General features: G+C 39.2%; 59 protein-coding genes and 1 other annotated feature (2 of these 60 cut by a window edge). Of the genes, 5 read left to right on the plus strand and 54 right to left on the minus strand.

From position 1 onward, the window contains the following. The 42 genes from pyrF to AC1UFB_RS10465 form a co-directional block, all read right to left on the minus strand. On the minus strand, positions 1-575 hold the 5' portion of the coding sequence (gene pyrF / locus AC1UFB_RS10260; RefSeq protein WP_078989348.1) for an orotidine-5'-phosphate decarboxylase. 148 nt of this gene lie to the left of the window's left edge; the window shows 575 of its 723 coding nt (coding positions 1-575); it begins with the start codon at positions 573-575; its stop codon lies off the left edge, out of view. Then, positions 547-1488: a dihydroorotate dehydrogenase gene (locus AC1UFB_RS10265; protein ID WP_078989347.1), complete on the minus strand. Its 942-nt coding sequence runs from the start codon at positions 1486-1488 to the stop codon at positions 547-549. Before AC1UFB_RS10265 ends, pyrF begins: the two co-directional genes overlap by 29 nt. Then, positions 1485-2258 (minus strand): dihydroorotate dehydrogenase electron transfer subunit, encoded by a 774-nt coding sequence (locus AC1UFB_RS10270; RefSeq protein ID WP_078989346.1) that lies wholly within the window; start codon positions 2256-2258, stop codon positions 1485-1487. The genes AC1UFB_RS10265 and AC1UFB_RS10270 overlap by 4 nt, the downstream gene beginning before the upstream one ends. After that, entirely contained in the window at positions 2255-5467 is a 3213-nt protein-coding gene (gene carB / locus AC1UFB_RS10275) for a carbamoyl-phosphate synthase large subunit (RefSeq protein WP_100346905.1), read from the minus strand. Before carB ends, AC1UFB_RS10270 begins: the two co-directional genes overlap by 4 nt. After that, entirely contained in the window at positions 5467-6552 is a 1086-nt protein-coding gene (locus AC1UFB_RS10280; protein WP_025909052.1) for a carbamoyl phosphate synthase small subunit, read from the minus strand. The genes carB and AC1UFB_RS10280 overlap by 1 nt, the downstream gene beginning before the upstream one ends. Then, the gene (locus AC1UFB_RS10285; protein WP_025909053.1) at positions 6537-7826 is read right to left on the minus strand and encodes a dihydroorotase; all 1290 of its coding nucleotides are present in this window, start codon (positions 7824-7826) and stop codon (positions 6537-6539) included. The genes AC1UFB_RS10280 and AC1UFB_RS10285 overlap by 16 nt, the downstream gene beginning before the upstream one ends. Further along, on the minus strand, positions 7789-8727 hold the full coding sequence (locus AC1UFB_RS10290) for an aspartate carbamoyltransferase catalytic subunit (protein ID WP_025909054.1): 939 nt from the start codon (positions 8725-8727) through the stop codon (positions 7789-7791). Before AC1UFB_RS10290 ends, AC1UFB_RS10285 begins: the two co-directional genes overlap by 38 nt. 238 nt (positions 8728-8965) lie before the next feature. Next, the gene (locus AC1UFB_RS10295) at positions 8966-10276 is read right to left on the minus strand and encodes a uracil-xanthine permease family protein (protein ID WP_061784609.1); all 1311 of its coding nucleotides are present in this window, start codon (positions 10274-10276) and stop codon (positions 8966-8968) included. Positions 10277-10431: 155 nt separating this feature from the next. After that, positions 10432-10974 (minus strand): bifunctional pyr operon transcriptional regulator/uracil phosphoribosyltransferase PyrR, encoded by a 543-nt coding sequence (gene pyrR, locus AC1UFB_RS10300; protein ID WP_328100916.1) that lies wholly within the window; start codon positions 10972-10974, stop codon positions 10432-10434. A gap of 192 nt (positions 10975-11166) precedes the next feature. Further along, complete coding sequence (locus AC1UFB_RS10305; protein ID WP_025909057.1) at positions 11167-12081, minus strand: RluA family pseudouridine synthase; 915 nt, start codon at positions 12079-12081, stop codon at positions 11167-11169. After that, positions 12078-12548 carry a signal peptidase II gene (gene lspA, locus AC1UFB_RS10310; RefSeq protein WP_328100917.1) on the minus strand — a complete coding sequence of 157 codons (471 nt, stop codon included), beginning with the start codon at positions 12546-12548 and terminating at the stop codon, positions 12078-12080. Before lspA ends, AC1UFB_RS10305 begins: the two co-directional genes overlap by 4 nt. 79 nt (positions 12549-12627) lie before the next feature. Then, positions 12628-12921: a conjugal transfer protein TraR gene (locus AC1UFB_RS10315; RefSeq protein ID WP_025909059.1), complete on the minus strand. Its 294-nt coding sequence runs from the start codon at positions 12919-12921 to the stop codon at positions 12628-12630. 209 nt (positions 12922-13130) lie between these two features. Beyond that, entirely contained in the window at positions 13131-13274 is a 144-nt protein-coding gene (locus AC1UFB_RS10320; RefSeq protein WP_156413476.1) for a hypothetical protein, read from the minus strand. A 118-nt stretch (positions 13275-13392) separates the two neighbouring features. Beyond that, positions 13393-16164, minus strand: coding sequence for an isoleucine--tRNA ligase (gene ileS / locus AC1UFB_RS10325; protein ID WP_061784810.1), 2772 nt, complete (start codon positions 16162-16164; stop codon positions 13393-13395). Positions 16165-16236: 72 nt separating this feature from the next. Continuing rightward, positions 16237-16459, minus strand: a binding site (T-box leader). A gap of 68 nt (positions 16460-16527) precedes the next feature. Continuing rightward, entirely contained in the window at positions 16528-17022 is a 495-nt protein-coding gene (locus tag AC1UFB_RS10330; protein WP_061784809.1) for a DivIVA domain-containing protein, read from the minus strand. An 84-nt stretch (positions 17023-17106) separates the two neighbouring features. Next, positions 17107-17880, minus strand: coding sequence for a YlmH family RNA-binding protein (locus tag AC1UFB_RS10335; protein ID WP_061784808.1), 774 nt, complete (start codon positions 17878-17880; stop codon positions 17107-17109). Between the two features lie 48 nt (positions 17881-17928). Then, a complete protein-coding gene (locus AC1UFB_RS10340) occupies positions 17929-18198 on the minus strand; it encodes a YggT family protein (RefSeq protein WP_100346901.1) in 270 nt (89 codons plus the stop codon). A gap of 6 nt (positions 18199-18204) precedes the next feature. After that, the gene (locus AC1UFB_RS10345) at positions 18205-18678 is read right to left on the minus strand and encodes a cell division protein SepF (RefSeq protein ID WP_078989341.1); all 474 of its coding nucleotides are present in this window, start codon (positions 18676-18678) and stop codon (positions 18205-18207) included. A gap of 23 nt (positions 18679-18701) precedes the next feature. Further along, positions 18702-19376, minus strand: coding sequence for a YggS family pyridoxal phosphate-dependent enzyme (locus AC1UFB_RS10350; protein ID WP_100346900.1), 675 nt, complete (start codon positions 19374-19376; stop codon positions 18702-18704). Positions 19377-19383: 7 nt separating this feature from the next. Continuing rightward, the gene (gene pgeF / locus AC1UFB_RS10355) at positions 19384-20208 is read right to left on the minus strand and encodes a peptidoglycan editing factor PgeF (RefSeq protein ID WP_482589142.1); all 825 of its coding nucleotides are present in this window, start codon (positions 20206-20208) and stop codon (positions 19384-19386) included. Positions 20209-20283: 75 nt separating this feature from the next. Next, the gene (locus AC1UFB_RS10360; RefSeq protein WP_025908848.1) at positions 20284-20538 is read right to left on the minus strand and encodes a YlmC/YmxH family sporulation protein; all 255 of its coding nucleotides are present in this window, start codon (positions 20536-20538) and stop codon (positions 20284-20286) included. A gap of 190 nt (positions 20539-20728) precedes the next feature. After that, entirely contained in the window at positions 20729-21508 is a 780-nt protein-coding gene (gene sigG / locus AC1UFB_RS10365) for an RNA polymerase sporulation sigma factor SigG (protein WP_025908847.1), read from the minus strand. A 147-nt stretch (positions 21509-21655) separates the two neighbouring features. Further along, entirely contained in the window at positions 21656-22375 is a 720-nt protein-coding gene (gene sigE, locus AC1UFB_RS10370) for an RNA polymerase sporulation sigma factor SigE (protein ID WP_025908846.1), read from the minus strand. 29 nt (positions 22376-22404) lie between these two features. Further along, entirely contained in the window at positions 22405-23325 is a 921-nt protein-coding gene (gene spoIIGA, locus AC1UFB_RS10375) for a sigma-E processing peptidase SpoIIGA (RefSeq protein WP_025908845.1), read from the minus strand. Between the two features lie 203 nt (positions 23326-23528). Next, positions 23529-24686, minus strand: a complete 1158-nt coding sequence (gene ftsZ / locus AC1UFB_RS10380) for a cell division protein FtsZ (RefSeq protein ID WP_025908844.1) — start codon at positions 24684-24686, stop codon at positions 23529-23531. A 41-nt stretch (positions 24687-24727) separates the two neighbouring features. After that, positions 24728-26032, minus strand: coding sequence for a cell division protein FtsA (gene ftsA, locus AC1UFB_RS10385; RefSeq protein WP_482589145.1), 1305 nt, complete (start codon positions 26030-26032; stop codon positions 24728-24730). Positions 26033-26409: 377 nt separating this feature from the next. After that, positions 26410-27183, minus strand: coding sequence for a cell division protein FtsQ/DivIB (locus tag AC1UFB_RS10390; protein WP_328100692.1), 774 nt, complete (start codon positions 27181-27183; stop codon positions 26410-26412). Positions 27184-27314: 131 nt separating this feature from the next. Continuing rightward, on the minus strand, positions 27315-28220 hold the full coding sequence (gene murB / locus AC1UFB_RS10395; RefSeq protein WP_025908841.1) for a UDP-N-acetylmuramate dehydrogenase: 906 nt from the start codon (positions 28218-28220) through the stop codon (positions 27315-27317). Between the two features lie 379 nt (positions 28221-28599). Continuing rightward, positions 28600-29706, minus strand: coding sequence for a stage V sporulation protein E (gene spoVE / locus AC1UFB_RS10400; RefSeq protein ID WP_061784804.1), 1107 nt, complete (start codon positions 29704-29706; stop codon positions 28600-28602). A 54-nt stretch (positions 29707-29760) separates the two neighbouring features. Beyond that, positions 29761-31110: a UDP-N-acetylmuramoyl-L-alanine--D-glutamate ligase gene (murD, locus tag AC1UFB_RS10405; protein ID WP_100346896.1), complete on the minus strand. Its 1350-nt coding sequence runs from the start codon at positions 31108-31110 to the stop codon at positions 29761-29763. After that, complete coding sequence (mraY, locus tag AC1UFB_RS10410) at positions 31111-32085, minus strand: phospho-N-acetylmuramoyl-pentapeptide-transferase (protein WP_482589147.1); 975 nt, start codon at positions 32083-32085, stop codon at positions 31111-31113. Between the two features lie 58 nt (positions 32086-32143). After that, positions 32144-33613 (minus strand): UDP-N-acetylmuramoyl-L-alanyl-D-glutamate--2,6-diaminopimelate ligase, encoded by a 1470-nt coding sequence (locus AC1UFB_RS10415; protein ID WP_482589149.1) that lies wholly within the window; start codon positions 33611-33613, stop codon positions 32144-32146. A 228-nt stretch (positions 33614-33841) separates the two neighbouring features. After that, complete coding sequence (locus AC1UFB_RS10420; RefSeq protein ID WP_061784801.1) at positions 33842-35758, minus strand: stage V sporulation protein D; 1917 nt, start codon at positions 35756-35758, stop codon at positions 33842-33844. Positions 35759-35826: 68 nt separating this feature from the next. Further along, complete coding sequence (locus AC1UFB_RS10425) at positions 35827-38103, minus strand: penicillin-binding protein (RefSeq protein ID WP_482589151.1); 2277 nt, start codon at positions 38101-38103, stop codon at positions 35827-35829. Between the two features lie 4 nt (positions 38104-38107). After that, positions 38108-38467, minus strand: coding sequence for a cell division protein FtsL (gene ftsL, locus AC1UFB_RS10430; protein WP_025908834.1), 360 nt, complete (start codon positions 38465-38467; stop codon positions 38108-38110). Positions 38468-38503: 36 nt separating this feature from the next. Continuing rightward, positions 38504-39439: a 16S rRNA (cytosine(1402)-N(4))-methyltransferase RsmH gene (gene rsmH, locus AC1UFB_RS10435; protein ID WP_025908833.1), complete on the minus strand. Its 936-nt coding sequence runs from the start codon at positions 39437-39439 to the stop codon at positions 38504-38506. A gap of 332 nt (positions 39440-39771) precedes the next feature. Next, entirely contained in the window at positions 39772-41394 is a 1623-nt protein-coding gene (gene bshC / locus AC1UFB_RS10440; RefSeq protein WP_482589153.1) for a bacillithiol biosynthesis cysteine-adding enzyme BshC, read from the minus strand. Between the two features lie 88 nt (positions 41395-41482). Beyond that, positions 41483-41866 carry a DUF3397 domain-containing protein gene (locus AC1UFB_RS10445; protein WP_061784798.1) on the minus strand — a complete coding sequence of 128 codons (384 nt, stop codon included), beginning with the start codon at positions 41864-41866 and terminating at the stop codon, positions 41483-41485. A gap of 6 nt (positions 41867-41872) precedes the next feature. Then, positions 41873-42772: a 2-dehydropantoate 2-reductase gene (locus AC1UFB_RS10450; RefSeq protein WP_328100696.1), complete on the minus strand. Its 900-nt coding sequence runs from the start codon at positions 42770-42772 to the stop codon at positions 41873-41875. Between the two features lie 210 nt (positions 42773-42982). Next, positions 42983-44527: an acyl-CoA carboxylase subunit beta gene (locus AC1UFB_RS10455; protein WP_025908829.1), complete on the minus strand. Its 1545-nt coding sequence runs from the start codon at positions 44525-44527 to the stop codon at positions 42983-42985. Between the two features lie 13 nt (positions 44528-44540). Next, complete coding sequence (locus AC1UFB_RS10460) at positions 44541-44753, minus strand: biotin/lipoyl-containing protein (RefSeq protein WP_025908828.1); 213 nt, start codon at positions 44751-44753, stop codon at positions 44541-44543. A 16-nt stretch (positions 44754-44769) separates the two neighbouring features. Further along, entirely contained in the window at positions 44770-46104 is a 1335-nt protein-coding gene (locus tag AC1UFB_RS10465) for an acetyl-CoA carboxylase biotin carboxylase subunit (protein WP_025908827.1), read from the minus strand. Positions 46105-46336: 232 nt separating this feature from the next. Between AC1UFB_RS10465 and AC1UFB_RS10470 the strand changes: the two genes are divergently transcribed. Further along, positions 46337-46804, plus strand: coding sequence for an N-acetyltransferase (locus AC1UFB_RS10470; RefSeq protein ID WP_482589156.1), 468 nt, complete (start codon positions 46337-46339; stop codon positions 46802-46804). Positions 46805-46900: 96 nt separating this feature from the next. Here AC1UFB_RS10470 and AC1UFB_RS10475 read toward each other — a convergent pair whose 3' ends face one another. The 4 genes from AC1UFB_RS10475 to AC1UFB_RS10490 all read right to left on the minus strand — a co-directional run bounded on the left by AC1UFB_RS10475 (position 46901) and on the right by AC1UFB_RS10490 (position 49334). Continuing rightward, a complete protein-coding gene (locus AC1UFB_RS10475) occupies positions 46901-47506 on the minus strand; it encodes an RsfA family transcriptional regulator (protein WP_025908825.1) in 606 nt (201 codons plus the stop codon). Between the two features lie 135 nt (positions 47507-47641). Next, positions 47642-48409, minus strand: a complete 768-nt coding sequence (locus AC1UFB_RS10480) for an enoyl-CoA hydratase/isomerase family protein (protein WP_100346890.1) — start codon at positions 48407-48409, stop codon at positions 47642-47644. A gap of 168 nt (positions 48410-48577) precedes the next feature. Continuing rightward, positions 48578-48751: a 50S ribosomal protein L32 gene (rpmF, locus tag AC1UFB_RS10485; protein WP_025908823.1), complete on the minus strand. Its 174-nt coding sequence runs from the start codon at positions 48749-48751 to the stop codon at positions 48578-48580. A 61-nt stretch (positions 48752-48812) separates the two neighbouring features. Further along, complete coding sequence (locus AC1UFB_RS10490; RefSeq protein WP_025908822.1) at positions 48813-49334, minus strand: YceD family protein; 522 nt, start codon at positions 49332-49334, stop codon at positions 48813-48815. A 165-nt stretch (positions 49335-49499) separates the two neighbouring features. On the opposite strand from AC1UFB_RS10490, the gene AC1UFB_RS10495 reads away from it, so the two are divergent. Continuing rightward, positions 49500-50708, plus strand: coding sequence for a nucleotidyltransferase (locus AC1UFB_RS10495; RefSeq protein WP_076512217.1), 1209 nt, complete (start codon positions 49500-49502; stop codon positions 50706-50708). 25 nt (positions 50709-50733) lie between these two features. On the opposite strand, the gene AC1UFB_RS10500 is transcribed toward AC1UFB_RS10495, so the two are convergent. Further along, positions 50734-51765 (minus strand): SepM family pheromone-processing serine protease, encoded by a 1032-nt coding sequence (locus AC1UFB_RS10500; protein WP_283880194.1) that lies wholly within the window; start codon positions 51763-51765, stop codon positions 50734-50736. Beyond that, positions 51749-52552: a patatin-like phospholipase family protein gene (locus AC1UFB_RS10505; protein ID WP_061784794.1), complete on the minus strand. Its 804-nt coding sequence runs from the start codon at positions 52550-52552 to the stop codon at positions 51749-51751. The genes AC1UFB_RS10500 and AC1UFB_RS10505 overlap by 17 nt, the downstream gene beginning before the upstream one ends. Positions 52553-52785: 233 nt before the next feature. Between AC1UFB_RS10505 and ylbJ the strand changes: the two genes are divergently transcribed. Then, positions 52786-54009 (plus strand): sporulation integral membrane protein YlbJ, encoded by a 1224-nt coding sequence (ylbJ, locus tag AC1UFB_RS10510; RefSeq protein ID WP_100346889.1) that lies wholly within the window; start codon positions 52786-52788, stop codon positions 54007-54009. Between the two features lie 71 nt (positions 54010-54080). On the opposite strand, the gene coaD is transcribed toward ylbJ, so the two are convergent. Further along, a complete protein-coding gene (gene coaD / locus AC1UFB_RS10515; RefSeq protein WP_025908817.1) occupies positions 54081-54566 on the minus strand; it encodes a pantetheine-phosphate adenylyltransferase in 486 nt (161 codons plus the stop codon). A 32-nt stretch (positions 54567-54598) separates the two neighbouring features. Beyond that, on the minus strand, positions 54599-55165 hold the full coding sequence (rsmD, locus tag AC1UFB_RS10520; RefSeq protein WP_076512214.1) for a 16S rRNA (guanine(966)-N(2))-methyltransferase RsmD: 567 nt from the start codon (positions 55163-55165) through the stop codon (positions 54599-54601). Between the two features lie 425 nt (positions 55166-55590). Between rsmD and AC1UFB_RS10525 the strand changes: the two genes are divergently transcribed. Beyond that, complete coding sequence (locus AC1UFB_RS10525; RefSeq protein WP_328100700.1) at positions 55591-55980, plus strand: DUF7147 family protein; 390 nt, start codon at positions 55591-55593, stop codon at positions 55978-55980. A 57-nt stretch (positions 55981-56037) separates the two neighbouring features. On the opposite strand, the gene AC1UFB_RS10530 is transcribed toward AC1UFB_RS10525, so the two are convergent. After that, positions 56038-56199 carry a hypothetical protein gene (locus AC1UFB_RS10530; RefSeq protein ID WP_482589159.1) on the minus strand — a complete coding sequence of 54 codons (162 nt, stop codon included), beginning with the start codon at positions 56197-56199 and terminating at the stop codon, positions 56038-56040. 116 nt (positions 56200-56315) lie between these two features. Further along, positions 56316-56591, minus strand: coding sequence for a YlbG family protein (locus AC1UFB_RS10535; RefSeq protein ID WP_025908814.1), 276 nt, complete (start codon positions 56589-56591; stop codon positions 56316-56318). A 64-nt stretch (positions 56592-56655) separates the two neighbouring features. On the opposite strand from AC1UFB_RS10535, the gene AC1UFB_RS10540 reads away from it, so the two are divergent. Then, positions 56656-56976 carry a hypothetical protein gene (locus AC1UFB_RS10540; protein ID WP_025908813.1) on the plus strand — a complete coding sequence of 107 codons (321 nt, stop codon included), beginning with the start codon at positions 56656-56658 and terminating at the stop codon, positions 56974-56976. Between the two features lie 3 nt (positions 56977-56979). Here AC1UFB_RS10540 and AC1UFB_RS10545 read toward each other — a convergent pair whose 3' ends face one another. Together AC1UFB_RS10545 and AC1UFB_RS10550 are read right to left on the minus strand one after the other, a co-directional pair. Continuing rightward, positions 56980-57426 carry a YlbF/YmcA family competence regulator gene (locus AC1UFB_RS10545; RefSeq protein WP_025908812.1) on the minus strand — a complete coding sequence of 149 codons (447 nt, stop codon included), beginning with the start codon at positions 57424-57426 and terminating at the stop codon, positions 56980-56982. An 88-nt stretch (positions 57427-57514) separates the two neighbouring features. After that, positions 57515-57671 carry the 3' portion of a hypothetical protein gene (locus AC1UFB_RS10550; RefSeq protein ID WP_025908811.1) on the minus strand. 233 nt of this gene lie beyond the right edge of the window, so only the last 157 of its 390 coding nucleotides appear in the window; its start codon lies off the right edge, out of view — the gene reads right to left on this strand; the stop codon is at positions 57515-57517.

The following is a 57671-nucleotide window of genomic DNA, read 5'->3' on the forward strand; positions in this document are numbered from 1 at the left end:
TCATCATTTGAATCAAGCGCCATTCGAATTCCAGGCGTTACGGTTAAAAACGATTTACCTACAGCCTTACGTATGCTTGGCACTTCATGAGTTGAGCATACCACACCATCTAATTTGCTTTGATGAGCAAGAGAAGCATAATGTGTTACAACTTCTTGCATTGAATGTGTAATAAGCTGCTGCTCTTTCAACATTGTATCAGATGTGCTTGTGAGCTGAGTCACTGCGATGCATAGCGGGCGCTGTTTACCAGCAGAAGTACCTGCTTCCAGCCCTTCAAGAGCCGATTGCATCATGTGTGTACCTCCGGCCGCATGAACGTTCACTAAATCAACGTCTAGAGAAGCCAATGATTTCATTCCATTTTTCACTGTATTCGGAATATCATGAAGCTTCAAGTCTAGAAAAATTTCATGTCCCTGCTCTTTTAAATAAGAAACGATTGCTAACCCTTCTTTATAGAAAAGCTCCATTCCTACTTTCACATAAAGAGACTCTCCTTGAAACGGAGCTAAAAAATTTTCCACATCATGAAGTGATGAAAAATCAAGAGCAATGATAAACGGCTTTTTCATGTTTTTTCCAGCTCCTTCCTACACATTCAGATACATGCTCATACCCTAAAGAATTAATTAATTTTGGCAGCTCATCGATGATAGTTGGACAGACGTAAGGATCTACAAAGTTTGCTGTTCCTACTGCAACTGCGCTCGCACCTGCGTATAAAAATTCCAGCGCATCTTCAGCCGTCGTCACTCCACCCATTCCAATGATTGGAATATTTACTTTTTGGCTCACTTCATGCACCATACGAATAGCTACTGGCTTAATTGCCGGACCTGATAATCCGCCAGTTCCGTTTGCTAACACCGGCTGTGCCGTTTTTAAATCAAGACGCATTCCCAAAAGCGTATTAATCATCGTTAATCCATCTGCTCCCGCTGCTTCTACTGCTGTAGCCATCTCTACAATATTTGACACGTTCGGAGATAACTTAACGTATACAGGCACTTCCGATACCTCTTTTACCGCTTTTGTTAAGCGAGCAGCAATCACTGGATCAACGCCAAAAGCGATGCCACCTTCTTTTACGTTTGGACATGAAATATTTAACTCTAATGCTTTTACATTTGAAGCAGTTGAAATCTTCTTTGCCACTTCTACGTACTCTTCAACAGATGCACCTGCAACGTTTGCAATAATGGGTACATCGTATTTTTGAAGCCATACTAACTCTTCTGACATAACTTTTTCTAACCCTGGGTTTTGTAATCCAATTGCATTTAGCATCCCTGCTTGGGTTTCTGCCACGCGCGGTGTTGGATTTCCAAACCTTGTTTCCGCAGTTGTAGCTTTAATCATGATAGCTCCAAGCGTATCCAATGAATAAAACTGTGCATACTCTCTTCCAAACCCAAAGCATCCCGAAGCTGGCATGATGGGATTTTTTAAATTTAATCCTGGTAATTTCGTTTGAAGCATGTTCATAAAAGCACCTCCCCTGCTTGGAAAACGGGTCCATCACTACAAATTTTCTTATATGCATTAGACTCTTCAGCTTGACGGCATACACATGCAAAACAAGCTCCAATTCCACAGCCCATTCTTTCCTCTAATGAAATATAAAGGGGTTTATCGCTATAGTTTGCTTCTAAAGCACGTAGCATGGGCGTTGGGCCACAAGAAAACATCGTGTCGTACGGCAGTTGAAGTCGATCAATTACGTCCGTTACAAACCCTTTTGTACCCAAAGTTCCGTCCACCGTTGCAATATGCGTGTCTCCTAGTTCGTTAAATTCTTCTTCATAAAACACATCCGCAGCTGACTGAAATCCAAGTACATGAACAACCTTGATTCCTTTTGCCATTAAGCGTTTGGACAGCTCGTATAGAGGAGGAACTCCAATCCCTCCACCTACCAATACAGCTGTTTTCCCACTTTCTAGCACATCTGTCGGAAACCCGTGACCTAAAGGTCCTAACACATCTACTGCTTCGCCTGACTGCTTGTTAGCAAGTAGCTTTGTTCCTGCACCTTCCGCACGATAAATCATCTTAAACTCATTTGCATGTTGGTTAATTTCAGCGATGCTAATCGGCCTTCTTAGAAGGGGTAAATACTGATTCTCAACGCGAATGTGAACGAACTGACCAGGCTCATTCATGAAACGAACAAGCTCGCCTTTCAGTGTTAATTCGTAAACGTTATGAGTTAAAGGACGCTGCTTGACGACTTGCATCATTTCATGTTTTTTCATACAGTTGTCACCTCACGAGCTGGGCGCGCTTCTTTCATCGGTACGGTGTGGAAGCTAATTGTTTCAAGTACGCGTAGAATTGCTTCTGCTGTATCTAGTGACGTTAAGCAAGGTACGCCATTTTCAACTGCTTCACGACGAATTTTAAATCCATCACGAGCCGGTTGCTTACCTTTTGTTAATGTGTTAACCACAAGCTGCGCTTCACCTGTGCGAATGACATCAAGTAGGTTATGATCTTGGTCGTGAATTTTGTTTACCACTTTCACGCGAATGTTTTCTTTTTCGAATACTTCTGCTGTTCCTTCTGTTGCAATAACTTGATAACCGATATTGGCAAAGCGTTTTGCAAGCTCTGTTGCTTCTTCTTTGTCTTTATCTGCTACCGTCATCAGTACTGAGCCGTATGGTTTGATTGACATTCCCGACGCAATTAAGCCTTTGTAAAGAGCTTTTTCATACGTGGAATCTTGTCCCATTACTTCACCCGTTGACTTCATTTCTGGTCCAAGCGTAATATCAACACGGCGTAGCTTCGCAAATGAGAACACCGGTACTTTTACATACACGCCTTCTTCTTCTGGATGTAGACCAGACTCGTAGCCGAGATCTTTTAGGCTTGTTCCTAAAATCACTTTTGTCGCAACATTAGCCATTGGAATGCGCGTAATTTTACTTAAGAACGGTACCGTACGACTTGAGCGTGGGTTTACTTCTAGTACATAAACCTCCCCTTTTGATAGAACAAACTGAATGTTCAGCAGTCCGATAATATTTAAGCCTTTCGCAATTCTTGTTGTATAGTCGATAATCGTGTTTTTTACTTCCTCTGATAATGTTTGAGGAGGGTAGACTGCAATTGAATCACCTGAGTGGACACCTGCGCGCTCTACGTGCTCCATAATTCCTGGAATAACCACTGTTTCACCATCAGAGATTGCATCTACTTCAATCTCTTTACCCGTTAAGTAACGGTCGATTAAAACAGGGTGGTCTGCGTGTACTTTTACTGCATTTTTCATGTAATGCAGCAGCTCTTCTTCTTTGTATACAATTTCCATTGCACGTCCACCTAGTACATAAGAAGGACGAACAAGAACTGGATAGCCGATTTCACTTGCAACAACGACTGCTTCTTCAACTGAAGTTACAGTTTTACCTAAGGGTTGCGGTACATCTAATCGAGCAAGCGTTGCTTCAAACTTTTTACGATTTTCGGCTGCATCTAAGCTTTCTAGAGATGTTCCTAAGATTTTTACACCTCTTGCTGCAAGCTCTTCTGCTAGATTGATAGCTGTTTGTCCACCGAACTGAACAACCACACCTTCTGGCTTTTCTAAGTCGATAATATGCATTACATCTTCTACCGTAAGCGGCTCAAAGTATAATTTATCTGAGATACTGAAGTCAGTCGAAACGGTTTCTGGATTGTTGTTAACAATGATTGCTTCGTAACCAGCCTCTTTAATTGCCCATACGGAATGCACCGTCGCATAGTCGAATTCAATTCCTTGACCGATACGAATCGGACCAGATCCTAACACCATCACACTCTTGCGCTCCGTTACGGTTGACTCGTTTTCCTCTTCAAATGTCCCATAGAAGTAAGGTGTGCTTGATTCAAACTCTGCTGCGCATGTATCAACTGTTTTATAAACTGGTGTTACGCCATTTTGCTTGCGGAAATCATATACTTCACGCTCTGATTGATTCCACAGCTTCGCAATGGTATCATCTGCAAATCCCATTTCTTTTGCTTTCTGTAACACTTCAATATTATGAATCTCTTCTTTTAACACAGCTTCAAATGCAATTATTCGTTCAAGCTTCACTAAGAAGAATAAGTCAATCTTACTCCAATCGTGGATCTGCTCGATCGTTACGCCGCGGCGAATTGCTTCAGCGATGTAGAATAAACGCTCATCGCCTGCTTTACGAATTCGCTTTTCAATGATTTCATCGCTAAACTCATGCGCGTCTTTAAGCTCTAAGTGATGAACATTTGCTTCTAGCGAACGAACAGCCTTTAGAAGTGACTCTTCAAACGTACGACCAATTGCCATTACTTCGCCTGTTGCTTTCATTTGTGTTCCAAGCTTACGGTTAGCTGATTCAAATTTATCAAACGGCCAGCGTGGAATTTTTGATACGATGTAATCAAGCGCTGGTTCAAAGCATGCATACGTTTTTCCTGTAACAGGATTCATCATTTCATCTAGAGTTAATCCAACAGCAATTTTAGCTGCTAGCTTTGCAATTGGATATCCTGTCGCTTTCGATGCAAGTGCTGAAGAACGGCTTACGCGCGGATTTACTTCAATGACATAGTATTGAAAGCTTTCTGGGTCAAGCGCTAGCTGAACGTTACATCCACCTTCAATCTTTAATGCTCGAATAATCGTTAGTGAAGCATTTCGTAATAGCTGATATTCACGATCGCTTAACGTTTGACTTGGTGCTACAACGATAGAATCACCCGTGTGAATCCCTACTGGGTCAAAGTTTTCCATGTTACATACAACAATTGCATTATCGTTTGCATCACGCATTACTTCATATTCAATTTCCTTAAATCCAGCAATACTTTTTTCTAATAGACATTGCGTTACCGGACTGTTTTTCAAACCGCTTGTGACAATTTCAATGAGTTCTTGTTCATTATGACAAATACCGCCGCCTGTTCCGCCTAACGTGTATGCTGGACGAACAATAACTGGATAATCTACTTGTTCAACGAATGAATATGCTTCGTCAAGCGTATGGATAATTTCACTTGCTGGAACCGGCTGGTTTAGGTCGTTCATTAGAGAGCGGAACTGCTCACGATCTTCTGCTTGTTCAATAGCTGATAACTTTGTACCAAGAATTTCAACGTTAAATTCTTCTAAAATACCTGTGTTGTGAAGCTCAACAGCTAAGTTTAGTCCCGTTTGTCCTCCAAGTGTTGGGAGTAACGCATCTGGGCGCTCTTTACGAATAATTGAACTTACAAACTCAACCGTTAGAGGTTCGATATATACTTTATCTGCCATCTCGGAATCCGTCATAATCGTTGCAGGGTTGGAGTTTACAAGAATAACTTTGTACCCTTCTTCTTTTAATGCAATACATGCTTGTGCACCAGCATAATCAAATTCTGCTGCTTGACCAATGACGATTGGACCTGATCCGATTACTAAAATAGTTTGAATATCTTGACGTTTTGGCATTAGCAATTACCTACTTTCTGATTGTTTTTCATAAGTTCCATAAATTCATTAAATAATCCGTTTGCGTCCTCTGGTCCAGGTGATGCTTCTGGATGATATTGTACGGTGAACGCTGGATACTTCGTATGTTTAACTCCTTCAACTGTTCCATCATTTAACGCGATATGCGTAACTTCTAAATCCGTGTTTTCTAGTGATGCTTCACGCACCGTATAGCCATGGTTTTGAGAAGTAAGAGCAACTTTGTTTGTTCGTAAATCTTTTACAGGATGATTAGAACCTCTATGACCAAACTTCATTTTCTCTGTATCTGCCCCGCAGGCTAATGAAAATAATTGATGTCCTAAACAAATTCCGAACAAAGGTACTTTTCCTAAAATTCCGTTAATCATATCGATAGCTTCCGGCACATCTTTTGGATCTCCAGGTCCATTGCTCAGCATAATCCCATCTGGGTTCAAGCGAAGAACCTCTTCTGCAGTCACGTTGTAAGGAACTACGATGACGTCACACTGGCGAGCCGTTAATTCTCTAAGAATCCCGTGCTTCATTCCATAGTCAACTAGTACTACTTTTTGACCGCGTCCTGGGCTTGGATATGCATTTGTTGTTGATACTTTTTTAACTGAATCTGTTGGCAAGCTGTAGTTTTTAAGACCTGTAACTACCTCTTCTACGTTCACGTCCATCCCGCATACTCGACCGCGAAGCGCACCGTGCTGGCGAATTTTACGCGTTAGTTTACGCGTATCAATTCCAGCTAAACCAGGAATGTCTTTTTGTTTCAAAAACTCATCAACTGAAAGTTCACTTCTGAAATTTGATGGGACTTCGCAAACTTCTTTCACAATTAAACCATGCACAGCTGGTTCAATCGATTCAAAATCATCGCGATTAATTCCGTAGTTTCCAATCATAGGATATGTTAAAGTGACGATTTGTGCGCAGTAAGAGGGATCTGATAAAATTTCTTGATATCCCGTCATGCCTGTATTAAAGACAACTTCTCCCGTCATCTCTCTTTCGCTGCCAAATCCTTCTCCAATAAATACTGTTCCATCTTCTAAAATTAGTTGACGTTGCATACTTTAACATCCTCCCATACTTGTTTACCTTCTACTAATGTCATGATTGGCCAGCCCTTGCAAGACCAGTTTGCAAATGGTGTATTTTTACCTTTTGATACAAATTCTGCTGGATTAATCTTTCTTTCTGTTTCTAAATCAATGAGCGTCAAATCTGCTGGTTTTCCAACTTCAAGCGTTCCGTATGGAAGCTTAAACGTTTCTGCCGGCTTATTCGTTAAGTACGAAATGAGCTGCTCTAATGTAATGACTCCTTTTAAAACTAAGTTTGTATAAAGAAGTGGAAACGCGGTTTCAAGCCCAACAATTCCAAACGGAGCAAGCTCCATCCCTTCCGCTTTTTCTTCAGCCGTATGCGGCGCATGGTCTGTTGCAATGAAATCAAGCGTTCCGTCTAATAACGCTTCAATTAGCGCTTGTTGATCTTCTTTTCCGCGAAGTGGCGGGTTCATTTTGAAGTTAGCATCAAGCGATGGAATATCTTCTTCGCTTAATAAAAGGTGATGCGGCGTTACTTCGGCAGTTACGCGAATGCCTGCTTTTTTCGCATCGCGAATTGTACGAATGGACTCTTTTGTACTTACATGACATACATGGTAGTGACAGCCTGCTTCTTCCGCTAGTAGAACATCTCTTGCAATCTGCACGGCTTCACAAATAGATGGAATGCCGTTAAGCCCATGCTCTTTTGCAAACTTTCCGTCATGTACACACCCTTTGTTAATAAGTTCATTATCTTCACAATGTGCAACAATTGCTTTGTCTAGTTCAGCAGCTGTTTTCATTGCTTCTAGCATCTTTCCTGTCGACTGGACACCCACACCATCATCTGTAAAAGCAAATGCTCCGGCTTCTTTTAACCCTTCAAAGTTTGTAAGATCTTTTCCAAGCTGACGAATTGTAATGGATGCATAAGGTAGCACACGTACATGGGCTGTTTCTTCAATTTGTTTATTCAGCCATTCCATTTGTTCAACAGTATCTGGTACCGGGCGGGTATTTGGCATAGCTGCAATTGCGGTAAATCCACCTTTGGCAGCTGCTAACGTTCCCGTTTCAATTGTTTCTTTCTTTTCTCCACCAGGCTCTCTTAAATGAACATGCACATCAATAAAACCTGGTGCTACTAAATGACCGTTTGCATCAATAACCTCTTCATCCGTTGCGGGAATTTCGCTTGCAATTTCAGTGATTATGCCATTTTCAATCTTTAATTCAATTCTTTCACGCTTTCCCTCAGTTAACCATGTAGCATTTTTGATAATTGTTTTCATCATTCATTCCCCTTTCAACTGATTGTAATGATCGTGCTAAAACAGCCATTCGGATGTAAACGCCGTTTTCCATTTGTTTAAAAATTCTTGAGCGTTGACACTCAACTAGTTCATCCGCAATTTCTACCCCGCGGTTGACTGGAGCCGGGTGTAAGATAATGCTGCCATTTTTCATACTTTTCTCTCGCTCAACCGTAAGGCCGTAGCGACTGTGATATTCTTCCTCTAAAGTAGAGTGGTTCTTTGAATGCCTTTCAAACTGAATTCGAAGTAACATCACCACATCAACAGTTTGTATAGCCTCATCCACGCCTATATATGTACCATATGGATTTGACTCATCTCGCCACTCTTCTGGTCCAGCGAAATAAACCGTTGCGCCTAGCTTTGTTAACATTTCAGCGTTTGAACGGGCAACGCGACTATGCCTCAAATCCCCCATAATGGCAATTTTTAAGCCTTTGAAAGACCCAAACTCTTGCTGAATCGTGAGTAAATCCAGCAGGCACTGCGTTGGATGCTGACCACAGCCATCCCCTGCATTAAGAATTGGAATCGATACTTGTTCTTGAAGCTTTTCATAATAGCGATCTTCTGGATGGCGAATGACCACCGATTGAACTCCAATGGCTGCTAGCGTCTCAATGGTGTCGTAAAGAGTTTCTCCTTTTTGGACACTTGACGTTGTCACTTCAAAAGGGATGGTTGTTAAACCTAACTTTTGCTCAGCCATTTCAAAACTGCAGCGCGTTCTCGTGCTCGCTTCAAAAAATAGGTTTGCCACAAACATCTTTTCCTTCGGGTACCACCCTCGTTGATTTACTCGATAGTTTTCAGCATCACTTAAGATTTGTAGAATTTCATTTACTTCTAGCGTTGAGACTGTCACTAAATGTTTCATATCGATTCCCTCCATTTTGTTTCATCTCATTCACTTTTTATAAAATTGAACTTCCATCAGTGAAGACTTTCTTCATCTCTACTGATTGTTAGTTAAACTTGTTAAACGTTATTTAGCAGTGTAAGTGGAATAAAAAACACCCTTTCTTGATATAGAAAGGGTGTGAGAAAACAAGCATCGTCTTTGACGCGCTGTACTACACCCTTGGAAACCTCTCTGGATTTCTTTTAAAAGGCGTTTATGAAATTTTTTGATTTTCTTGTACTTCTTCTACTTCTGAAGTCACAGCTTCCTGCTCTTTCGATTTTGGTAGTACAAGGTTTAAGATGATTCCTACAATAGTTGCAAGTGCCATTCCATCGATCTGTACTTGTTCAGAAAGCTCCAGGTGTGCTCCTCCAACTCCCAATACGAGAATGATGGATGCGATGACTAAGTTGCGTTTATCTCCAAGGTCAACCTGTCCGTCAACCATCATGCGCAGTCCTGATGCGGCAATAATTCCAAACAAGAGGATTGATACACCGCCCATGACTGGTGAAGGTACGCTCGAAATCAGCGCTGTCACTTTTCCACTAAATCCAAACAAGATGGCGATGACCGCTGCTCCTCCTAGCACAAAAACGCTAAACACTCTTGTAATTGCAAGTACGCCGATGTTTTCACCGTATGTTGTATTCGGAGGACCTCCCATTAAACCTGCAAGCATCGTTGCAACTCCATCACCTAACACCGTACGATGCAAACCTGGCTTTTCGATGTAGTTACGATCGACAATCTTATTTAGCACAAGCAGATGTCCAATGTGTTCTGAAAGCGTCACTACCGCTACAGGAACCATTACTAGAATGATGCCTAGCGAAATCGATGGCGTGTAGGACACGAATGGGATATAAAAATCTGGGACTGCAATGAATGGTGCTTCTTTTACTTCTTTTAAGCTTACTAAGCCTTGTGTATAGGCAAACAGATAGCCACCAACAATTCCAATGAAGATTGGAATCAAGCTAATTATGTTTTTAAAGTATACTGAGCAAATAACCGTAATAGCGAGCGTAACAAGCGCGACAAGCAGGTACTGACTGCTATAATTCCCATCAGCATCATTCATCGCCATGCTTACAGCCGTGTTAGCTAAGCCCAAGCCAATCACAATAATAACGGGCCCTACTACAATCGGTGGCAATAGCTTCATAACCCAGTTAATTCCTGTTCCTTTAATAACAAGGGCTACAATTCCGTATACTAGCCCTGCTAGGAAACAACCGACCATGGCCTGTTCAGGTCCAAGCGTTGCTTTCGCTGAAATAATTGGTGCGATAAACGCGAAGGATGACCCAAGGTAAGCGGGTACTTGCCCTCTTGTAATCAGTAGAAATGCCAGTGTCCCCACTCCACTTGATACAAGTGCTACTGCCGGGCTTAATCCTACTAAAAACGGAACTAAAATCGTCGCTCCAAACATCGCGAACAGGTGCTGAATACTAAGGGCTAACCATTTTACCGGACTTGGTCGATCGTGTATATCAAGTACAATCTGTTGTTTCATTCTTCTCTTCTCCTTTTACGCCCATAAAAAAACCTCTTTACACAAGTGCGCAAAGAGGTTTCCACAGCATGAAGCAACATGACGAATCATTCGCTTCACGCAGTGTTTCCCCCTTTTGCAGCCTCACGGGACTACCGTTTAAAAGGGCGTGTATATTATTTTTCGTAAATAGCTACTTGGTCCAGTTCATCAATTTCTGCTAACTGAACGGCAATTTTTTCTGACTTCGCTGTTGGTACGTTTTTCCCCACGTAGTCTGCACGAATTGGAAGCTCTCTATGGCCTCGATCCACAAGCACAGCCAGCTGAATCAGCTCGGGTCTGCCGATATCAATGAGCGCATCCAGCGCTGCACGAACCGTACGACCCGTGTACAATACGTCATCAACCAGTATGACGTTCTTGCTTGTAATATCCGTCGGGATATCCGACCCCTTTACAAGCGGCTCATCGTTATTCGTTACTTTTGATAAATCATCTCGATAAAGCGTAATATCTAGCTCTCCAACCGGTAGCGTTTTTCCTTCAATTTGTTCGATGCGCTCAGCTAGACGCTTTGCTATATAAATTCCGCGTGTCTTAATTCCAACAAGCACGCAGTTATCAATGCCTTTATTCTTTTCAATAATTTCATGCGCGATTCTTGTTAATGCGCGACGAATTGCTTGGTCATCTAGTACAGTTGCTTTTACATTCATCTGTTCTTCACCCCAATTATGACATAAAAAAATCCTCTACCGCTAAGGTGAGAGGATTAAAACGCCTACGTTTATCTGTAGAAAAGGGTATAAAAAAACCCACGTTTTGTACGTTTCCTTCTCAGCCTCACGGGACTGTCTTTAAAGGTTCTCATTAAGTTATCTACAGTATGACAGTTTCATTACTTCTTGTCAACTTCTTTTTTTAAGTAGCTCCAGCATTTCTTCAAATACTTTTGGTACAGGTGCTTCAAACTCAATATATTCGTTTGTACGAGGGTGAACAAAACCTAACACTCCAGCATGAAGGGCTTGTCCTTCAATAGGAAGCGTCTTTTTTGGCCCATACTTTGGATCTCCTGCAAGAGGAAAACCAATGTACTTCATGTGAACGCGAATTTGGTGCGTTCTTCCCGTTTCAAGCTTACACTCCACTAATGAAAAATCTTTAAAGCGTTCCAATACTGTAAAATGCGTTACGGCATCGCGAGATCTATCATCCGTAACAGTCATACTTTGACGCTCTTGCTTATCGCGGCCAATTGGTGCATCAATTGTACCATGATCATGTTGAATAACGCCGTGTACAATCGCTTTGTAACGTCGCGTTACTGTTTTAGCAACGAGCTGATTTACAAGTGATTCATGAGCCATATCATTTTTTGCCACCATTAGCAGTCCAGACGTATCTTTATCAATACGGTGTACAATCCCTGGTCTCATTACTCCGTTAATGCCAGATAAATCTTTGCAGTGAGCCATTAAGCCGTTTACAAGGGTCCCAGTATAATGACCTGGAGCTGGATGAACAACCATACCTCTAGGCTTGTTTACGACTAGCACGTCTTCATCTTCATAATAAATATCTAGGTCCATTTCTTCGGCAACAATGTCCGGTTCTTTTAAATCAGGCACTTCTAATGTAACAACGTCCCCAACTTTACATTTATAGTTTCCTTTTACCGTATCGCCGTTTACTTTTGCAAACTCATCTTTAATCCACTGCTGAACCTGTGAACGTGACCATTCTGTATTAGCAGTTGCTAATACCTTATCGATACGTTCACTTTTTTGTCCTTCTTCAATAACAATTTCAACTACGCTCATTCTTTCGTGCTCTCCTTCTTTTGCTTTCCTTCAAATAACGTGAGGATAAACATAATACCAACACCAACTGCCAATGCTGAATCTGCAACGTTAAAGATTGGAAAATCGTATGTGAAAATGTATGTATTAACGAAATCCACCACTTCTTGGCGAAAAACACGGTCAATAAAGTTCCCTATTGCTCCACCTAACATCAGTCCAAGCGCTACTCCAAGCCACTTATCCGCTTTATTTATCTTCCGAATATACACGATAAGCCCTATGACAACAATAATGGTGATAACATAAAAAAACCACATTTGTCCTTGTAAAATGCCCCAAGCTGCTCCTCTATTTCGATGTGAAGTAATATACAAAAAGTTGTCAATAACCGGAATACTTTCACCAAGTTCCATTTCTTTAACTACAATCCACTTTGTTAACTGGTCAAAAATAATAATAGCCAAAGCAATCATATAATAAAACAAAGCCGTTTCCTCCTGCCGTAAAGTCAAACGAATCCATACTACAGCATTTTAGCATATATTTTATATTTTTTCTCGCTTCTTACCATAAAACAAATAAATCTTGTTCCGTTCTGGCGGTTGGGATGACTTTTAATTTGTGAATACACATTTGTTCCCCCGTATTTTCATCGATTCCAAACGCTCCGACATCAAGCTTTGCTAAAGCTCGCTCTACATCTTTTAAATCTGCTTTAATCATATCAATAACGTATCGTTCTTTATAGGGTTCATATTTCATCTCATTCGTATTACCATCATATTGAATTAGGCGTTCTTGTAGTTCTTCCTTTATAACTGATAGTTCTTGTCCAATTGAAAGGTACTGCTCGTACATTAAACCGCCTCCTTATCGATGAAATCAATCTTATTGATTTTATCGTTACCGATATTGAGACGATTGCAACACGACAAGTTTTTCCTTCCTTCAAAAACCTCATAACAATACGTGTTGGGAATTTCGTACAGTCTTTTTTCCCAAAAAAGAGTTTGGGACATAACAAAATGATTGCTTCTAAAAGACGAACACTAGCTGTTCCCATCTCTTTAGTTTGTCTCAACACGTTCGTTCCATTGCGCTACGGTCACTCGCTTTCCGCGGGGAGGAACCTGAGCTTCCTCACTGCGCTGCGGGATCTCCGTTTTCCCTCTCTTTCCCGCAGGAGTCGAGTGTCCTACGCTCCATTCCACCCTGTTTCCAACATTATTTTCACAATCAAAAAAACCTGAACGATTAAAAGTGAGAAACTCTCAATCGTTCAGGTTTATCATTGGCTGAATTACTTATGTCCCAGCCTCTTTTTCCGCTTTACTGCTGAACGTAGTTCGTTTTCACCACATCTGCACATCTTGCACATAATGTTGGATGAGCTGAGTCTGAACCAACTGTTGTTGTAACTGTCCAACAACGTTCACATTTTTCTCCTTCAGCAGGTGTCACAACGATTGCTGCGTGCTCAAAGCGCTGTGCAGTTTCCGGCGCATCTGCTACGTCACCAGCAACCTCTAAGCCTGAAACGATAAACAATTGACCTACGTTTTCTGAGATAGACGCTAACAATTGCTTCGTCTCAGCGTTTGGATATAGAGTCAACTTAGCTTCAAGAGATTTTCCGATTACCTTTTCATTACGAGCCTGTTCAAGTGCTTTTAACACTTCGTCACGGAGTTCCATAAACGCATCCCATTTTTTCTCGAGCTCATCTGCACCAGCAATTTCTTTCACTTCTGGCATATCAACTAGCTGGACGCTTTCTTCTTCTACGTTTGGAATATGAACCCATACCTCATCAGCTGTATGAGAAAGGATTGGAGATACTAACTTTGTTAGAGATAGTAGCGTTTCGTAAAGAACGGTTTGAATGCTACGACGCTCTACGTTGTTTGCACCTTCGATATATAATACGTCTTTTGCAAAATCTAAATAGAACGAACTCATATCAATCGTACAGAAATTATGAACTGCATGATAAATACTTGAGAACTCATATGCATCGTATGATTTCTTCACTTTATCCACTAATTTATTGAGCTTAACTAGCATGTAACGATCTACTTCACGAAGCTGATCTACTGAAATCGCATCCGTTTGTGGATTGAAATCTGCTAGGTTTCCTAATAAAAAGCGGAACGTATTACGAATTTTACGATATACTTCAGCTACTTGTTTCAAGATGTTATCAGATACGCGTACATCTGCCTGGTAGTCAACAGACGCTACCCATAAGCGTAGAATATCTGCACCTAACTGTTTCATAACCTTAGCTGGAATAACCGTGTTACCAAGTGATTTGCTCATTTTACGACCTTCACCATCTAAAGCAAAACCATGACTTAAAACGGCTTTATAAGGTGCTTCACCCGTTACAGCAACGCTTGTAGATAAGCTTGAGTTAAACCAACCGCGATATTGGTCAGACCCTTCTAGATAAAGGTCAGCCGGACGCTGTAACCCTTCACGCTCTTCAAGTACAGCTTGGTGAGAAGATCCAGAATCAAACCATACGTCCATAATATCCGTTTCTTTTGTGAAATGACCGTTTGGACTACCAGGATGAGTAAAGCCTTCCGGTAATAAATCTTTTGCTTCACGCTCAAACCATACGTTTGAACCATGCTGACGGAACAGCTCTGATACATGCTCAATTGTCTCATCCGTAATAATCGGCTCATCATTTTCAGCATAAAACACAGGAATTGGTACGCCCCATGCGCGTTGACGAGAAATACACCAGTCTCCACGATCACGAACCATGTTGTAAAGACGAGTTTCGCCCCAAGCAGGAACCCACTGTGTTTTTTCTACTGCCTCTAATAGCTCTTTACGGAAGTCTTTAATTGATGCAAACCATTGCGCTGTTGCACGGAAAATTGTCGGCTTTTTCGTACGCCAGTCATGTGGATATGAATGCGTGATGAATGATAGCTTTAACAGGGCGCCTTCTTCTTGAAGCTTTTCAGTAATGGCCTTGTTCGCATTATCATAGAATAAGCCTTCAAATCCAGGCGCTTCCTCTGTCATATGACCTTTGCTGTCAACTGGACAAAGTACACCTAAACCGTATTTTTGACCCACAATAAAGTCATCTTCCCCGTGTCCTGGAGCCGTATGAACACACCCAGTACCCGCATCAGTTGTAACATGGTCACCTAAAACGAGTAGAGAATCACGCTTGTAAATTGGATGTTCTGCTACTACGTGCTCAAGTTCAGCACCTTTCATAGTACGCACTACTTCATATTCAACCCATTCAATCTCTTTTGCAACGGTCTCAACAAGTTCTGATGCCACGATGTATTTAGCACCATCTACGGCCACTACGCTATATTGAAGCTCTGGGTTTACAGCAATAGCTAAGTTTGCCGGCATTGTCCATGGCGTTGTTGTCCAGATGATAAATTTCTCATCACTTTCCACTACGCCTTTACCATCCTTTACATTAAACGCCACGTAAATAGACGCAGAGCGCTTATCATAATATTCAATTTCAGCTTCTGCTAACGCTGATTCACTAGATGGAGACCAATAAACTGGTTTTAGTCCTTTGTAGATATAGCCTTTTTTCGCCATATCTCCAAATACTTTAATTTGCTGAGCTTCGTATTCAGGCTGAAGCGTCACATAAGGGTTATCCCAATCAGCACGCACACCTAAACGTTTGAACTGTTCACGTTGACCTTCCACTTGCTCCCATGCATACTGTTCGCAAAGCTTACGGAACTCAGCAACGCTCATTTCTTTACGGTTGACTTTTTTATTCTTTGTTAAAGCTGTTTCAATCGGTAAACCGTGCGTATCCCAACCAGGTACATAAGGGGCACAAAAACCTGACATGGATTTATAGCGAACGATAAAGTCCTTTAAGATTTTATTCAGTGCATGCCCCATATGAATATCACCATTTGCATAAGGAGGGCCATCATGTAACACGAATAATGGACGACCTTCTGTACGCTTTTGAACTTTTGCATAAATGTCCATTCCCGCCCACTTTTCTTGCATTTGTGGCTCACGATTTGGTAAATTTCCACGCATCGGAAATTCTGTTTTCGGCATTAATAACGTATCTTTATATTCCAAAGTTCTAACCTCCATAAAATCGTAAATTTCATTCCGTATATAGCTACAACAAAAAGAGACCTTCTCATCCCAAAAAGGGACGAGAAGGTCTCCCGCGGTACCACCCTTGTAGACAAACAGCACTTCCATTTGTCCTCTCAGCATTCGTAACGTGAATAACACGTCGCTGCTTACTTCGTTTCAGCAGCAATACTCCAGGGTGATATTCGTTTCTTAGATTAGACCGAGCTCTCACCTTCCTCGGTTCGCTAAACGTAATCATGTAAGAAACTACTGTCCCTATCTCCGTACTATACGTATGAAATTTCATCTGTTACCAAATTATATGACAACAAAACGAAAGAAGTCAAGGTTCTGTCTTGACTAGTCAATTTTTTCTTCTAACGCAGGCATTTCATAGTCCATTAATTGATCCCAATCATCACTGTTTAACATTTCTAACTGGGCTTCAATTAACATTTTAAAACGCGTACGGAATACTTTTGACTGCTTTTTGGTCTCTTCAATATCCATCGCAATTTTACGAGACTTTGATAAAGCTTCATTGATAATGCGGTCAGCATTCTTTTCCGCTTCTTTTACAATTAGCTTCGCTTCTTTCTCTGCGTTTCGCTTTACGTCTTCTGCTGCTTCTTGAGCAATTAAAATTGATTTATTCAGCGTTTCTTCGATGTTAGTAAAATGCCCTACCTTTTCAGTAAGCTCAGTTACTCGCGCTTCTAATTCTTTTTTCTCACGAATAATTAATTCGTAATCCTTAATTACTTGGTCAAGAAATTCATTGACCTGGTCTTCATCATATCCACGAAACCCACGATTAAATTCTTTGTTATGAATATCTAAAGGGGTTAAAGGCATGTAGGCCACCTCCACGTTGTCTCATTACATTGTTTGTAATGGAATATTCGACATATTTTTTTTGTTTCCTGCTTACAATTTTTGTTATTGTTGTTTCCCTACAATTACTCGCCACTTATCTTTTTTTGTTTTCCCCTCAACTGATATAACTTTACTTCGACCAAAACCTCTTAGTGAAAGTATATCATCTGCTTTGCACTCAAAAGAAGGCTGTTCAACCGTTTTAAAATTTACTTTTACCGCTCCACTTCCAATAAACGGCTGCACCTTTTGACGAGATAAATTGTAAATGGTAGATAGTAAAACGTCTAACCGCATGGATGATACAGTATACGTTTTTTCCTGAAATTCACTTTGAACTTGAAGTAACTCTGTGCGGTCTTTTTTTACAAGAGATATTTTGGCTTTACCCACTGACGTGAAGTTTGCTTCCACGTAAGAAGATATTTCATCGGCAATAACCAGCTGTATGCGCTCATCTTGTACCAAAACATCACCAAACTTTGACCGTTTTAACCCAAGCGACATTAATGCTCCTAACACTTGAGGGTGCTCAACCGTAACAAATTTACTAGGATAGTGCAGCTCGTAGTAGCTCAGTTGAAAATCTTCATTTCCCACCTCATAATAATCAGGATATAAAAGCGCTCGCTTTCGTTCTCCTTGTTCACTTCCACCGTCAAACGAAACAAGCACTTCTCCTTCTGTTCCAATGATAGCTGAAACAATTTGCTGCTCGCGTGGGTCTAAAAAGTCCGTCAGCTTTGGACTATATTGATTAAGAACATCTTCTTTCCACTCTAATACGAGGTCAATAAATGCTCGTTCTTCTTCTCGAAAATGTTGATAAATAGACATGTCTACTCTCCTTGCTCGTATGTAAAAAAGGAATCAAATGATTCCTTTTTATATGAACCCTAACATTCTAAATAGCGATACGAGTCCACCACTTGCAAAGCGTAACACAAGAATAGCTACCAGTGGTGAGAGATCAACCATTCCAAGCGGAGGAATGATTCGTCGAAACGGCTCAAGGTAAGGTTCACAAATGCTTCCCAGCATTTGTCCAAATCGAGATGCGCGAATGTCGGGAACCCATGACATAAAAATGTAAATAATGAGCGCCCATGAATAAATCTCGATTAACTGAAGCAAAATCCTAAGTACGATTTCCATATACGGTTACCACCTCTTTACGTTGCTTGTTTCATGTTCAGTGAGCATATCTGAAATGCTACCACTAACATCGACATTGTCTGGCGTACATAAAAAAATATCGGTTCCGATTTTTTGAATGTCACCACCTAAAGCATAAACCGTTCCGCTTAAAAAGTCGACTATTCTTACTGCTTGATCACGCTGAATTCGCTGTAAATTGACAACAACGACTTTGCGGTTCTTTAAATGATCGGTAATATCTTGGGCTTCGGCATAAACGCGTGGTTCAGATAAGACCATCTTCGATGATTTTTGTACGCTTTGCAAACTTATAACATTTTGCTGTTGCTGCTGACTGCTAACTTGCTTTTGCGTCTTAGAAGGTTGAACAGCAGCAGGTTCATTGTCATATTCTTTTTGTTCATATCGTTCTTCTACGTACTCTTCTGTCTCATCATCCATGGCAAAAAAATTTTTAAAACGATTCTTCATACTCATCGCCTGACACCTCCTTAACGTTCTTAACCAACCAGTGTGGTTCCTAATCGAATAAATGTTGCTCCTTCTTCAATAGCAATTTGGTAATCATTTGACATTCCCATTGAAAGCTCTTGGCAAGGAGCATAGCGTAAATTAAGAGTTTGAATTTCTTGCTGTAGCTTTTTTAAACCTTTAAAACAATTTCTTAATACCTTCTCATCGTCCGTATGAGGAGCCATTGTCATTAACCCAACAACTTGAACATTTGGGTATTCCTCTAATGCTTGAATAAATGGAACAACCTCATCTGCTGATAGCCCATGCTTAGATTCTTCTTCCGCAACGTTTACCTGTACAAAGCATTTTACTGGCTTACTCGCTCGCTTATTAATCTCTTTTGCTAGCGATAAACGATCTAACGAATGAATATACGATGCTTGATTGATAATATTTTTCACTTTACGCGTTTGGAGCGTTCCAATAAAGTGCCATGTGGCCTTGTCACCAATTTCCTCATACTTCTCCGTCATGCCCTCATCACGATTTTCTCCTAGATGTATAAGGCCTGCTTCTACGGCCTCTTGTGCGCGCTCAGTAGAAACGTATTTTGTTACGGCTACAACCCTTACTTCTTCTGGGTGACGCCCTACCTTCTCACAGGCTAGGTTAATTTGTTCTTTTACTTGTTCTAAATTGCTTGCTACGCTTGCTGTCACTATGTAGTCAATCCTCCTTAAAACCTATAAAGCTAAACATACGACCGGTTTTACCTTGATCGCGACGATGCGAAAAGAATAGATCATCTTCACAGCTTGTACAATGGGATGAAACGATAATATTTGCTTCATTAACACCAGCTTTTTTCATCAAATAAACGTTTAGTTTTTTCAAATCTAGTCGATATTGATTCGGAGAAATTTGCACATATACGTCCGCTGACGACGCTACTTCATTCACTGCTGAAATGACGCGGTCATCGACAATATAGCAGCATGATTCAATCGCTGGCCCTACAGCAGCATAAATATCTTCAACGAGTATTTGCTCTTCCTGTACCCATTTTCGAATCATCTCACCCGCAATATCTTTAACTGTTCCTTGCCATCCAGAATGAGCTAGCCCTACCATATGATGATTTGGAGCATAAAAATATAGAGGTACACAGTCTGCATAGCATAGTGCTAACAAGACGTTTGATTCATTTGTATAAATTCCATCTGTTTGTGCAATTCCATCTTCATAAGCATGCATTCCCTTTCCTGATTGCTTACGCGTTACTTTTTGTACAACCGAATTATGTACTTGTTCAGCGCAAACCCAATTCGATAAGGGCATATTTAGATGGTTAGCTAATAGTTCTCTATTTAAAATAACGTGTTCTTTGTTGTCATGTACGTGCAGTCCAAGGTTGAATGAAGTAAACGGAGGCTCACTTATTCCACCGTTTTTAGTCGTAAAGCCACTTAACAGCTGACTATTTTCATCCATCCACGGACGAAGCCACATAAACGATTCATGATGGCTTTTTGTAAAAGCAGCTTTATTCATGTATGTGACACACCCTTTATCTATTGTTCTCAAATATTGTACCACAGATTGAGAATAGCTGTTTATAAAAATACATTAATTCTCTTCAAGTTCGTAGCTGTCTTTATAGCGTACTAAAATAACGTCAGAACCAATCTTTACGATATTTCGCCACGGAATGACAATTTCCTCTTCTTTCCCAAAAAAACCAAGCATTCTTGAGTTCCCAATGACAATCGCTTGAATTTTACCAGTGGCTAAATCAATATCAATATCTCCTACATGTCCAAGGCGCTTGCCGTCTGCTACGTTAACCACATCTTTAATTTGAAATTCAGAAATCTTTAACATCCCTATTCCCCCTATTCTCTTAGCCAACACGTTATTTTAAAAAACGTAGAAATCTCTTTGTATATGTATATTTAAACTTGAGTGATTTCATGAAAGAAACGGTAATTTTACGCGCTTTTTCTTCTATCAAACAAACCGCCGCACAGACTGATCCATGCGGCGGTTTATCATACGTATGAAGCCAAAAATATTAGCTTTGAATGTTCTTATTCATCTGTTTAATGGCTGCTTTTTCTAAACGAGATACCTGTGCTTGTGAAATCCCAATTTCATCAGCCACTTCCATTTGAGTCTTTCCTTGAAAGAAGCGTTTTCGTAAAATTAGTTTTTCTCTCTCATTTAGTCGACGCATCCCTTCCTGTAAGGCTATTTCTTCAATCCAAGTAGAATCGCGATTTCGCTCGTCACTAAGCTGATCCATCACATAAATAGGATCTCCTCCATCATTGTAGATAGGTTCAAATAATGATACTGGGTCTTGAATAGCGTCTAACGCAAATACAATATCTTCATGTGGAACTTCTAATACTTTGGCTATTTCTTCTGCAGTTGGCTCTTTTGATGTTTCACTCATTAATCTTTCTCGAACTTGGAGTGCCTTATATGCAATGTCTCTTAATGATCTTGATACCCGAATTGGGTTATTGTCTCGCAAGTAGCGGCGAATTTCTCCAATAATCATCGGAACAGCATATGTAGAAAATTTTACGTTTTGTCCTAAATCAAAGTTGTCAATAGATTTCATGAGGCCAATACAACCCACTTGAAATAAATCATCAACGAATTCTCCGCGATTATTAAAACGCTGAATTACACTTAGAACAAGACGTAGGTTACCACTCACTAACTTCTCACGAGCGGTTTCATCACCAGCTTGCAGCTCCTTAAATAAAAGGCGCATCTCATCATTCTTCAATACAGGAAGCTTTGAAGTATCTACTCCACAAATTTCTACTTTATTTCTTGTCAATTCTTTCCCTCCTCACAGGAGATGATGTTCTGAGTTCAGTATCTCCTTGAAAGGAAAAAATATGCACATTCAAAATTCTTACATTTTATTCCTGAAACAAAATGCGGTAACAGCAGAGTCAGAACGCCTACTTGTTACCGCATTTTGTTACACCATTTTATTAAATTCTTTTCGGAGCCTTTTAATAATTCGCTTTTCTAATCGTGAAATATACGATTGAGAAATACCAAGCATATCCGCTACATCCTTTTGCGTTTTCTCTTCCCCACCTGCTAATCCAAATCTTAACTCCATAATTTGCTTTTCACGATCATTAAGTTGATGTAAAGCTTTTAATAACAGCTTCCTATCTACATTCGCTTCTAAGTCTTTTGTAATGATATCTTCTTCCGTTCCCATTACATCCGAAAGTAAAAGCTCATTCCCATCCCAATCAATGTTTAACGGCTCATCAAACGAAACTTCTGAACGAATCTTGTTATTTCGTCTTAAATACATGAGGATTTCATTTTCAATACATCTCGATGCGTACGTAGCTAGTTTGATTTTCTTTTCTGGATTAAATGTATTTACTGCTTTTATTAAGCCTATTGTCCCAATGCTAATTAAGTCCTCAATATTAATCCCCGTATTTTCAAATTTACGTGCAATATAGACAACTAGGCGTAAGTTTCGCTCAATTAGTAAAGATCTTGCTGCTTCATCACCAGAAGGAAGTTTTTTCAGTAACACTTCTTCTTCATCTTTTGTTAGAGGTGGCGGTAATGCTTCGCTCCCACCAATATAATATACTTCATCTGTTTTAATTTTTAATTTAATTAATAACTTGTACCACCATAACTGTAGCCGAATACGATATGTAGACATTCAATTTCCCCCTTTTATTTTTGTTCAAATTAAGAAGCTGAGCTGACTTCTCCAATGACTAATAGCTTAGGATGAATAATTGATTCATATTGTCCTTCAACCGATAATGTTGTATGGCTAATTCCAACCAACACCTTTTCAACATGAATTTCTTGGGAGTTATGAACAATGGTTACATGATCTGGCTTTAGAGCCAACAATAGCTGATTAGACTGTCCGACACTTCTATACGGCACAAATCTCACCCTCGCATACCAGTCATGATCAATATCCTCATCATGCGAAAATGATTGGACATTTTTACTTAATTGAAGCAGCGAGGAAGGAAGGACTTCTTCAAGTAAGGATGCTGCAACAATCATAACAGGTGTTTTCGTTAATGGATCAACAAGCTGGTTACCGCTATCAATAAGACCTTTTGTATGAATTTCTACACCGTTTAAACTAATCTTCACATCCGCTAGCTGATCAAACGTAATGTTTTTCATCTTCATATCTTCAACTCTAGCCTTTGAGAAGTAGGCTAGAATAGGGAAGCCTAAGCATACGAATAACCAGCTGATAGGGTCTCCAAACTGTGGCTGTGTACTCACCATTTCATCTACCAGCAAATATTGTTGATCAAACAAAAAATGAATTCCTACTAACCCACCACCTACGACAAACGTTGAAAAATAAAATGTTAATAAGTTTTCAATAAAAAAGCGAAGACGCTTATACCCAAAAGCTACTAACACCATAATGAGAGAGAACAGAATTTTAACTGCGGGATGCAGCATAATATCAGAAAATTGAGTAAACATAAGAAGTACAATTAAAGAGCCAATAAATCCCCCTAAGCACAGTCGCCACCATTTAAACTGCCGCTTTAAAACCGTTGCGCATAAAAGCAACAAAATTGTATCTAATCCAAAATTAAGAATCCAGATTAAATCTAAATAGATTGGCACTGATTGAACCTCTCCATTCCTCTTAATCTCTTTTGTTAAAAATTAGTATAAAGCATAATCTAGTAGAAAGTCTGTCATTTCATGGGGGGAAACAAGCAGTATTTTTGAGGAAATAATCCGATATTTGTCATTCTTTATCTATTGAGCAAAGAATAAAGAAAAAAGAAAAACGCACTGATCTCTTTTAAGATCAGCACGTTTTTTTAGCGTCTACGATTTCGGTTACGTAAGAACGTTGGAATATCTAAAGCATCATCTGATGATTGAGGCTGCGTTGGGCGAGAATATTCTTGTTGAACAGGCTCTTCACGCTTCACTTCACGCTTTGGCGGAGCCACAGGCTGTTGCTGTTGCTGCACACGGTTAGCTGTTAAAGATGGTCGTCCTGGCTTACCTTGAGACAGGTCTTGATCACTAAAGCCTGTTGCAATAACAGTAACAACAATTTCGTCTTTCAGGTTTTCATTGATAACAGAACCGAAAATCATGTTTACTTCTTGGTCTGATGCAGAAGCAACAATGTCAGCCGCCTCTTGAACTTCATAAAGGCTTAAGTTTGTTCCACCTGTAATGTTCATCAGTACACCTTGAGCACCGTCAATAGACGTTTCAAGTAATGGACTTGAAATAGCTTTTTTGGCTGCCTCAGCCGCACGATTTTCGCCTGTTGCAATACCGATTCCCATTAAAGCAGAACCCTTGTTAGACATAATTGTTTTTACATCAGCAAAGTCTAAGTTAATAAGTCCAGGTACCGCGATTAAATCAGAGATACCTTGTACACCTTGACGTAGCACATTATCTGCTTCACGGAATGCTTCCAGCATTGGCGTGTTTTTATCTACAATCTCTAATAAGCGATCGTTTGGAATAACGATTAGCGTATCGACAGCTTCTTTCATAGAAGCGATACCACCAGCTGCTTGCGTAGAACGTTTACGCCCTTCAAATGTGAACGGACGTGTGACAACGCCTACTGTTAAAGCGCCGAGTTCTCTTGCGATTTGAGCAATAACAGGAGCAGCACCAGTTCCTGTTCCACCACCCATACCTGCAGTAACGAACACCATATCTGCACCTTTTAAAGCTTCTTGAATTTGTTCTTTACTTTCTTCCGCTGCTTTTTTTCCTACTTCCGGATTGGCTCCAGCACCAAGACCGCGAGTAAGCTTAGCGCCGATTTGCATTTTTGTTTCTGCTTTTGATAAATTTAACGCTTGGGCATCTGTGTTAACCGCAATAAACTCTACGCCTTGAACACCGTGTTCAATCATACGGTTTACTGCGTTGTTACCGCCGCCCCCTACACCGATTACTTTTATCGTTGCTAATTGGTCTACACTTGTATCAAACTCCAACATGATAGTTCCTCCTAATTCATCGAAATTACCAATCCGTAACGTTAATCAAAGAAGTATCCAAAAAACTTCTTCATTAAATTTTGGTCATTTTTCTTTTTTGGCTTCTCATTTGACTGCTGTGGCTGCGCTTGTTGCTGCTGAGGTTTCGCTGCTGGAACAAACTCTTCCTCAAACACTTGCTCTTCCACAACTGGGGCTCCAATTTCACGCCCTTGAATTTTTGCATTTTTATAAGCGAACTTAATGAGACCTACACCCGTTGTGTAATGCGGCTCACGAACTCCAATATAATCAGGTACAGCAATGCGCACATTGTTTTTTAACACAACTTGTGCTAGCTCTAAAATGCCTGGCATTGCTACAACACCACCTGTTAGAACAAAACCACCAGGAATATCTTTGTATCCTAAACGGTTCACTTCCTGCGTTATCATCTCAAAGATCTCTTCTAATCTAGCTTCGATAATATCAGAGATTTCGAGTTGATTAAACTGCTGGTGCTGATCGCTACCAATAATAGGTACGCTAAATACCTCTTCTTCTGATGCATGGTCATAGAAAGCATGTCCATGCTTAATTTTAATAGCTTCTGCATCTTCTGTTGATGTTCGAAGCCCAATTGATAAGTCTTTTGTAATATGTTCTCCACCAATTGCTACTACGGTCGTCACTTTTAAATGCCCTTGATCGAAGATAGCAATAGTAGTAGAGCCTCCGCCGATATCAACCAGTGCAACTCCTAGGTTTTTTTCATCGCGAGACAAAGCAATTGAACCAGAGGCAAGTGGCTGTAAGCAAATATCACTGATTTCTAAACCGGCTCTCTCTACACAGCGTAATAAGTTATGTAACACCGTTCTAGACCCCGTAATAATTGTGCCTTCCATTTCTAAGCGTACGCCAATCATCCCACGAGGATCATTAATTCCCTCTAATCCATCTACGATAAACTGCTTCGGAATAACATCAATGATTTCACAATCAGGTGGAATGGACATAACTTGTGCTGCATCAATTACTCGGTGAATATCTTCATTAGCAATTTCACGATTTTCACTTGATACCGCCACGACACCGTGACAATCTTGTAGAAACACATGGTTCCCACTAATGCCCACGACTACCTTTTTAATTGTAATGCCAACCATTCTTTCAGCTTGTTCTATTGCTTTTCTAATTGATTGAACTGTTGCGTCTATATCAACGATAGAACCTTTTTTTAACCCGTGTGACTTTACATTCCCCACACCAATGATATTCAATGAATCGTTACTCATCTCTCCGATGATTACTTTCACACTGGATGTACCGATGTCTAAACTAACGTATATTTCATTGCTGTTCATTCTTTGGCACCTCCTTTTACATTCTACACATCTTTACTACTTTGACGTCAGAAGAACAACAAACTTTCGATTTAGCTTTTATTATATGAAAATATTCAACAAACTAAGCTTTTTCCCTTTTGTAAATTCAATTTTTTTCGACTTTTTCATGTTAGTCTTTCAATTTCATTCAATTAATTGATTCAAATACGTTTTTATACCGAACGTATATTTTTTCATAGAATAACTATTTACTATAACTATAAGTCTACACCATGAATGAAAGCTAGAAAAGCGAAATTTCAACGTTTCTCTAATTATGTTATCTTTTTTAACATATTAAGGTTATATCACGTTCTGCACTCGCTGCTACAGCCATCAAACGAAAGGGTTGACGGCTATTCACCGCTTTTGTGTTCATTTTTCTTATAGGGTGTAAAAGAGTTTCCTTCCAAATCAATTACGCCTTGTTGTTCTGGCGTTAACTCTTTTACAATAGCTGGATAGTACACAATTTTTTCCGAGAAATTTTTTATCTTTGCACTCACTTCTCTACCATCGTTCATAAACACTTCAACTTGGAGAGGTTCTGCTTTAGTAGGCATATAGTAAATCTCTGAAATAGAACTTGCAAGGCTTACCGGCGTCTTGGCTAATTCCTGTACCATCTCTTGAATAGCTTCTGGGTCATTCCATTCTACAAGCAAAGGAGCACTTGATATCATTTCGCTACTTTCGATTGCTTTAAGAACTTTTCCATTTTCATTGACGGGGAAATATGTACCGTTTGAAAATACGTATGCTGTGCGCTCGTATTCTTTCACTTTAATTGTTACCTTATTAGGAAAGCTTTTAATAATCGTCGCTGTTTGAATTTCAGGATGCTTTTCTACCAGCTCGCTTACCTGATCTTTATCGACTTCCCAATAGCTTGTTTTAGTTGTTAGGTTGCTTGCTTTTATAACATCCTTACTACCCACATATTCGTTCCCTATAACTTCAATTTTTGAAATATTACTTAGGGATGATTGCGAATATACAATGAATAGAATAAGGATGAAAAAGAGTGATAAATAAAAGATAAGCCGCCTATTTGTTTTATGCTTACGCTGCTCTTTGAGCTTAGGCACGCGATCTTCAAGAACAATTAACTTGCTTTTATCTTTATCCATTTTGTTTCACCCTTACCCTGTTGAGAAAGCGCCCTGCTTTCCCTCACTCATTTTCCCATTTTCTTGTTAGAATACCTTGATTATAGCATAGAATCAAGGTACATCCCCTTAGTTTTTGCATCGTTTTGTTATTAACGACCTATTATTTCTACTTCTGTATGCATGTCAATGTCAAAGCGTTCTTTGATTGTTTTTTTCACATGATCAATCAATGCCAAGACATCGCTTGCCGTGCCGTTACCCGTATTTACAATGAAGTTACCGTGCATTTCACTAATTTGGGCTCCACCAATTGAATAACCTTTTAAGCCAGACTTCTCAATTAGATCTCCCGCATAGTTTGGTAGTGGGTTTCTGAAAATACTACCTGCACAAGGGAAGTTCCAAGGCTGTGTTTCACGACGATAATCTTTGTTCTTTTGCATAACTCCTACGATTTCATCGCGAGTTCCTTTCTTTAGCTGTAGAACTGCCTGCACGCAAACCCCTGGGCGCTCTTTTTGTAAAATTGAGTTGCGGTAAGAAAACTTCATCTCTTTATTTGAAAGCCATTCTAACGTTCCGTCTTCAAATAAAATATACGCTTTTTCTAGTATTTGTGACATATCAGAACCGTGAGCACCTGCATTCATGTAGACTGCACCGCCCACTGAACCTGGAATACCACTTGAAAACTCAAGGCCTGATAAACCCTGCTTTGTAATAACAGTAGCAAGTTTAATGCTAGGGTAGCCTCCCCCTACTGTAACGCGCTCTCCGTCAATTTGTAAATCATCAAGTCCTGCTCCTAACTTAATGACAACACCTTCAATTCCTTTATCCGATACCAATAGGTTAGAGCCGCGTCCAATAGCTCTCCACTTCACGTTATGTTTACGAATAATGTCCATTGCTATTTTTAGATTTTCTACAGAGCTTGGTTCCAAAAGTACATCGGCAGGTCCACCAATCTTCATTGTTGTGTGTTTGGACAACGGTTCATTTTCACGAACTCTTCCAATATTTAATTCCATTAATTCTTTTACTAACGCTTCCATAAGAACCTCCTACTAACCATTTTTACTGTTGTCATCCATCATTACATTTATTTATCGTATGACATTCACCTAAAGAATGTACGTCTATTTTAGATTTTAGTGAAGCTTTCAATATTATTTTATCAATTGTTTTAATATATTTCATGCAATAACCTATGTAAACAGGATTTGCTAGCTTATGATAAAAAATACTCAATCTTTCACATCATATCATAGTTGACAGTAGATTTGGTTATGACAACATTACATTTTTAAAACATTTCATTCAAAAATATCATACACCTGTAAAGAAACAAAATAAACCGTCAATGAAACCTATTTTTCATAGGTTTCATTGACGGTTTATCATTAGGTTTATCGTTAAGTTAATATGGTATCTTTAATAGCGAGAGTAGCGACTAACATTCAGCAATACTCCTACTGCAGCAAGCATTAAAGTCAGTGAAGAACCTCCATAACTTAGAAACGGCAGTGTAATACCGGTAACTGGCATCAATCCAGTTACTACTCCAATATTAATCATAACCTGAATGGCAATCATTGAAATAATCCCAAGTGCTAAGAAACTACCGTATAGATCGGGCGCACCTAGCGCTACTCGTATACCACGCCATAATAACAAGCTAAATAGTACTAAAACCAATGAGCCTCCGATAAAACCAAGCTCTTCTGACAGAATTGCAAAGATAAAATCTGTCTGAGGCTCTGGTAAGTAGAAAAACTTCTGCCGGCTTTGCCCCAACCCTAATCCTAAAAGTCCTCCTGGCCCAATTGCATATAAGGACTGAATAATTTGAAAGCCGCTTCCTAACGGATCTTCCCATGGATCTAAAAACGAAGTGATTCGTTTAATTCGATAAGGAGCAGATAATACAAGTACAACAAATCCTCCTATGCCAAGTAAACCCAGGCCTACAAAGTGACTAATACGAGCCCCTGAGACAAAAATCATAACGATACATGTTCCCACTAGTACTGTTCCTGTTCCTAAATCTGGCTGAAGCATAATGATACCAAAAGCCAGGAACACAAAAGATAAAGCTGGTACCATCCCTTTTTTAAAGGATGTTATGTTCTTTTGATTTTCCGATAAATATTTGGCTAAAAAGGTAATCATTGCAAATTTCATAAATTCCGAGGGCTGAATTGAAAAAGCGCCTACCCCAATCCAACTTTGAGAACCGTTCCTTACCAAACCTACACCCGGAATTAAAACCAATATTAATAGTACAAAACAAATAATGACAAGCGTTTTGGACCACGTTCGCCATGTCCAATAGTCAATGTTCATAATGACAAACATAGCGCATATACCTAACCCAGCAAATAAAAGCTGACGCTTGGCAAAAAAGAATGAATCCTCAAACTTATATGTAGCCCATACTGCGCTTGCACTGTAAACCATAATAAGCCCAATCGTTAAAAGTGATAGTGTAACGATTATAAGAAAAAAATCTGGCGTAGACCTTTTCGTCGACAATGTCATGCACCTCGAAACAATAGATTAGGGCTCTTGTGTTCTAGGTGTCTAGACAAGCCCTTATTTCAGTTTATGCACAGACTTGATAAACATGTCTCCACGTTCTTCAAAAGTTTTGAACTGATCCCAGCTTGCACAAGCCGGAGATAATAGTACAACATCATCTTCTTCTGAACAGTCATATGCTTCAATTACTGCTTGTTTAACATTATCGACACGTTTAACCACTTGTATTCCTGCTTCTTTTGCGACGCGCTCAATTTTTGGTGCGGTTTCACCAAATGTAATGACAGCTTTCACATGTCCCAAGGATGGTTTTAATTCATCGAATTCATTACCTCGGTCCAATCCACCGGCTAATAAAATGGTCGGCTGTGTAAAAGCAGACAGCGCTGCTGTTGTTGCCAATATATTGGTAGCTTTAGAGTCGTTGTAGAATTTACGCTTGTTAATGGTTGTCACATACTGAACGCGATGTTTAACGCCTGCAAACGTTGTAAGCACTCGATATATCGCTTCGTTTGAACAACCCAACAGCTTAACGACCGCAATTGCAGCTAAAATATTTTCTAAATTATGCTTACCTGGTAAAACAACATCTTTTACATTCATAACCGCTTCGTTACAGAAATATAACTGGTTGTTTAGCAGGTATGCACCATCTTTTACTTCTTCTTTAACAGAAAACGGCACAATTTGTGCAGCAATACCTTCGCTTACTTTCCTCACTTCTGCATCATCCATGTTAACCACAGCAAAATCATCTTGTGTTTGATTTTTAAAGATATTGGCTTTCGCTTGCGCATACTCTTCCTTCGTACCGTGATAATCTAAGTGCGCTTCAAATAGGTTCAAAAATAAAGAAATCTTGGGTTTAAAAGTTTCAATGCCCATCAATTGAAATGAAGAAAGTTCCGTTACAATAATGTTTTCTGACTTTGCTTCCTGCGCCACTTCACAAGCCACTGTACCAATATTACCTGCAATTAGCGGGTTTTTACGATCTTCTTCTAGCATTTTATAAATTAACGTAGTGGTTGTTGTTTTTCCGTTACTCCCCGTAATCCCTATGAAAGGCGCTTCGCTAACTTGATATGCTAGTTCTACTTCAGTAATAATTGAGAGCTTGCGCTTTAATGCTTCCTGAAGAAGAGGGTTAGAATACGGAATCCCTGGGTTTTTTATAATTACATCCACACCATCAAGTAGCTCTAATGGGTGATGACCACAAACCACCTTAATGCCAATAGCTTCAAGTTCCTGAGCTGCATCATTTTCATCATATGGTTTCTGATCGTTCACAACCACTTTCGCCCCTAGACTCTTTACAAGTTTTGCTGCTGCTAAACCACTTTTTGCAAGCCCTAAAATAAGTACTTGTTTATTTTGATAACCATCAATTGTTTTCACTTATATCCACACCTCAATGTAAATTCCAAGCATTGCAAACAATAATCCTACAGCCCAAAATGTCATAACGACGCGCCACTCGGACCAACCGCTTAGCTCATAGTGATGATGTAATGGACTCATTTTGAAAACGCGTCTGCCCGTTGTTTTAAATGATGCTACCTGAATCATAACGGATAACGTCTCGATAACAAAAACACCGCCAATGATAACAAGTAAAAATTCCATTTTCATTAAAATTGCAATCGTTGCAATAGCTCCACCTAAAGCTAGTGAGCCTGTGTCTCCCATGAACACTTTTGCTGGATATGCGTTAAATACTAAAAAGCCTAAAACTGCGCCTACAACAGCGACTGAAAAAATAGAAATCTCCAATTGACCTGCATTCCATGCTAAAACAGCAAAGGCACCAAAGGAAATCGCGCTTGTACCTGATACTAAACCGTCTAGACCATCTGTTAAGTTTACTGCGTTTGAGAAGCCGACCAACCAGATGATTAAGAAGATAACATAAAACCACCCAAGATCAATTGGTGTTGGAATTCCCGGAATCGTTACTTCATTTGAAAATTCAAATTGTCTAGCGATGAAATAAAAAATAATCGCAATAACCACTTGCCCTAAAAACTTTTGCTTTGACGTTAGACCTAAATTTCGCTTTAATACCACTTTAATAAAATCATCTAAAAACCCTAACAATCCAAAACCAATTGTTACAAATAACAGCAGGAACGTACGATACGTTACCTCTGCATATTGATTAGCCATGATTAGCGTTGCCACAATGATTGATAGTAAAATCATGATCCCACCCATTGTAGGCGTTCCTGATTTTTTCTGGTGTGATTTTGGTCCTTCATCGCGAATACTTTGACCAAACTTTAATCTTCGTAAAAACGGAATGAATACCGGCGACAATAAAACCGTAATGAGGAAGGCTAAGCCGATGGTTAATAAAATAGCTGGCTCTAGCATGTCATTCCCTCCTCATTTAATGTATTGATGTTTCCTAGTTTTTGTTTCAAACAATTCATTACAAATTTCGCTCCCTAATCATTTTACGTGCTACTTCACGATCATCAAAATCCAGAACTTGATTACCAACAATTTGATAAGTCTCATGCCCTTTTCCTGCAATGACAATAACATCATCTTTCTGAGCTTTTGATACCGCAAATTTGATGGCTTCTGCTCGGTCAACAATCGTAACGAAATTATCTGTTTTAATCCCTTGTTCCATATCATGTAAAATGGCTTCTGGATCTTCACTTCTTGGGTTATCAGATGTTAAGATAGCCTCCGTACTGTAAGAAGCTGCAATGTTCGCCATAATTGGACGCTTTGTGCGATCACGATTTCCACCGCATCCAACAATAGTATAGATATTATTTGTTGCAAATTGCTTTACCGTTTGCAACACATTTTCCAAGCTATCTGGTGTATGTGCGTAATCAACAATGACCGTAAATTCTTGGTTTTCATTTACTAACTCGAAACGACCAGAGACTCCTTGTAATTTCGTTATTTCCTCGACAATAACGGACAGTGGCATATCCGATACTAAGCAAGCTGCAGTTGCTGCTAGTACGTTATATACGCTAAATTTCCCCACAAGCTGCATCGTTACTTCCACGCTCTCCATAGGAGTTACAAGCGTAAACGTTGTACCACCGTTTGTCATTTTAATATTTTTTGCACGTATATCACTTTCATTATCAATGCCATATGTAATGACTGTAGCTGCCGTGCTGCGAATATATTCTTCTGATGCTTTATCATCCGCGTTTAAAATCGCAAACTTAGGGCGCTTGTCGCTATAATAAGCATTGCCTAATTGAGCAAATAATAGCCCTTTCGCTCGACGATAATCATCCATTGTCTCATGATAATCTAGATGATCTTGAGTCAGGTTTGTAAACACAGCGACATCAAAGTCACATCCGTGCACTCTCCCCATATCAAGCGCGTGTGAAGATACTTCCATCATTGCTACTTCAACATCTTCTTCTACCATTTGTCCAAATGTTTTTTGTAAAGTTAGTGATTCTGGCGTGGTATTTTTCACGTCATACGACTGATCGCCAATACGGATTTCAATTGTACCAATGAGCCCTGTTTTCTTTTGCTGCGCTTTAAACATATGTTCGATCAAATGTGTAATGGTTGTTTTACCATTTGTTCCCGTTACGCCAATTAAACGTAATTTTTGCGTTGGGTGGCCATAAAACGCATCTGCTAACACAGCCATTGCTCTTTTGGTACTCTTGACTAAGATAACAGGTACGTCCACATCAAGCGGACGTTCCGCTAGAATAGCCACGGCACCTTTTTCGACAGCTGTTTGCGCAAAATCGTGTCCATCAACCGTATAACCGTTTACGCAAATAAACAGTGCTCTCGGCTTTACTTCTCTTGAATCCATTTCAATTGAAGTAATTTCAATGTTTTTTTCAGGAATTTGCACGAAGTCATGTAAATGTCCTAATAGCTTTCTTAAATCCATTGTTACCATGTCCTCTCTATGTGTAAAGCGAAATATCACCTTGAACATTTTACAGAAAAAGAAGCCACGAGGGAACTCCCTCAAGGCTTAATTGTCTCAAACATACAAGTAGATAGTTCCACTTATAGTGAATAAAACGAATAGAATAAAAGAGTTGGGTCATGCCATTACTTATTCTATAAAATGAAACATCTTCTATTGTACCACGTAATCACTCATATATATGACTTAATTACTCATGTATACTCGAATTGTTTCGCCTTCTTTCACCTTCGTTCCAGCCTCCGGTGATTGTTTAATGACCTTTTCCCCTGAACCACTCACATCTAATTTTAAATTAACTAACTGCTCTTGTAACTCTTTTTTTGATAACCCTACAAAATTTGGTACTTTTATCATTGGTGTATCCAGCCACGTCAATTCCTTTTCAATTTGGCCTGTACGAGGTTGTACACCTAACACTGGCAAGCTATCTTCCATAATCTTTCCTACGATTGGTGCAGCAACGACTCCACCAAATTGAGTAGTGCCTTTTGGATTATCTACCGCTACATATACCACTAGTTCGGGATCATCGGCGGGAGCAAATCCAATAAATGAAACAATATGATTATTTTCTAAATACTTTCCATCTTTTGCTTTTTGAGCTGTTCCCGTCTTACCACCGACTCTGTATCCTTCTACAAACGCATTTTTACCTGACCCTTGAGCAACGACGCTCTCAAGAGCAAATCGAACTTGTTTTGATGTTTCTTCAGAAATAACTTTGCGCTTCGCTTCAGGTTCATTTTTCCGAACAACATTTCCGGTTTTGGGATCAACCCATTCCCTAGCAATATAAGGCGTATACAAGGTCCCACCATTTACAGCTGCTGCTACGGCAGCAACTTGTTGAATAGGCGTAACAGCCACCCCTTGACCAAAAGCAGTAGTTGCCTGTTCTACTGGACCAACACGGTCGAGCGGAAATAAAATCCCTCTTGCTTCACCCTGTAAGTCAATACCCGTTTTGTCACCAAAACCAAAGTTACGGATGTATTTAAAAAGCGTGTCTTTCCCTAAGCGCTCCCCGAGTTCGACAAAACCTGGGTTACAAGAATTTTGTACAACCTCTAAGAAAGTCTGCTGTCCATGTCCTCCACGCTTCCAGCACCTTAGTTTCGCACCACCCACTTCTGCAGCTCCATCATCATAAAATTGGTCCTTCAATAAATCAACCTTCTTTTCTTCTAAAGAAGCTGCTAGGGTGATGATTTTAAAAGTGGAACCAGGTTCATACGCACTCCATATCGGAAGGTTACGGTTATAAACATCTGGGTCAACCGTTTGGAAATCAGCAGGGTCAAATGTTGGCCTACTTGACATTCCTAAAATTTCACCCGTTTTAGGATTCATTGCAATAGCAATCATCCCATCTGGGTTATAGGTAGTTTGTGCATTATCGAGCTCTCGCTCAATAATTGTATTTACTCTAGAATCAATGGTTAACCTTAAATCCAGTCCATCAACCGGCTCTGTGTAATCATCTGCAATATTGGGCATTTTCTTTCCTTTTGCATCTGAATAGAGCTTAACTGAACCCTGTTCACCTTTTAACTCCTTATCATAGTAAAGTTCCAAGCCCATTAAACCTTGGTTATCAACTCCCGCAAACCCTAACACATGCGAGAGATAGCTACCGAATGGATAATGGCGCTTAGAATCTTCTGCAATATACACACCTTTTAGATTCAAATTTCTCACTTCATTTGCTTTAGCATGTGAGATTTTACGGCCTTCGGGGCGTAGATAGACGCTAGAAGCGGACTTGGTAATTTGTTCATATACTTTTTCTTTCGTTGTATTTAACACTTTTGCCAGCTGTTCAGCTGTATTTGCCGGATCTTCAACTTGCCTTGGCATAATTAAAACCGTCGGAGCGCTTTTATTCGTAGCTAGTGGTACATCGTTACGATCTAGGATTTTCCCTCTCTCTGGTTCAAAAGGGATATTTCTGCTCCAAAGCCCCTTAGCTTTTTCTGTGAGCGCATCGCCCATGAAAAGTTGCACATACCCAAGCCTTGTGTCAATAATTAAAAAAATTAAAAAACCCGCAATTAAAACTGCTGCTAATCGTTTGCGAACAGTTACTCCTGATACCCGCATATAATAGAACCTCCTCTGAATCGGCTCGTTCCAATATATGCTTGTACACTATTCGATAGAACGTATTTCTAATCAGTTGGTTCAGTTGGTTTTTCGTCTGAACTATCTTGCTCTTCTTTACTTTGAACCTCTTCTTCTTTCTGCTTTACTTCTACAGCTTCCGAAAGGGATTCGGGAGGTTCAAGCTCTACCACTAAATAGCTACCTTCTTTAACAGCTTTACCAGGTTTAATACTTTGAGTCACAACAAAGCCACTGTCTAATGCACTAACTTTTATATTCATAAACTCAGTAAATCGGATCACCTCGCGGTGAGACCAGCCGGTTATATCGGGCATCGTTGGTGTACCTTTTGTTTGTAAAAATACCTTTTCTCCGCTAATAACAGTGTGAGCTGCTTTAGGAAATTGGTCATCGATGCTTTTGCCTTCTCCAACAATGACAGGCGTTAATCCTTTTGCTTCTAATTCTTTCTTGACGTCACCTACTGATTTACCTTCATAACTATCAAGTTTAATTTCAGAAGATGTGCTTTTTTGCTTCTGCTTTTCTTCATCTGTTTCTTTAGGCTTAACTCCTAACGCTTGTAAGCTATTTTTCATAACCGGATTAAAAATCATCGAAAGCGGAGCTGAACCTGACTCTTGAGGAGTTAGGTTTGGATTTTGGACCGCTACATAAACCACTAGCTCGGGGTCTTTCGCTGGTGCAAACCCCATGAATGAGAATAGGTTTTTACCATGTCCATGCAAATATCCTCCTCCGTTCGGATTTGGTATTTGAGCCGTTCCCGTTTTGCCAGCCACGTCATAGCCTTCAATAGCATACGCTTTTCCAGTACCATCATCCTCAGATACAACACTTTCAAGGATATCAAGTACTTCATTGGCTGTTTGTTTTGAAATAGGTTTCCCTACCACTTCTGGCTTCGTTTCTTTTTTCACCTTGTTCGTTGTACCATCTACAACTTTTTCAATGACGTAAGGCTTCATCATTTTACCATCGTTTGCAATGGCAGTAGCAGCTTGAATTTGCTGAATTGGAGTGAATGCTGACCCCTGACCAAATGCAGTCGTCACTCGATCCCTTGGATATTTAGAAATCAGTTTACTAGAAGCTTCTCCAGGCAAATCGATTCCCGTTTTTTTCATAAATCCGAAATCCTCTAAGTAATTAAAGAGCCTTTCTGTCCCAAGCTTTTCGTTGGCTAGAATCGCAATGGCAACGTTTGACGAACGTCGAATGCCTTCGTCAAACGTAATGGGTCCCCATCCGTTACCACCGTTATGGTCACGAATTGGCGCATCTTTTTCGCTAACTTTGTAAGCTCCTGATTGATAAATATCCTCGCCGTTATAAACACCTTCTTCAATCGCAGCGGCGAGCGTAAAGATTTTCATTGTAGACCCAAGCTCAAAGCTGTCTTCAATAATAGGGTTTCGATAATTTGTAATATCACGAACGTTTGGGTTAAACGTTGGTCGCGTAGACATTGCTAGAATCTCGCCCGTTTTTGGATTTGCAACTACAGCCATAATGTTATCTGGATCGTATTCCTTTTGAGCGTTTGTCAAAGCATCTTCTACAAACGTTTGAATTTTTTCATCAAGGGTTAAGTAAATATTGTCACCGTTTTTTGGAGGGACAATTGATTCTTTTGGATCTGGAAGCTTAATTCCATTTTGACCAGCTTGATAGAATACTTTTCCATCTTCTTCTGTTAGCTGCTTATCATAGACTTGTTCTATCCCCATTTTCCCAACGATTTTTCCTTCACCATTCTTTTGTGCGTATCCTAAAATGTGAGAGGCAAACACTCCGTTTGGATAAAAACGCTTCGCATCTCGCAAGAACGTAATACCAGGTAACTTAAGCTTTTCAATCTTTTGCTTAGTCGTATTGTTAATATCTCGTCCCCCGGGACCAAGTTCTACTTGAAACGAGCCTTTTTTTACACCTTTATCTAACAAGCTCTGTAACTCTTCCTCTTTCATGTTGAGCAACGGCGCTAATTCTTTTGCTGTTTTTTCCGTATTTACTACGTGCTTTGGCTTGTCTTTATCTTTTGTTTGGTCTGGGTCTAAAATTGCTACAACCGTATATGCTCCCGTGTCGTGTGCAATAGCTTCTCCGTTACGATCATAAATCGTTCCACGCTGTCCTTCAATGGTTGTTTCTCTCGTATATTTTTTTTGTGCGATTTCGGCTAAAGCTTGGCCTTCAGCTTTTCCTGTGGCCTGTATATAAAAGAACCTTCCTGTTAATACAAAAAAGAGCAATGCAAATATTACAATCAATATTGCTGCTCCTGTACTAATATTGCTATTTTTCTTAGGCATTTTCATTGGTTCAATTTTCGACTACTTTAACGTTATTTTCGTTTAAACTTAGTCCTAGTTCTTTTGCTTTTGCCCAAATTCGCTCATACGCACTTAGCTCTGTTACCTGAAGCTTCAACTCATTGTTTTTTGTTTCTTGTTTTTGGATGTTTGATTCCAACGCCTGTACTTCTGCATTTGTACTGTAAAGCGTTGCCTGATTAGAAATCATTTGAACTGCACCAAAAAGCATAAGTGCAAGTGTACCTGTATAAACAAACTTTTCACCGACCGAAATCTTTCGTTTCGACTTTTTTACAACTTTACGAACCGGCTGCTTTTGTTGTTCATGTTGCGTGTTAGGTTTAACTTGATACGCTACATTACTCAACACAATCCCCTCCTTTTTTCTCTTTGCCTGTTACGCTTACTTTAATTTCTCAATAATTCTTAACTTCGCAGAACGAGCTCGCTTATTATCAACCACTTCCTCTTCAGAAGGCACAATTGGTTTGCGCGTAATTACCTTCATTTTCGGTTGGAATTCTTCTGGGATAACTGGTAATCCATGTGGAAGCTGTGGGACTGTGCTCGCATTTTTAAATGCTACTTTGCAAATACGATCTTCTAACGAGTGAAAAGTAATAACGCTCACTCTTCCACCAACGCTGATTACGTTCATTGCTTGTTCAACTGCATCTTCAAACACTTGAAGTTCATCGTTTACAGCAATACGAATTGCTTGGAACACACGCTTCGCTGGATGCCCACCCGTTCTACGTGCAGCAGCGGGAATACCGTCTTTGATAATGTCAACAAGTTCCAGAGTTGTTTCAATTGCCTTTTGCTCACGATATGACTCAATTTTTCTAGCAATTTGCTTGGAGAATTTCTCTTCACCATATTGAAAGAAAATCTTCACAAGCTTTTCATAAGGCCATTCATTGATGATATGATAAGCAGAAAGGCTTGAGTTCGTATCCATTCTCATATCAAGAGGGGCATCATGGTGAAAGCTAAAGCCACGCTCCGGGGTATCTAACTGTGGAGATGAAACACCTAAATCAAATAAAACCCCGTCTACTTCTGTGATTCCATGCTCTTCTAATTTTTCTTTTAAATAGCGAAAATTACTTTTTATGAGCGTTACTCGATTTAGATAAGGGGCTAATTTCCCCTTTGCATTTTCAATTGCAATGTCATCTTGATCAAATGCAATTAACCTACCTTCATCAGATAACTTCTTGACGATATATTCACTATGACCTGCTCCGCCAAGCGTACAGTCTACATAAATTCCGTCAGGCTTAATATTTAAGCCTTCTGCTGCTTCTTTTAGCAAAACAGTTGTGTGATTAAACATGTTGACACCTACTTCTTTTTAAACTACTTAATTATGTATAAACGCCTTGAAATAAAGGTAAATTTTATACATTTTTAATACCATTTCATTATATATCAAATTTCAACATTTTTTCAGCTATTTATACAAGAATTAAGTAGAATTTTGTCTTTCTGTTACAAAAGGTTTTATTTTGTTAAACACGAGACATATTCCTGGCATAAAAAGTAAGGTGCTACGATGTGTTTTAGAGTTTGTAAAAAAATAACTGTTTAGGATTTGTTTGGTTGCTTTGTGTATGTACACTATTTCTCTTTTATAAAAGAAAAATCCTGCTTTGCAGCAGGATTTTATTAGAGGTAACAGACCTTTAGATGATGATTAAATTCGACTTCTTCATTGAGTAATTGTGACACGAACTGCATGCCATATTTATTTAAATAATAAGCGACGTTCCAGATTCGTTCTTGAGGAGCTCCATTAGGACGAAGTGCACACTCAATTTTATTGTATTTCGTATGCGTTACATCATGCTTAATGAGCTGTTTAGATTCGACAATTTTTTGAACAGTCTCCATTTGCTTTTGAAGAATTGCTCGATTTTTCAATAGAACTTCTTCAAACGTTTTGTCTTCTTTTTGAACATTTTCACGAAGAGTTTTATGAATTTCTTCTATTTTTTCTTTCGCTTCATTAAAGTATCCTTCATAAGGATTACGAACTTCTGCACGTAGCCATGCTTCTCGCTCTGTAGCTACTCCTTGTACAACTGCTTTTTCTGAATTAATATTTAGTTCTTCTAAATATTTAGCAATGTTACGCTCTACTAACGTATAAGATAGGCGAGGAACAACCGGAGGCATAGTAAAGTTAAAGATATTAAACGCTTGCTGTAACTCTGCCCAATACGCTACTTCACCAGGTCCAGCAACAAAAGCTAATGTTGGAAGCAGATATTCTTGCATTAACGGACGCGTCACTACATTATTGCTTAATAAATGTGGACTTTGCTTTGCAATCTGAATGAGGTTTTCTTTTGAAAAAGACACTTCATCTTGCTTCCCTTTAAAATTCTGAGCTTCATCTCTCTCTAACAAGCTGCGGTTTCCCTCATGAGAATAGAAAAGATGTGCTGTTTCACTTCCAACGTCAATCACCTTTTTATAGTCATCGCTTAACTTTTTCTGCTGAGCCATAACGGACTGAGAAAAGGCTTCATTTTGCTCGATTAGCTGAATAAAGAACGAGGATTCAATTTTACGCAATTCTTCCGAAGCAGCATCCATTAAAATTAAGCCATACTCCGTAAACAACTTTGTCGTTAAATACGCAAAAAAATCGGTAAAGGTTTGAGATTGCTGAAGCGAGCATTTTAAAAAGGCCAATACTTCTTTTGTATGCTCTGTTTCACCAAACAGTTGAAACAAGCTATCAATCCACTCACTACAGGCTGCTTGGTTTATGTTAACATTGGAAACCATATCTTTGGTTTTCAGCGACTGCTTAAACGTTTTTTTAAGCATTTGCCCTTTTTCTTCCACATAAACATGATTAATTTCAGCAAAATCATGATCTTCTCCTGCAATCCAAAATACTGGTAGTACAGGTACTCCCAGCGCTTCTTCTTGCTGTTTCGCTAACAAAATGATTGAAATAACTTTATGGATTGTGTATAGAGGTCCTGTCAAAAGCCCTGCTTGCTGACCACCTACCACGACAACACTGTCTTGGTCACGAAGCTGTTCAATGTTCTCCAAGGTTTTGTTTGACGCATTTAGCTTCTTATTGAATCCCGTCAAGTACTCAACAAGCTCTTCTCTTGGATGAGTATAGCTTTTCAGATCATGTAAGCGCTCTTTATAAACATCACTTTTATGTATATTGTAATGAAAGTATGACATAGCTTGGTTGCTACCTTGTATATATTCTTCTGTTAACTTGTTCGTTGCTGATAAAGAGACATCTGTAATCTCCATGAAAGAACTTCCTTTCTATAACTAATACTTGTTCAGTTTACCTAGCTTCATTATCCATATTGTTTCTCGACACGTCTAGTAACATGCTTCATAACTTTAATAATTCAAAGATTAGGCCGCTAACAACTAATAACACATGTGAAAACAAAAAGAAAAAGAAGCTGATTCGAAACATCCCTTTTGTCATTCTTTTCAGCTGTAAGTCTTTCTTCACCTGCCAGTTTATAAGCATCACAATCATCGCCAAAACGAGCAGCACTAAAATAATCAGCCACAAAAAAGACTGGTTGAAAATTTGCTTGGCAAAGTAGTGCGTGGATACAATTAAAAAAATTGTTGAGACATATGTAGAGATGTGAACTGCTTTACGCCGATTTTTCATCACTTTTTTGAGTAGAGTGTATAATACAAAAAAACCTACCACTGGCAGCGTGATAAACGTAGCCAAGATGCTTACAACTAAGCTCCCCATTCACGGTCACCTTCCTTCACTTTCACTATCTTCCAACCCTAATATTCCATTATATACAAAGTGGATAATAGGAGTATTAATTTGGCGCTTAGCCGCTTCTTCTAAAATATAGCCTAATATGGATTCAACTTCTGTTTTTCTTTGCTGTTGAAGATCTTTCCTCATTGATGAATAATTTTGAGCTGTTTTTTCACAAACATCTACTACTCGATTCCAATAGGCTGTTGGGTCTTTTAATCGTAACACAGCATGCAGCTCATTAAAAACGGCTTTCGCTGTTTTATAAAAATAGGAATTATGTATGATTTCACCGTTATTCACTCGGTAAAGAGCTGTTAAAGGGTTGATTACTGCATTCACAACAAGCTTTTGAATAAGCATTTCATACCAATCATTCTCCTGCATAAATGCAAACACATCAGAATGAAACCGTTGAAAGGAAATTAAATCCCCTCCTTTAAACAAAGCAACACGCGTGATGCCAACTCCTGAATGAGTCACCACATCATCTGTTTCTTTCATCGCACCATGCTCAACAACTCCTAAATAGATGGTACGCTGAGGAAGACGTTTTGCCAATGTAACATGACTCATTCCATTTTGAAGGAATAATACCGATGCATGCTTTGGAGCCTTCATTAAGTAAGGAATAATATCTTTAATGCTATATTGCTTAACTGCTACCACAATTAGTTCATAATGCACAAAGGCTTCATCAAGTCTTAAAACCTTCGCATCCACCTTTACCTTTTTCACATTTTTTTTACGCTTTAGCGTTATTCCATGTTCACGCACTTGGTCTGCTTGCTCTTTTCTTCTCGTATACAGAGTAACTTGAGCATGATCAGCCAAGTATGCGCTCACCAAAAGGCCGATTGCGCCCCCTCCAATTACTGCTATCTTCATTAGGCTTTCCTCATTCTATTAGTTTGTTTTCTTACCATATACCTAAACCATTCATGAACCATGTAAGATATTGAACACTTACCTTTACATAAGTAGCACAGATTCTATTAGTTTAGCAAACATTTTTAATCATTAAAACAACATCTCTTCACATAAAAAGCTAGGCAAGAAATACTCACCTAGCTTTTCTATACTATTCATTTTTGTTCGTTACACTGGATATACAGGGTGTTTTCTTCGAACTTCCGCTATTGTTTTTGTTTCATAATAAGCAAATCGTTCAATTAAAGTTTGGCGAAGGTCATTAGCTGGCACGATATCGTCAATAATCATCTCGGAAGCTAGCGTGTATAAATCAATATGCTCTTTGTACTCTTGTTGCTTCTGCTTAATATACAGCATTCGCTCTTTTGGATCGGTAATCTCATTAATTTTATTGGAATAAACAGCGTTAACCGCTGCTTCCGGTCCCATTACGGCAATTTGTGCTGTAGGAAGGGCAATGCAGCAATCCGGTTCAAATGCTGGCCCTGCCATAGCATATAGTCCGGCTCCATATGCTTTGCGCACCACCACAGAGATTTTTGGAACAGTCGCAGAACTCATAGCAGAAATCAATTTTGCACCATGACGAATAATACCTGCTCTTTCCACTTTTGTTCCAATCATAAAACCTGGTACATCAGCTAAGAATAAAAGCGGAATATGGAATGCATCACATAGCTGGATAAACTTCGCCCCTTTATCAGCGGAGTCAACAAAAAGTACGCCACCTTTTATCTTTGGCTGATTTGCAATAATACCAACAACTTTGCCATCCATCCTTGCAAGACCTGTAATGAGTTCGGGTGCAAATAACTTCTTAATTTCATAAAATGTTCCTTCATCAATTAACGTATCAATTGCATCATACATATCAAACGGAACGTTTTGGTTTTCAGGAATTAACTCTCCTAGTGTTTTGGACGTCTTAACAGGTAACTTCCCTTCAAGCACAGCTGGCTTTTCGTGAAAGCTTTGAGGAAAATAACCAAGGTATAATTTTGCTTTTGAAATTGCTTCTTCTTCAGAATAAACAAGCACGTCTCCACAACCGCTCACACTACAGTGCATGTGAGCACCACCCATCTCTTCTAACGTCACTTTTTCTCCAATAACCTTTTCAGCCATTCGTGGCGATCCTAAATACATTGAAGCGTTTCCATCAACCATAATGACGATATCACAAAACGCAGGAATGTAAGCTCCTCCTGCCGCAGAAGGACCAAATAATAAACAGATTTGCGGAACTACCCCCGACATACGCACTTGGTTATGAAAGATTTTCCCCGCCCCTCGTCGATTCGGAAACATGTCTAATTGATCCGTAATTCGAGCTCCTGCTGAGTCAACTAAATATAGCATTGGTACCTGCAGCTTTTCAGCAGTTTCTTGAATACGAATAATCTTTTCAACTGTTCTTGCTCCCCAAGACCCTGCTTTAATTGTTGAATCGTTCGCCATTGCGCATACCGTTTGACCGTTCACCTTGCCGATGGCTGTAACAACACCATCAGCTGGTAAGCCTTTAGCTTGATTATTAGCAAACATCGCGTCTTCTTTATACTCACCTTCATCAAACAATAAAGCCAAACGATCTCGAACAAATAGTTTATTTTGTTGCTTTAACTTTTCATGATATTTTGCGTCTCCACCTGCTCGAATTTCTTCACATTTATCTTCATAACGCTTTTGTAAATCATTTGTATGTATCATACGCTCACTCCTTTCAAGAAATTGTCATTAATACATCGCCTTCATTTACAAAGTCTCCTACACCGACTAAAATTGCATCAACTATTCCTTCTTCACTGCTTTCAATTGGAATTTCCATTTTCATCGATTCAAGAATAATTAATACCTGACCTTTTGTCACAGAATCTCCTTCTGATACATGAATATTTAACACCATTCCCGCCATCGTTGCTGTCGTTTCTTTCATTTTTAGTCCTCCTTTTTCATTTCAAAACTTCTGTCAATACCGCTGTATTGTATTTTCCAGCTACATACTGCTCTGCATTTAATAATTGTTTAAACAACGGTAAGTTTGTTTTAACCCCTTCAATTGATGCCTCAGTAAAATATGCTTTAGCAAGCTCAATTGCGTTTTCTCTCGTACGACCAGTGACAATAACCTTCGCAATCATTGGATCATAAAAAGGTGTTACTTTGTCTCCGCTATCATAACCTGCATCCACTCGAACATAAGAACGCTCTGGAAGCGAAAACTGCGTAATTTGTCCAGGAGCCGGTAAAAACGTTACAGGGTCTTCTGCATATACTCGAAACTCTACCGCGTGGTTGGTAAGCTGAACCTCTTCTTGTTGCAAAGGTAGCGCGTCGCCTCTAGCAACTAAGAGTTGCCACTTTACAAGGTCTAGTCCCGTCACTTGCTCTGTAATGGGATGTTCAACTTGAAGTCTAGTATTCATTTCTAAGAAATAGAAATTTTCCTGCGCATCCACAATAAATTCAATAGTGCCAGCATTATAATACTGAACTGCCTTAGCAGCAGCGACGGCCGTCTCATACATACGTTGTTTTGTATCAATAGATAGCGATGTTGCCGGGGCTTCTTCAATCACTTTTTGGTTGCGACGCTGTACGGAACAATCTCGTTCAAAAAGGTGCACTGCATTTCCAAGCTGGTCTCCAAAAATTTGAACTTCTATATGCCTTGCATCCGTGATTAGCTTTTCAATAAATACTTCTTCATGGCCGAAATATGCTTTAGCTCTCGCTTTTGTGGATTCATATGTCGTACGCAGTGATTTTTCATCATCACAGCGTACCATTCCAATGCCTCCACCGCCACCGCTAGCTTTCAACATAACGGGATAACCAATAGCTTGAGCTATCTCACACGCTTCTTCAATATCAGCTACAGCCCCTTCGCTTCCAGGCACAACGGGAACGCCTGCTTCTTTCATAATTTTTCTAGCCCTTACTTTATCACCCATATCCGCTATAACTTTTGGCGATGGTCCAATAAAAACAAATCCTTCTTCTTCCACGCGCTTGGCAAATGTGCTATTTTCCGATAAAAATCCGTAGCCTGGATGAATTGCATCAACGTTTTCTTGATGAGCAATTTCTAACAAGCGCTCAATATTTAAGTACGATTTTTGAACAGGAGGTTCTCCAATTTCATAAGCAACTGTAGCAGCTTTAACATAAGGTAGATTTTCATCGGCTGTAGAGTGAACAGCAACAGTTTGTATATTCATCGTATGACAAGTTTTAATAATACGATGAGCAATTTCGCCTCGATTAGCGATTAAAACTTTTTTCATTGTATTTCTTCTCCCTTCGCTGCAGTATAAAATATTCTCAAGTCTATTCAAAACCATGGTATGATAAGACTAAAAGAGAAAAAAATCTCCCAAAACGTATAATTCTACAATTTTCTTAAAATCCCTTTATTTTTTGTAAACGCTTACTTTTTTTATTCTCATCTATCTATCCTATATTTAAAAATTTATTCATATGCTATACAAGCAGCTCATTTCTAAGGAGTGATTGATAATGTATGAGGTACAGCAGTTGCGAATTAACTATAAAACACTTGAAGAATTTAAGCAGTTTAAGCAATACGAGCTCCAAGAATTGTCCATGTTAGAAGAATTAAATGCCCAAATATCTGAAAACGAAATTCATTCTCCATTCTACGGTATTTACATTGAAAATCGTCTTGTAGCTCGAATGAGTTTATACCGACAATCTAAAAAGCATGATCACTACTTCAAGCCACACCAGCCTTACCTTGAAGTATGGAAACTCGAAGTACTCCAAGAATTCCAATCAAAAGGACTAGGTACGAGATTAATTGAATACGCTAAATCTTTTAACTTGCCTATTAAAACAAACCCACGAGTTCATTCCAATCAGTTTTGGACAAAAATGGGCTTTGTTCCGGCTGCTTATGATTTAGAGCGAGATTTAGGAGAAAACCCAATGCTTTGGTGTCCAGAAGGCGTATCAACCTCAAAATAATAGATAATATAAAAAAGCCCTTGAACCTTCTCTATCTTTGAGCTACACCGCGATAAAGAGTCAAGGGCTTTTATATAAATGAAGTGCTACGCTTTATTATTTATTTTCAACTCGTTCTAAATTACCGTTTTTCTCCATTTGAAATTTAACTTTTCTACTTTTTTCATCTTCTTTTAGAACAACCATCTTACGAGCTCTTTCCATAATTTCAATCAGTGCTTTATAATCTTCTTCCACCGTATATAAGTTACTTTCCAACACTTTTTTCTCTTTTTCAAGAACCGTTACTTTTTCCTGTAACTGTTCAAGTTTATGCTGCAACTCCTCATTTGCTTCCAGCAACTCACTCGACTGCTGCTGAATTTGTTCAATCGACTCTAAGTAACGAATAACCTCACTTAACGACGTAATCGATTGACCATCTATATATGAGAAGCGCACGGGCTGTTCTTCATCTTTTGTGATCACGCGTGATTTTAGCTGTTTGCGTTGAATCTTCGCTATGTCAATACCAGTTTTGTATTGTTTGCGCACAAAAGAATTCCAGCGAAAGCCACAAGCTGCTGATGTTCGCGAAAGTTTCTTTCCCACTTCTTCAAATGCAGCAAGTTGTGTGCCACCTTCACGTATATGACGCAATACAATTTCAGCTAGTAGTAAATCTTCATCTTGAGTCCATGCATCTTGACGAGAAGAAGTCATTTTTCTATCCCTCCTTATCCGTACTTATTAAATAAGTATGCAACTACTAGATAAGATAGACTATTGTTCAACTTCTCAAGGCAGAAATTCTTAACTTGCCTTTTTCAAGATACTTTATTCATGCAATCAGCTTTATTAAGCCTTCTTTTGAAGTCGATTATTAACCGCTTGCTTGTGTTCTTCACTTTCCCAAAGCAAGCTACAATGATCAATTTCTGTTTCCATTCGTTTCCACAAACCAACTTGGCTCCATTTTGCAATCGGCATTTGCTTATATGCAGTCAGCACAGCGCTAGGCTTTGTAATAATTGGAAGTAACCACTCTTCACAGCGCATCGCTAGCTCTTGGTATGACGTTACATAAGATAAAAAGCCGACCTGCTTGGCACGCTCCACGCTGTAGATTTGAGAGCTTGTCAACATTTCCATTGCATCTGAGTAACGAAGCTTTTCAAATAAAATCGTGCCGCCCCCCCAACCCGTTGTAATACCTAAGTCTCCTTGTATAAAACCAAACTCACTATGAGCTGCGCTGATGCGAAAATCACAAGCAATCGCAATTTCACACCCGCCCCCAACTGCTGTGCCGTTTAATAAAGCTACCGTGGGTTTTGGTAATATAAGCAATTCATATAAAATTCTTCCCATTCTCTTTAACATACTCTCCGCTTCAGCCGCCGTTTCAAGGGCATGAAAAGCTGAAATGTCTCCACCACTACAAAAGGCTTGTGAACCCGCTCCTGTAATTACCAACGCTTTAATATGAGGATTCGCTTTCACTTCAGATATAGCCTTCTCTAAAGAAGTCATCACCTCATAATCCACAGCATTTCGTTTCTCGGGGCGATTAATAATAAATGTGCTAATGCCGTTGTTATCTACAAAAAACTTTGTCTTTACCAATGTCTGTTCCCCCTTTTTCATCTTCACTCAACTTTTTCATAAGTAAAGAATTCGAGAAGCGAAATATAAACTCCTGCATCTTCCCTTAGAAAAGCAGTCATCACAAACCTTAAAGAACGTTTTAATGCAAAAATAAAAGACCCTTCAACAGGGTCTTTTATTTTTGCATTATTTGTTTACTACGTCATTTCCTTTGTAAGTACCACAAGCCTTACATACACGGTGTGATAGTTTCATCTCGCCACAATTTGAGCACTCTACCATACCAGGAACTTGTAGTTTAAAGTGCGTACGACGCGTTCTTTTCTTCATTTTAGATGTTCTTCTAAAAGGTACAGCCATTATTCCCACCTCCTTAAAAGAGTTTTTAATCATATGAAGGCCCGAAAGCCGGATCTTCTCGTTAGTTATTTTCTTTGTTTTTAAAGAAATTTTCTAATACCGCTAAACGTGGATCGACTTTTTCCTGTTGCTCTTCTTCCGTTACAACTTCCCAATCTTTTCCTGATTGAGGAGCAGCACCTTTCTGTTGTTGATCATCACTAAAAACTTGAAGAGGAATTTCCACAATAATTAATTCCTTAATAAGTGGAATTAAATCCACTACTTCACCTTCAACGACTCTCATTTCACCGTCATCTTCATAATCGGCGTCACTATTGAACAGAAAAGTTTCCGTTGCTTCAATAGAAAAAGGATACGGAACATCGACTAATGTACGAGCACAAGGCAATGTCATTTCTCCAGAAATTTTTAGATGAAATGTGACTTTTGAAGAACTAATATCAGCTCTTCCTTTCACATGTACATCTGACATGCGACGAATCTGTGGATCGGTATTAACAAATTCCTTACCGTCTACGATTTCGTCAAAAGTTAATCCTTTATTTTGCAACTGGTACAACTGATGTATTGTCCATTTCATTGTTAATCACCTCAAGGCAACAAAGGTTATTATAGCTTTCACAAGATTATTTGTCAATATTTTTTCTTTACACTATAATGTACTTAAATTTATTTTTTTCTTTTCATAATCCTTACGCTAAAACTGTTCAATCGCACTTGAAAATTTAATAAAAGGAGACTCATTATGCAAGCTGTAGGAATTATAGTTGAATACAACCCTTTTCATAATGGCCATCATTATCATTTGCAAAGTGCAAAAGAAGAAACAAATGCTGATTGCGTTATCGCAGTGATGAGCGGTCACTTCTTGCAACGCGGTGAACCTGCTGTCGTATCAAAGTGGGCTCGTACGAAAATGGCTCTAAAAGCTGGTGCCGACCTTGTCATTGAACTACCTTATGCATTCTCTACTCAGCAAGCTGATACGTTTGCAAACGGTGCTGTAGCCATCTTAGAACATCTTAAAGCTTCGTATGTATGCTTCGGCAGCGAACATGGAAACACGCAGTCTTTTCTTAAATTCAGCAGACTTTTAAAGGAGCATGAACACGCTATAGATGCGCATGTACAAAGCTATTTAAAAGTTGGAAATAGCTACCCAAAAGCTCTTTCCCTTGCTATGAAAAACATTACTAATGAACAAATTGGTTTAAATATGGAACAACCAAATAACATTTTAGGCGTAAGCTATGTAAAGGCTATTGAAAAACAGCATGCATCTATTAAACCACATACGATTACTCGAATTCAATCCCATTATCACGATAAAATGCTTTCTGAGACGGAAATTACAAGCGCAACAAGTATTCGTCATGCTTTATTCCAAGATATCATTGATGTTAAGGACTTATCACGCTATATGCCTAACCCTGTTATTCAAGGTCTAAAAGATTATCAAACACAAATTGGCTTTTTACATAACTGGGAGCTCTATTTTCCATTTTTAAAGTATCAACTCATGACCCATTCACCCGAGTCTCTTCAAGCCATTTACGAAATTGAAGAAGGTATTGAATATCGCTTATTAAACGCCATAAAAGAAGCACTATCCTTTGAAGACTTTTTAAGTAAAGTAAAGACAAAGCGCTATACGCGTACACGCCTTCAACGGATGTGTGTTCACATTTTGACGAACACAAAAAAAAATGAACTATCCAAGTCGCCTTCAACCGCTTATATTCGATTGTTGGGCATATCTCAAATCGGCAGGCTGTATATGAAACAAATAAAAAAAGACGTGTCTGTTCCTATTGTATCCACTGTATCTCAATGTAAACACGTAGACTTATCACTTGATATAAAAGCTACAAATATCTATAGTTCACCTTTACAAGAGCCCATACGCTCTCAGTTTTTAAAACAAGAGTATACGCAGCCACCGATCATGATTTAAAAAGGCGGAGTAAGTCGGTACCGACTCACTCCGCCTTTTTTACTTTATCCAACTTTTCTAGATATTCAATCGCATCATTAAACGTATCAACTGGAACGATTTTCATATCGGTATCAATTTTTGCTCCCGCCTGTACGGCTTCCTTATAGTTCGAATTAGCCGCTCCTTGCTGATTAGGCGCAAAAAACACTTCTGCTCCCTCTTTATCCGCGGCCACAATCTTTTGAGAAATTCCTCCAATAGGACCTACAATCCCTTTATCGTTAATAGTCCCCGTACCCGCAATTTTATGTCCTTTTGTTATATCTTCTTTTACAAGCTGATTATAAATTTCAAGTGAAAACATCAAGCCTGCAGAAGGTCCACCAATCTTTTCAGTATCAATCTCTACATCTGGCTCTACGTCCACTTCGCGACTGGTTTCTAAGGATATTCCTAACCCAAAGCGCGTTTGATCATCTGGAAATGAGGCTAGAGGAAGCTCTATTATTTTTTCTTCATCATTTCGTAAGATGGTTATCGCAACCTTATCCCCTTTTTTCTTCTTCGCTACGTATTCAATTAACTCCTCTGCTGTCTCAATAGTTTGACCATCTACTGCCTTTACAATATCTCCAATTTTAAGCTTGCCATAAGCAGGCATATCCGGTACTACTGTAACAATATAAACACCTTTATTCTCAAACTTAATTTCTTTGTTTGCCGCATTGTATGCAACAATGACGGCCGCATCTTTGGACGTATCCATCATATGTAATTGCCTTACCGTATAATCGCTATCACTTTCTCCTTGCTGCAAAATATCTTCTTCAGGATACAAGTGATGAAAGTCTTGAATATGAGCCATAGCATACGATAAAGGCGTCGCCCTTCCCATTCGAACCGTGGTTAACATAAAGGCCCCTTGCTCTTCATACCCTCCTTGCACATTAATAATAGGCTTTAGCTCCTGTGCTATGCCAGGCTTTGTAATATAATAAGGTAAGGGATAAAAAAATAACATAGCAATTGTTAGCACTAATGCTATGTAGGATAAAATTCTAACTCTTTTCTTCACCTGTGTGATTCTCCTTCCACTTTTCAATAGCTTCTTGAATAAACGGTAGATGCTCAATTGCAGCTTGTTCACCGATTTCAATAATTTCTTTAATATTTGTAAACGCTCGCGAACTAAACGTTTCTACTTTAGGGCGAAGCATTACATCAGACGCAATTGCTCGATTTATTACAAGCTCGTCTTGAAGAATATCTAGGCTCTGTAAAATAACGTCAAAAATTGATGTGATTTCTGCATTTCTTTTCACATGAGAGACATCGACTGCAAGCACAATATCTGCTCCCATCTCTCGTACAATTGATACCGGAATCCGATCGATGACCCCGCCATCTACTAGCAAGCGTCCATTTACATTCTCTGGTGCAAAGATACCCGGAATGGAAATGCTTGCTCTTACAGCTTGTGCAACTGAGCCCGTTTTGAAAATGACTTTCTCCCCAGCTTTTAAATCCGTAGCCACAATGGCAACTGGAATATTTAAATCTTCAATCTTTTTATTTTTGGTTAGGGCTTTTACCAAGGATTTAATACGATTCCCCGCAATAAATCCCATTTTAGGGATTGTAAAATCTAAATAATATTTTCTTTTAAAGGTAAGTGCCATTTTATATAGTTGACTCATTTCCGTACCAGATGCATACATAGCCGCAACCAAAGCACCCATGCTGCTACCCGCCAAATAGTGAATAGGGATATTGTTTTCCACCAGAACTTTAATGACCCCAAGGTGAGCAAACCCTCTTGCTCCTCCTGACCCCAATGCCAATCCAATCGTTGGGCTTTTCATAGTTAGGCCCCCTTACTAATCACTTGTTTTATTCAGTATATACGTCTGCCGCTATAAAGTGAAACTTGAGCACGTAAATAATCATTTTTATCTTTAGCTTAACCAAGAAAGTAGAGAAAGAAAACGTGGTCTAAACGATTAATTAGCATAAATTGGACTAACCAATTCGTATATTGATATATAGAACATGTACCTGCTGTATCGTATGCAGTTTAAAAGGAGAGGGAATAGAATTGAATAAATCCATGTTAAAAACGATTGTGTTAGGAGGAACCGCTTTAACGCTTACCTTTGCCTTACTCACTTATCCAAAAGAAGCACTGGAAGCCTCAGTGCGAGGATTAAATACATGGTGGAAGGTCGTATTTCCATCATTATTGCCTTTCTTTATTCTTTCCGAATTATTGATTGGATTCGGAGTTGTCCGCTTTATCGGATCAATATTAGAACCTTTGATGCGCCCATTATTCCGAGTTCCAGGGGTCGGAGGATTTGCGTTAGCAATGGGAATGGGTTCTGGATTCCCTTCCGGAGCAAAGATCACCGCTCGATTACGGCAAGAAGAACAGTTATCAAAAACGGAAGCTGAACGCCTTGTTTCTTTCACCAACTCCTCAAACCCTATATTTATCTTTGGAGCAGTTGCGGTCGGCTTTTTTAGCAACGCAGCAGTGGGGATAATCCTTGCTTTTGCACACTATCTCGGAAACATTCTAGTAGGACTTGTTATGCGCTTTTACGGAAAAAAGGCTGATACAACATATTCTGCTTCCACTCAGCGTCCGTCTCTTATTCAAGCCTTTAAAGAAATGCACGAAGCCCGCATAAAAGATCAAAGGCCCATCGGTAAGCTTTTAGGTGATGCTGTGTTATCATCAGTTCAATCTTTATTAATGATCGGTGGATTTATTATTTTATTTTCTGTTTTAAACAAGCTGCTGTTTGTCATGAACATTACAACGTTTATAAGCAGTAATCTTTCATATTTATTTAGTTTACTTCAACTTTCAACGGCACTAAGCCTTCCCTTTATATCAGGACTTTTTGAAATCACAATGGGCAGTCAATTGACTAGCCAAGCAGCAGAATCCACTCTATTTCAACAAGTCATTATTGTCAGCTTTATCCTAGGCTTCAGTGGTTTTTCTGTTCACGCTCAAGTTGCCAGTATTCTTGCTGAAACAGATATTCGATTTTTCCCATTTTTTTGTGCACGCTTGATGCACGGACTATTTGCTAGTATCCTTGCTATCTTAGCATGGAAACCTTTTGAACAAAATATTCTATCTCAGGCTCAGTGGTCTCCACACGCTTTGCCTACTTTTTTGCAGGAAGGCACAACGAGCTGGAGCCAAATCTACTTTGAATTTTGCACCCTATATGGGCCAACGTTTACCATTTTATTGCTATTCACTTATTCCTTGTTATATATGAAACGTCACTTTCCGCTAAAATAAACGACAAAAACGCCATCCATTCCTATAGCAAGCTAAAATAAACGTTTGCGTAAGAATGTAATGGCGTTCTATCAATTAGCTGAAAACTTCTTAGAGAGCGCTTCTTTCACAACCGGAGGCACAAGCTCTGATATATTGCCACCATATTTAGCAACTTCCTTTACAATGCTAGAACTTAAGAAAGAATATTGATTATTCGTCATCATAAACAATGTTTCAATCTCTTTATCTAACACACGGTTTACAGATGTTATCTGCATTTCATATTCAAAATCCGATACCGCTCGTAAACCGCGTAAAATAGTGCTAGCTTGCTTTTGTTTTGCATATTCCATCAGCAAGCCACTATACGATTCTACTACTACATTTGGAATTGATTCTGTTACTTGCTTTAGTAGTTCAATTCGCTCTTGCACTGTAAACAATGGGTTCTTGGATGAGTTGTTTAATACAACAACATACAACGTATCAAACACGTTTGAGCCTCGCTTAATAATGTCTAAATGACCGTTCGTTACAGGATCAAAGCTCCCTGGGCAAACTGCTATGCTCCCCATAAAAATCCCCTTTCTCTTACGTAAAACAATTGTTATACTTCTTCAGGTTGCTTATATGTATAAATTGATACACCGATAATTCCATAGTTTTCACTTTTTATCTTTTCGAACTCATTAATTTCATCTGGAAGCACTACGTCATTTGCATGTTCTGCAACGATGACACCTGAGGATTGCAACAGTTTATGCTTACTAATTGTTTCGATAAGCGCTTTCAACTTTTGTGCCTTGTACGGTGGGTCGAGTAAAATTAAGTCAAACTGTAGCTCTCGCTTAATGATGGCTTTTAGTGCTCTTTCAGAATCGTTGCGATATACTTCTGCTTGCTCTTGTAAACTACATGTTTGCAAATTACTTTTTATCGTTTGAATAGCTTTACCGTCTCGATCTACGAAAATTGCTCGGTCTATTCCTCTGCTTAGCGCTTCAATACCTAAGCCTCCACTGCCTCCAAATAAGTCAAGAGCTATTCCACCTTCAAAAAAAGGACCAATCATATTAAAAATAGCTTCTTTTACTTTATCTGTTGTAGGACGAGTGGAATTACCTGGGACTGCTTTTAACGAATGCCCTTTACAGCTTCCAGCTACTACTCTCATGTCTATCACTACCTTACTTTTACTTGCTTATTCTTCATTATCCTAACACAAAATTAACTATAAAAACTAGCGGAAATAAACTTTTTCCATTTTTATGGTACAAAGCGACGTAAACAATGACAGGAATAGAAGTTTTACTCCCAGTATGTATAAAACAAGAATTAGAGGACATACTACTTACCAACAACATCATCGAACCGATGTTGTTGCCAACCGCGGAGAAGGCTTACGTTTCCCCATAAGTTCTTCCTCCGGTTTCTCCTCTCCCTTTGCCTTCGTAAGCAACAATGCAATCTATACTGAGATTGCATGAGCTTAATTGAAGGACCCTGTGATGCGTAGTTACAGGGCTTTTTTTTATTTACTCTGCAAAAATTCAATGTTACATTAAACTTGACTGTAAATAAAACGAAAGGAGATTAAGGATGATTCAACGTTTTATTGAGCTTGGACAAGGTTACTCAGATATCTATGAACTATTCGAAATTGCAAAGCACAATACGCACCGCCTACAGCACTTTATCATGCTGCGTACCGTGATAGACAATCAGCCAAAAGCATCGTTCGTTGTTGTGTTACATCCAACAACTGAAGGGAAATTCCAGCCTCTTTATGTTTGTCGAGAAGGAATTACTCTATCAGAAACGAAAGCAAATAAACGCGTCGAGCTGTTTGAACAATTAGCTAATTCCTTAGATAAAAATATAATTGTATTAGACGTTAAGCCGTCTACAATGTTTTCAGAAACAGAACTTTATTACCAACATTTAATTGGCATTTTGCGTATGAACCGATGTATTTCACCCTTGCAATAAACGTACATAAAAAAGAGTTTGGGACATAACAAAATGATGGCTTCTAAAAGACGAACACTAGCTGTTCCTATCTCTTTGGTTTGTCTCAACACGTTCGTTCCATTGCGCTACGGCCACTCGCTTTTCGCGGGGAGGAACCTGAGCTTCTTCGCTGCGCTGCGGGATCTCCGTTTTCCCTCTCTTTCCCGCAGGAGTCGAGTGTCCTACGCTCCATTCCACCCTGTTTCCAACATTATTTTCACAATCAACAAAAAACCTGAACGATTAAAAGTTATGAACTCTCAATCGTTCAGGTATAGTAAGGACTGAACTACTTATGTCCCAGCCTCTTTTTACTATATACCAATCTTGTAGTCGTACTCTTTTGCTTTATCGGGCTTTGAATTTTCAAATTCAGTTTTTAATTCTGGTCGGTAAGAAAGCAATATTTTTTTCACAAAAGGTAGCGACTGAATACGCTCCATTGTCTTTTCAATTCCATCCTGATTGCAATACAACACAACGTATTTTAGTTCTCTTGAAACATACTGTACATTCCCATACTTACGAAGTGCTTTTGCTTGCTTCACAGAATGCACATATGCAATAAGTCCTTGACGATTAACAAACATAATAGCTTCCCCTTTTACATAGGTTAAAATAGTTTTATATGAAACTGAAGTAGGTGAGTTATGTATGACGTTAGATGACGTTTGGTCTTCCTTTTTTTCTCATTTTACTAGGAATAAATTAATTGAACAAGTAGAAAAAAAAGAAATTACGCATGTTCCGTTCCTTTACATTACATCAAGCAAAGGTGATCGGCATCAAATTGAAAAATGGATTCATATAGCCTCTGAGACAGCTACCACAAATGCAAAAGTAACGTGGCAAACGGAGTTTGTTCGCCACGCCACTTCAATATACGTCTACCGTCACCGCTTCTTTGTTCCTCAAAGAAAATCATTCTGTTGTGGAAACGTGTGCGGTACCGATTGTACGCGACTGAGGTTGTAACGCTTAGGCGCTACAGCCACAGCTTCCACCGGCTCCACATCCTCCGCCACAGCTACTTCCTGTATCGAAAAATGGATTGCCTGTTGGAACTTTTATATGTTCTGACACAGATTGTCCAATAATAACACTAATCTCATCTAAAAGCTTTTGTAGCTCATTTTCCGCTTTTTTAAACGCAGCAATCGTATGCTGTAAATCTACAGAGCGCTTAATATCGCGCATTTGCTTTGTAATGGATTTATAATCGGGATGATATTTACCAAACCGCTGGACATCTTCGTATTGCTCTTTCATTTTACCGAATTCAGCAATTAATTTCTGTGCTTCTGTGTCTTTATTTAATCTATTTAAACATTCGCGATAATGTTCAGCTACGTCCGAATGCAAAACCATATTTGCTAGCGCATCAGACTCATCAAGTAGCTCAATTGTTCTCATTGTTGTGAGCATCGTAAATATACACCTCCTGCTTTATCTTATCATGTTTCAGTTTCAAAAGAAAAAGAACATGCAACATTTTATTACATGTTCTTTTCATTTATACAATTTTAATTGTAAAAGATTCTTTTAAATCGTAACTTTCTTGCTCATTTTTCATCAGCTCAATCGTAATTTGATGAGAACCTTTTGGCAGTGCTTTAATGACAAAAGCAGCTTGCTTAATAGGATTGATTGCTTTACCGTCAACTTTCACT

Source organism: Priestia sp. KCTC 13724, assembly GCF_056820425.1.

What these genes read in the sequence shown, in the direction of transcription:
- rsmD (WP_076512214.1), bottom strand. Translation starts at nt 55,165, where the DNA reads ATGAGAGTAGTAGCTGGAAGCTGTAAAGGGCATTCGTTAAAAGCAGTC.
- AC1UFB_RS10475 (WP_025908825.1), bottom strand. Translation starts at nt 47,506, where the DNA reads ATGACTTCTTCTCGTCAAGATGCATGGACTCAAGATGAAGATTTACTA.
- AC1UFB_RS10335 (WP_061784808.1), bottom strand. Translation starts at nt 17,880, where the DNA reads ATGTCTATTTATCAACATTTTCGAGAAGAAGAACGAGCATTTATTGAC.
- AC1UFB_RS10390 (WP_328100692.1), bottom strand. Translation starts at nt 27,183, where the DNA reads ATGGATAAAGATAAAAGCAAGTTAATTGTTCTTGAAGATCGCGTGCCT.
- AC1UFB_RS10425 (WP_482589151.1), bottom strand. Translation starts at nt 38,103, where the DNA reads ATGAAAATGCCTAAGAAAAATAGCAATATTAGTACAGGAGCAGCAATA.
- murB (WP_025908841.1), bottom strand. Translation starts at nt 28,220, where the DNA reads ATGGAAGCGTTAGTAAAAGAATTAATGGAATTAAATATTGGAAGAGTT.
- rpmF (WP_025908823.1), bottom strand. Translation starts at nt 48,751, where the DNA reads ATGGCTGTACCTTTTAGAAGAACATCTAAAATGAAGAAAAGAACGCGT.
- pgeF (WP_482589142.1), bottom strand. Translation starts at nt 20,208, where the DNA reads ATGAATAAAGCTGCTTTTACAAAAAGCCATCATGAATCGTTTATGTGG.
- AC1UFB_RS10360 (WP_025908848.1), bottom strand. Translation starts at nt 20,538, where the DNA reads ATGTTAAAGATTTCTGAATTTCAAATTAAAGATGTGGTTAACGTAGCA.
- AC1UFB_RS10505 (WP_061784794.1), bottom strand. Translation starts at nt 52,552, where the DNA reads ATGAAAAGCCCAACGATTGGATTGGCATTGGGGTCAGGAGGAGCAAGA.
- AC1UFB_RS10495 (WP_076512217.1), top strand. Translation starts at nt 49,500, where the DNA reads ATGCAAGCTGTAGGAATTATAGTTGAATACAACCCTTTTCATAATGGC.
- AC1UFB_RS10265 (WP_078989347.1), bottom strand. Translation starts at nt 1,488, where the DNA reads ATGAACATGCTTCAAACGAAATTACCAGGATTAAATTTAAAAAATCCC.
- bshC (WP_482589153.1), bottom strand. Translation starts at nt 41,394, where the DNA reads ATGGAGATTACAGATGTCTCTTTATCAGCAACGAACAAGTTAACAGAA.
- AC1UFB_RS10415 (WP_482589149.1), bottom strand. Translation starts at nt 33,613, where the DNA reads ATGGATTTAAGAAAGCTATTAGGACATTTACATGACTTCGTGCAAATT.
- carB (WP_100346905.1), bottom strand. Translation starts at nt 5,467, where the DNA reads ATGCCAAAACGTCAAGATATTCAAACTATTTTAGTAATCGGATCAGGT.
- sigE (WP_025908846.1), bottom strand. Translation starts at nt 22,375, where the DNA reads ATGTCTACATATCGTATTCGGCTACAGTTATGGTGGTACAAGTTATTA.
- AC1UFB_RS10420 (WP_061784801.1), bottom strand. Translation starts at nt 35,758, where the DNA reads ATGCGGGTATCAGGAGTAACTGTTCGCAAACGATTAGCAGCAGTTTTA.
- AC1UFB_RS10345 (WP_078989341.1), bottom strand. Translation starts at nt 18,678, where the DNA reads ATGAGTATGAAGAATCGTTTTAAAAATTTTTTTGCCATGGATGATGAG.
- AC1UFB_RS10270 (WP_078989346.1), bottom strand. Translation starts at nt 2,258, where the DNA reads ATGAAAAAACATGAAATGATGCAAGTCGTCAAGCAGCGTCCTTTAACT.
- AC1UFB_RS10305 (WP_025909057.1), bottom strand. Translation starts at nt 12,081, where the DNA reads ATGAGCGTAGTTGAAATTGTTATTGAAGAAGGACAAAAAAGTGAACGT.
- coaD (WP_025908817.1), bottom strand. Translation starts at nt 54,566, where the DNA reads ATGGGGAGCATAGCAGTTTGCCCAGGGAGCTTTGATCCTGTAACGAAC.
- AC1UFB_RS10280 (WP_025909052.1), bottom strand. Translation starts at nt 6,552, where the DNA reads ATGCAACGTCAACTAATTTTAGAAGATGGAACAGTATTTATTGGAGAA.
- AC1UFB_RS10340 (WP_100346901.1), bottom strand. Translation starts at nt 18,198, where the DNA reads ATGGAAATCGTACTTAGGATTTTGCTTCAGTTAATCGAGATTTATTCA.
- AC1UFB_RS10450 (WP_328100696.1), bottom strand. Translation starts at nt 42,772, where the DNA reads ATGAAGATAGCAGTAATTGGAGGGGGCGCAATCGGCCTTTTGGTGAGC.
- AC1UFB_RS10525 (WP_328100700.1), top strand. Translation starts at nt 55,591, where the DNA reads ATGATTCAACGTTTTATTGAGCTTGGACAAGGTTACTCAGATATCTAT.
- AC1UFB_RS10545 (WP_025908812.1), bottom strand. Translation starts at nt 57,426, where the DNA reads ATGCTCACAACAATGAGAACAATTGAGCTACTTGATGAGTCTGATGCG.
- AC1UFB_RS10285 (WP_025909053.1), bottom strand. Translation starts at nt 7,826, where the DNA reads ATGAAAACAATTATCAAAAATGCTACATGGTTAACTGAGGGAAAGCGT.
- AC1UFB_RS10490 (WP_025908822.1), bottom strand. Translation starts at nt 49,334, where the DNA reads ATGAAATGGACAATACATCAGTTGTACCAGTTGCAAAATAAAGGATTA.
- rsmH (WP_025908833.1), bottom strand. Translation starts at nt 39,439, where the DNA reads ATGTTTAATCACACAACTGTTTTGCTAAAAGAAGCAGCAGAAGGCTTA.
- spoVE (WP_061784804.1), bottom strand. Translation starts at nt 29,706, where the DNA reads ATGACATTGTCGACGAAAAGGTCTACGCCAGATTTTTTTCTTATAATC.
- AC1UFB_RS10295 (WP_061784609.1), bottom strand. Translation starts at nt 10,276, where the DNA reads ATGAAACAACAGATTGTACTTGATATACACGATCGACCAAGTCCGGTA.
- ftsA (WP_482589145.1), bottom strand. Translation starts at nt 26,032, where the DNA reads ATGAACAGCAATGAAATATACGTTAGTTTAGACATCGGTACATCCAGT.
- AC1UFB_RS10470 (WP_482589156.1), top strand. Translation starts at nt 46,337, where the DNA reads ATGTATGAGGTACAGCAGTTGCGAATTAACTATAAAACACTTGAAGAA.
- AC1UFB_RS10455 (WP_025908829.1), bottom strand. Translation starts at nt 44,527, where the DNA reads ATGATACATACAAATGATTTACAAAAGCGTTATGAAGATAAATGTGAA.
- AC1UFB_RS10315 (WP_025909059.1), bottom strand. Translation starts at nt 12,921, where the DNA reads ATGTACGAGCAGTACCTTTCAATTGGACAAGAACTATCAGTTATAAAG.
- AC1UFB_RS10460 (WP_025908828.1), bottom strand. Translation starts at nt 44,753, where the DNA reads ATGAAAGAAACGACAGCAACGATGGCGGGAATGGTGTTAAATATTCAT.
- AC1UFB_RS10290 (WP_025909054.1), bottom strand. Translation starts at nt 8,727, where the DNA reads ATGAAACATTTAGTGACAGTCTCAACGCTAGAAGTAAATGAAATTCTA.
- AC1UFB_RS10535 (WP_025908814.1), bottom strand. Translation starts at nt 56,591, where the DNA reads ATGTTTGTTAATCGTCAAGGACTTATTGCATATGTGCATTCTGTGAAG.
- ftsZ (WP_025908844.1), bottom strand. Translation starts at nt 24,686, where the DNA reads ATGTTGGAGTTTGATACAAGTGTAGACCAATTAGCAACGATAAAAGTA.
- AC1UFB_RS10445 (WP_061784798.1), bottom strand. Translation starts at nt 41,866, where the DNA reads ATGGGGAGCTTAGTTGTAAGCATCTTGGCTACGTTTATCACGCTGCCA.
- AC1UFB_RS10465 (WP_025908827.1), bottom strand. Translation starts at nt 46,104, where the DNA reads ATGAAAAAAGTTTTAATCGCTAATCGAGGCGAAATTGCTCATCGTATT.
- AC1UFB_RS10330 (WP_061784809.1), bottom strand. Translation starts at nt 17,022, where the DNA reads ATGCCTTTAACCCCTTTAGATATTCATAACAAAGAATTTAATCGTGGG.
- AC1UFB_RS10540 (WP_025908813.1), top strand. Translation starts at nt 56,656, where the DNA reads ATGACGTTAGATGACGTTTGGTCTTCCTTTTTTTCTCATTTTACTAGG.
- pyrR (WP_328100916.1), bottom strand. Translation starts at nt 10,974, where the DNA reads ATGAATGTAAAAGCAACTGTACTAGATGACCAAGCAATTCGTCGCGCA.
- mraY (WP_482589147.1), bottom strand. Translation starts at nt 32,085, where the DNA reads ATGCTAGAGCCAGCTATTTTATTAACCATCGGCTTAGCCTTCCTCATT.